Below are 56429 nucleotides of genomic sequence, written 5' to 3'. Positions count from 1 at the left end.
AGCGGTACCGACTCCTCTCGGAGGCCATCGGCCGGCTCAAGGCCCAGCCGCACACCCGGGTCTACCTGGACGCCGGGAACCCGGCCTGGATCCCCGACCCCGAGAAGCTCGTCGAGCCGCTGAAGCGGGCCGGCATCGACCGGGCCGACGGCTTCTCGCTCAACGTCTCCAACTTCCAGCCGGACGCGGCCGGACGCGCCTACGGGGAGCGCATCTCCCGGGGCACGGGCGGCAAGCACTTCGTCATCGACACCAGCAGGAACGGCGACGGCCCGCTCCCGGGCAACCGGGACCAGGCCTGGTGCAACCCGCCGGGGCGGGCGCTCGGCGCACCGCCCACCGACCGGACGGGCGACGCGCTCCTGGACGCGTACCTGTGGATCAAGCGCCCCGGCGAGTCGGACGGCACCTGCCGCGGCGGCCCGCAGGCCGGCCGCTGGTGGCCCGACTACGCCCTCGGGCTGGCCAGACGGGCCCGGCAGTAGCGCCGGGCCCGCAGCCGGGGCGTCCGCGGAGCCCCGTCAGTCCTCGTCCTCCGCGGCCGGCTTCTTCGGCGCCCGCACCTGGATCCACTTGGCCTCGGACGGGGTCCCGTCCACGTCCGTGACGAACAGCATGTACCAGCCCGGCGGTACGAGCGTGGGGTCGGACGGCACGTCCACGGTCACCGAGTCCGCCGTCCTGCTGAGCCCCAGCTCGATGGACCGCTGCTCCACGTCGGTGGTGTGCGTGACGGCGCTGGGCCGCATCAGCCGGGCCCGCACGATCCGGTCCGTGTCCTTGGCGCGGAAGGTGGCCCGGCCGTTCTGGTCGACCTCGTCCGGGCCCGCGCCGAGGGCCGGCCGGAGGGCGGGGTCCCGGTGGAGGTAGGGCGGTGAGTAGACCTCCAGCCGGTGCTCGAACCTGCCGAGCTTGGTGTTGTCCTTGTCCGCGAAGAGCGGGTCGGAGCCGAAGGTGGCGACGCGTCCGTCGGGCAGCAGCAGGGCCTCGGAGTGGTAGTTGCGGCCGACGGCCGGGGCGGCCGCCGCGGTGAACCTGCCGGCGCGCGGCCAGTAGAACTGCGCCTTGTGGATGTCGCTGGCGCCGCGGCCCCGGTAGTCGCGGGCGCCGCCGGTGGTGAACACCGAGTCGTCGGGCAGGATCACGCTGCTGAGGTAGCGGGTGCCCTGCGGGAGCCGGGGTCCCTCGCGCCAGGCCGGGGTGGCGGTCTTCAGGTCGACGATGGCCGTGCGGGCGGTGGACTTGGGGGACTCGCCGACGCCGCCGCCGCCGAGCACCATCACCTTCTGGTCCTGCGCCGGGGGCAGCAGCAGGGAGGCGGAGGTCTCCAGCTGGTCCGGGTCCGTCAGGCCCTTGACCGGCTCGAAGGTGTTGGTGCGCGGGTCCCACAGGCCCGGCGCGCGGCCCTTCTCGGCCGGTCCGTAGCCCGCGTTGGAGCCGGTGTAGAGCAGCTTGCCGCCCTTGGTGAGGAACAGCGCGGGGTAGGTCGGGAAGTAGCGGAACGGGCCCTTGGTCCACTTCTTGGTGCGCGGGTCGTAGATCTCGTTGTCGCCGGGCACGACGTCGCCGACGTCGTTGAGCCCCGAGACGGCGAGCACCCGGCCGTCCTGGAGGGTGACCAGGGTCGGGTACCAGCGGGCGTCCTTCATGGGGGCGACCGGGATGTACTTCTCCGCCTTCGGGTCGAACTCGTAGGCGGCCTTGATGCCCTGGAAGTCCTGCTTCGCGGTGCTCAGGCGTTCGGCGAGGCCGTAGACGTTGTCGGCGTCCTTGCCCTTGAGGCCGATGACCTCGTACTGGGCGGCCTCGGTGGTCAGCCCCTGGGGACCCTCCTGGACCGCCTCGACGAAGACCCGTGCCTCGGCCGCCGTCACCTTCGTCTTCCAGGGCAGCATCCGGCCGCTCTTGGCGTACGAGATGAGGAACTCGCGCTTCGCCTTGGGCACGGTGACGTCGAACTTCGACTCGTACTCGACCCCGGACGGCGAGCGGAAGCGGGTGCCCTTCCTGAGCGTGACGGTCTTGTCGGGGCTCTCGTTCTTGACCCGCATGCCGCCGCCGGCCCGGGTGACCTTGCCGTCGAGGACCTCGTAGCGGGCGGTGCCCCCGGCCACCAGCAGCCGGCCGTCGGGGAGCTGGCTGTGCCCCGCGCAGAAGAAGTCCTCGGGGGTGGGGATCCGCTTGAAGGTGTTCTTCGCGGGGTCCCAGAGCACCGTGTCGAAGGTCCCCTTGTCGAACTTCTTCTGGTCGTTTCCGGAGCCGGCGATGAGCAGCACCTTGCCGGTGTGCAGCAGCGCTGCGTGCATGGCGTTGATGCGCTGGTCCTCGGGCAGGGCGACCAGGCCCCAGGAGCCGTACTGCGCCTTGTAGCCGGGTTGGGCGATCTTGTACGCGTGGTACCTGTCCTCGGCGAAGGAGAAGGCCGCGGGTGCGTTGAGCCCGGCCAGAAGGACCACCGCGCCCACTCCGAGGACGGTCTTCTTGAACTTCTTCGACGGCCGGTAGGCCATGGCTCAGTTCCCTCCTGTGGTCGTGGCGAGCGCGGGCTCCGGCTCGTCGCCGGGTCCGCCGCCGGGAGCGGCGACGGGGGCGGTCACGGCCCTGGTCCCGCGGTCGCGGAACAGGGTCACGGTCCACACCACGACCGGTGACAGGGCGATGAGCAGGGCGAGGACGGCCCAGGTCCGCATGGCCGCGTGCGTGTGGCCGTACCGGACCGAGGCGACGAGGGAGGCGGCGAGGACCGCCACCCAGAAGAGGTGGATGCGGAAGGTCAGCAGCCGGTCGGGCGAGGCGGTGCCGCCCTTGGGGGTGACGACGAAGCGCCCCCTGGTGCGGATCAGGGCCGAGCCGAGCGACCTGAGGTACACCGGCGCGCAGATCGCGGACATCGCCATGCCGGCCAGGCCGCCGGAGCCCTCGGGCTCGTGGGGCGAGACGTTGTGGCGCCGGTTCCAGAGGTAGAGGCCGATCTGGAGGGCGGCGGCGTCGCTGTAGAGCATCAGCCACACCGAGGACGAGACCTGGGTGCCGGAGGCGCCGAGCCAGAGGAAGAGTACGCAGCTCAGCACGCCCAGCAGCCAGTTGACCGCGGTCATCGGGTAGTAGACGAGCATCAGCGTGTAGTTGAGGAGCCGGCCGGGCGGCACCCGGAACAGCGCCTTCCAGTACTGCTTGAAGAGGGTCTCGTAGGTCCCCCTGGACCAGCGGAGCTGCTGGGTGAAGAAGTCCGTCCAGGAGGCGGGGCCCTCGCCGACCGCGAGCACGTCGGGGGTGTAGACGGAGCGCCAGAACCGGCCGGTGCGCGGGTTCTTCCTGCGGTGCAGTTCGAAGCCGGTGGCCATGTCCTCGGTGATGGAGTCGTAGAGGCCGCCGACGCTCTTGAGCGCGCTCACCCGCACCGCGTTGTTGGTGCCGACGAACATCGGGGCGCCGTACCGGTTGCCGGCCCGCTGGATCAGGGCGTGGAAGAGGTACTGCTGTGATTCGGCGGCCTTGGTGACGTGCTCGGTGTAGTTCCCGTACACCTGGGGACCGACGACGAAGGCGACGTCCGGGTCGCGGAAGTAGCCGAGCATCCGTTCCAGGAAGTTCGGCAGCGGCACGTGGTCGGTGTCGACGGAGGCGAAGTAGTCGTAGTCGTCCCCGTGCATCGCCAGCCAGGCGTTGTAGTTGCCGTGCTTGGTCTTCGCCCGGTGGGGGCCCTTCCTGCGGTTCCACTCGGGTACGTCTTTGCGGGTGAAGTGCCGTACGCCCAGTTCGGCACAGAGGGCCTTGGCCTCGGGGTCGTCGCCCTCGTCGAGGAGCCAGACGTCGAGCGGGCCGTCGTGGCGGACCCCGACGGCGCCTTCGAGGGTGGCGCGCACCATGGTGAGCGGTTCCTTGCCGGGGACGTACGTGGTGAGGAAGGCGACCCGCGTGCCGGGCTCGGCCTCCACGGGCACCGGATCCCTGGCGACCATCGTGGCGTGGGCGATCGACACCACGTTGACCAGCATGAAGAACATGATCAGCGCGATGGAGACCAGCATCACGGTGTCGAACCGCACCAGCCAGCGGTCGCCGCCCTCGCGGACCGTCCAGTGGGTCGGCCAGACCAGGTAGAGCAGCAGCGCGGCGGAGAGCAGCGGCGCGAGCGTCATGAGGGCGACGGCGCGTATTCGGTGCGGCTCCTTCGACAGCAGCGAGCGGTACTGCACGCGGTAGGCGTTGGGAGTCGCCTTCGTCAGCGGACCGGCGAGACGGCTGTGGGCCTCGTAGTCAATGCCTTCCGGCCGCACGGTGCCTCCAGAGCTTGGAGCCGAGGTTGATAATCCAACAAAAGTGGACAAACTCGGGTGTGTCGAACCGGATTCGGCCGAGCGAGGGGTTCTCCTGAACGTTCGCGTTCGCACCGCCGTTTGGGGGTCGGGCGGCCCGCGACGGCCGTCCGGAGACGTACGAAGCCCCCGCTCCCGGCAGCTGGGCAACCGGGGGCGGGGGCTTCGCGGGAGGCCCTTCGGGGGGTCAGGAGGCCAGGTGACGCTCCACCGTGGCCACCTTGGAGGTGAGCCCGTCCGTGACGCCGGGGCGGATGTCGGCCTTCATGACCACCGAGACGCGCGGCGCCCGCTCCTCCACGGCCGCCACCGCACGCTTGACCACGTCCATCACTTCGTCCCACTCGCCCTCGACGGAGGTGAACATGGCGTCGGTGCGGTGGGGCAGGCCGGACTCGCGGACCACGCGGACCGCGTCGGCGACGTACTCGCCGACCTCTTCACCCACGCCCAGCGGGGTGACCGAGAAGGCGACGATCACGCGGCGGCCTCTTCCTTGCGCGCGCGGGCGGCGACGACGCTGTCCGCCTCGTCGCGCTTGAGCAGCTTGTCGCCGTACAGGCCGCCGAAGGGGATGACGGCGAGCAGGAAGAACAGGGCGACCTTCTTCAGCGGCCACTTCGCCCTGTTCCACACGTCCAGCAGGAAGAGCGAGTAGAGCACGAACAGCACGCCGTGCAGCATGCCGAGCGGCATCACCAGGTTGACGTCCGAGATCCGGCTCAGCAGCGAGCCGAAGATCAGCAGGGCCGGGAACGAGAGGGCCTCGGGGATGGAGACGAGGCGCAGCCTGTGCAGGGCGGAAGCGGTCTTGATGTCCACGGTCAACCTTCGGGGCGGAGGGCGAAATGTCCGGCCCATTCTCCCAAGCCGGTTTACCCGATCTTGACCCGGGGTCGGGCCCGCGGGCACCCGGATGTCTCCGCCAGGTCTCGGCTGCGTCCCATCCCCGTCCCACCGGGGCCCTTATCGGCCATCGGGCCCTGTTCGGGTGCGCGCGCTGCCGTTAACGTCATCCCCGTGGCTCAGTTCCGACTCCAAGGCAGCAAGGTGCTCGCCGTCGACCTGTCCGGCGACGCCGTCAAAGCGAAGAACGGCTCGATGGTCGCGTACGACGGCCAGATGGCCTTCAAGAAGATGACCGGCGGCGGTGAGGGCATCCGCGGCATGGTGACCCGGCGCCTGACCGGCGAGCAGATGACCGTGATGGAAGTGCAGGGGCACGGCACCTGCTACTTCGCCGACCGCGCGAGTGAGATCAACCTGGTCAATCTCCACGGTGAGAAGCTCTACGTCGAGTCCAGCAACCTGCTGTGCACCGACGGCGGGCTGCGCACCGGCACGACCTTCACCGGTCTGCGCGGCGGCGCGACGGGCAACGGCCTGTTCACGACCACCGTCGAGGGCACCGGCCAGGCGGCCATCATGTCCGACGGGCCGGCGGTCGTGCTCCGCGTCAGCGCCCAGTACCCCCTTTCCGTGGACCCGGGCGCGTACATCGCGCACACCGGCAACCTCCAGCAGCACTTCCAGTCCGGTGTGACGTTCCGCACGTTCATGGGCGAGGGCGGCGGCGAGGCCTTCCAGATCCGCTTCGAGGGCGAGGGGCTGGTCTACGTCCAGCCCAGCGAGCGCAACACGATCGGGGGCGACGTCTGATGCCGTTCACCCAGATCAACTCGAAGATGATCGAGGCCCAGGTGATCCCGGGCCAGCGGCTGTTCAGCCAGCGCGGCGCGATGCTCGCCTACCGCGGCGACGTCAGCTTCACCCCGAACCTGACCGGCGGTCAGGGCGGCGTCATGGGGATGATCGGCCGCCGGGTGGCCAACGAGCAGACCCCGCTGATGACCGTCGAGGGCCAGGGCACCGTGATGTTCGGCCACGGCGGGCACCACATCCACGTGGTGCAGCTCACCGGCGACACCATGTACGTCGAGGCGGACCGGCTGCTCGCCTTCGACGGCACCCTCCAGCAGGGCACCATGTTCATGGGCTCGCAGGGCGGCGTCATGGGCATGGTGCGCGGCCAGGTGACCGGGCAGGGCCTGTTCACCACCACGCTGGCCGGGCACGGCTCGGTCGCGGTGATGGCCCACGGCGGCGTCATCGAGCTGCCGATCACCCCCCAGCGGCCGATCCACGTGGACCCGCAGGCGTACGTGGCCCACCGGGGCGACGTACGGAACAAGCTCTCCACCGCGCTGGGCTGGCGCGACATGGTGGGGCGTGGCTCGGGCGAGGCGTTCCAGCTGGAGCTCTCGGGCCACGGAGTCGTGTACGTGCAGGCCTCGGAGGAGAAGCTGTAATGACCGGACCCGTGGTCCTCGACCCGTACTCCCTGCCGTCCGACGACAACGTCAACCCGTACACCTTCTGCGTGGAGCTCAAGGGGAGCCAGTGGTTCCTGCAGAAGGGCAAGATGATCTCCTACTACGGGCAGATCGAGTTCAACGGCATCGGCCACGGCCGCTTCGAGCGGCTGCTGCGCACGAGCTTCCACTCCCCGCTGCACGCGAGCGACTGGGTGGTGGCGGAGGGTTCGGGCAAGATGCTCCTGGCCGACCGCGCCTTCGACGTCAACTCGTACGACCTGGACAACGGCAACCTGACGATCCGCTCGGGCAACCTGCTCGCGTACCAGCCGTCGCTGGCCCTGAAGCAGTCGATCGTGCCGGGCTTCCTGACGCTGATCGGGACCGGCAAGTTCGTGGCCGCGTCGAACGGCCCGGTGGTCTTCATGGAGCCGCCGCTCAAGGTCGACCCGCAGGCGCTGGTGGGCTGGGCGGACTGCCCCTCTCCGTGCCACCACTACGACCACGGCTACATGCAGGGCGTGATGGGCGGCCTGCGGCAGCTGGCGGGCATCGGCGGCACCTCGGGCGAGGAGCACCAGTTCGAGTTCGTCGGGGCCGGCACGGTGCTGCTCCAGTCCACCGAGATGCTGATGGCGGAGCAGGCGGTCGGTGCGGTCGCGCACGAGCCGGGGGTGCCGCAGCAGCACGGGCCGCTGGGCCAGCTGGGCGTGCCGCGGATGCCCGGGCAGCTCGGCGACCTGCAGCGCCGCTTCGGACTGTGACCGATACGCTTCGGTCGGTCACGTCCCGCGTCCGGATGCCGGGAATTTTTGTACGTAATTCAACTTCTTAGGTAGAGTCCTTGTATGGAGACTGAGACTGCCACCCGCTGGCTGAACGATGCCGAGCAGTGCACTTGGCGCACCTATCTGGACGTCAACAGACTTCTGACGCACCGGATGGAGAAGGATCTCCAGCCATTCGGACTGACCAACAACGACTACGAGATCCTCGTGAACCTCTCGGAGTCCGAGGACCACCGGATGCGGATGAGCGATCTCGCGACCGCCACCCTGCAGTCCAAGAGCCGCCTGTCCCACCAGATCACCCGCATGGAGAGTGCGGGCCTGGTGGTCCGGGCGAACTGCGAGTCCGACCGGCGCGGGCTGTACGCCGTGCTGACCGACCTGGGCATGGAGACCATGCGCAAGGTCGCACCGCACCACGTGGCCTCCGTGCGGAAGCACTTCATCGACCTGCTTCCGCCCGAGGCCCTCGCGGACCTGCACGAGTCGCTCAAGCCGATCGCGGAGCACCTGCGCGACCAGCGCGGCAAGCTCTGACCCGGGCCCGGCGGCCCTCCCCTGACGCCGCCGTGTGACGCGGGTAGACCCTTACCGGAACGCGCGAAGGGCCCGCCTCCCGCATCGGGAGGCGGGCCCTTCGCGCGCGTACGGGCGCCTGCGGCGGGCTCAGCCCTCCGTCAGGCTCGCCAGCAGCTCGTCCGAGGCGGCGTACGGGTCCAGCTCGCCCGCCACGACCCGCTCGGCCAGCGCATCCAGGTGGCGGTCGCCGTGCAGGTCCCCGATCCGGGAGCGCAGGGCCGTGACGGTGATCGTCTCGACCTCGCGGGCGGCACGGGCGATCCGGCGGCGGGCCAGCTCCCCGTGCTCCTCCATCCAGGCCCGGTGCTTCTCCAGGGCCTCCACGACCTCGTCGACGCCCTCGGAGCGGGCGGCCACCGTCTTGACGATCGGCGGGCGCCAGTCGCCCGGACCGCGGGCCTCCCCGAGGCCGAGCATGTGGTTCAGCTCGCGGGCGGTGGCGTCGGCGCCGTCCCGGTCCGCCTTGTTCACCACGTACAGGTCGCCGATCTCCAGGATGCCGGCCTTGGCCGCCTGGATGCCGTCACCCATGCCCGGGGCGAGCAGCACCACGGACGTGTCGGCCTGGGAGGCGATCTCCACCTCCGACTGGCCCACGCCCACGGTCTCGACCAGCACCACGTCGCAGCCGGCCGCGTCGAGGACGCGGATGGCCTGCGGCGCGGCCCAGGCCAGGCCGCCCAGGTGCCCGCGGGTGGCCATGGAGCGGATGTACACCCCCGGATCGGAGGCGTGGTCCGACATCCGCACCCGGTCGCCGAGCAGCGCACCGCCGGAGAACGGGGAGGACGGGTCGACGGCGAGCACGCCGACCCGCTTGCCCGCCTTGCGGTAGGCCGTCACGAGCGCCGAGGTCGAGGTGGACTTGCCCACGCCGGGCGAGCCGGTCAGGCCCACCACGTACGCGTTGCCGGTCAGCGGCGCCAGCGCCGCCATCACCTCGCGCAGCTGCGGGGACGCCCCCTCGACCAGTGAGATCAGCCGGGCCACCGCCCGTGGCCTGCCCTCGCGGGCCTGGTCCACCAGCTGGGGGACGTCCACCGCCATGCCTGTCTGCCTCCTGCCGTGGGTGACGGGACCGCCCGCGGGTTGCGGGCAGTCCCGTGGATTGCGGGACTACGCCTTGGGAACGCGGACGATCAGCGCGTCGCCCTGGCCGCCGCCGCCGCACAGCGCGGCCGCGCCGACACCGCCGCCGCGGCGCTTGAGCTCCAGGGCCAGGTGCAGCACCACGCGGGCGCCGGACATGCCGATGGGGTGGCCCAGGGCGATGGCACCGCCGTTGACGTTCACCTTTTCCGGGGTCACGCCCAGGTCCTTCATTGACTGGACGGCGACCGCCGCGAAGGCCTCGTTGATCTCGATCAGGTCGAGGTCCTCGACCCCCAGGCCCTCCTTCTTCAGGGCGTGCTGGATGGCGTTGGACGGCTGCGACTGGAGCGAGTTGTCCGGGCCCGCCACGTTGCCGTGGGCGCCGATCTCGGCCAGCCACTCCAGGCCCAGCTCCTCGGCCTTGGCCTTGCTCATCACGACCACCGCGGCGGCGCCGTCGGAGATCTGCGAGGAGGTGCCGGCCGTGATCGTGCCGTCCTTGGCGAAGGCCGGGCGCAGCTTGCCCAGGGACTCCACGGTGGTCTCGGGGCGGACGCCCTCGTCCACGGAGAAGACCACCGGCTCGCCCTTGCGCTGCGGGATCTCGACCGGGGTGATCTCGGCCTCGAAGATCCCGTTCTTCTGGGCGGCCGCGGCGCGCTGGTGCGAGGCGGCGGCGATCTCGTCCTGCGCGGCGCGCTCGATGCCCAGGCGGGTGTTGTGCTTCTCGGTGGACTCGCCCATCGCGATGTTCTCGAAGGCGTCGGTCAGGCCGTCGTACGCCATCGTGTCGAGCATCTCGATCGCGCCGTACTTGTAGCCCTCGCGGGACTTCGGGAGCAGGTGGGGGGCGTTCGTCATGGACTCCTGGCCGCCCGCGACCACGATGTCGAACTCGCCGGCGCGGATCAGCTGGTCGGCCAGGGCGATGGCGTCGAGGCCCGAGAGGCAGACCTTGTTGATCGTCAGGGCGGGCACGTTCATCGGGATGCCGGCCTTGACCGCGGCCTGGCGGGCGGGGATCTGGCCCGCGCCGGCCTGGAGGACCTGGCCCATGATCACGTACTGGACCTGGTCGCCGGAGATGCCGGCCCGCTCCAGGGCGGACTTGATGGCGAAGCCGCCGAGGTCGGCGCCCGAGAAGGACTTGAGCGAGCCCAGCAGCCGCCCCATGGGCGTGCGGGCCCCAGCGACGATCACCGAAGTAGTGCTGTTCGTTCCGGACATGAGGCACAGCCCCTTGGATGAGGAGTGAACGAGGGTTTACCTGAATGTACTGAGAGGCACTCGGTGCCGTCACCGGGCATCCGGTGTGATCGCGCGCACGTTGCGTAACCACCCTGTCGACCGCTCCACTGGAGGCATGCTGACGCGAATCGACCACATCGGGATCGCCTGTTTCGACCTCGACAAGACTGTCGAGTTCTACCGTGCCACGTACGGATTCGAGGTGTTCCACACCGAGGTCAACGAAGAGCAGGGCGTGCGCGAGGCCATGCTCAAGATCAACGAGACGTCCGACGGCGGCGCCTCCTACCTCCAGCTGCTGGAGCCCACCCGAGAGGACTCGGCGGTGGGCAAGTGGCTGGCCAAGAACGGCGAGGGCGTGCACCACATCGCCTTCGGCACCGCGGACGTCGACGGCGACGCCGAGGCCATCCGCGGCAAGGGCGTGCGGGTCCTCTACGACGAGCCGCGGATCGGCTCGATGGGGTCCCGGATCACCTTCCTGCACCCCAAGGACTGCCACGGCGTCCTCACCGAACTGGTCACTTCCCACCCCTCCTCCCACACGGAGCACTGACCGCCGGATTCCCCGGCCGGTAGAGTGGCGGTGGCTCGGCCGGGGTTTGGTGTGTTTGCCGAGGGGTCGGGGCCTTCTGACACGCGGCAAGAAGTCTGACACCATTCCCCGGGGGCGCCGTTCAGCGGGCGGACGGTGCTCTTGGGAGAGAGCTTGCGACCAGGGGACGGATGGGACCGCGCCGTGCGGGGCTACGAACGCCAGGAGAGTATTCAGGCTGAGGCCGACCATCTCTCGCGCTTCGAGGCCGAGATGGAGCGGCTGAAGAAGGAACGCGAGAAGGCCGTCCAGCACGCCGACGACCTCGGCTACCAGGTCGAGGTGCTGCGGGCCAAGCTCCACGAGGCGCGCCGCGCCCTGGCGTCCCGCCCCGCCTACGACTCCGCGGACATCGGTTACCAGGCCGAGCAGCTGCTGCGGAACGCCCAGGTCCAGGCCGACCAGATGCGCTCCGACGCGGAGCGCGAGCTGCGCGAGGCCCGTGCCCAGACGCAGCGCATCCTCCAGGAGCACGCGGAGCACCAGGCCCGCCTCCAGGCGGAGCTGCACACCGAGGCCGTCAACCGCCGGCAGCGGCTCGACCAGGAGCTGAACGAGCGCCGCCAGACCGTCGAGGCGCACGTCAACGAGAACGTCGCCTGGGCCGAGCAGCTGCGGGCCCGTACGGAGTCCCAGGCCCGCCGCCTGATGGACGAGTCGCGCGCCGAGGCAGAGCAGGCCCTGAACGCCGCCCGTGCCGAGGCCGCCCGGGTCGCCGAGGAGACCCGGCGCCGGATGTCCGCCGAGGCGGAGGCCGCCCGTACCGAGGCCGAGGCCACCCTGCTGCGCGCCCGCAAGGAGGCCGAGCGGCTGCTGACCGCCGCCTCCGCGCAGGCCCAGGAGGCCACCGAGCACGCCGAGCGGCTGCGCTCCACCGCCAGCGCGGAGTCCGAGCAGACCCGCCGGCAGACCATGGACCTCGGCCGGGTGGCCGAGCAGCGGGTGCAGGAGGCCGACAGCGCGCTGCGCGAGGCCCGCGCCGAGGCCGAGAAGGTGCTCGCCGAGGCCAAGGAGAGCGCCGCCCGGCAGCTCGCCTCCGCCGAGTCCGTGAACGAGCAGCGCACCCGCACCGCCAAGGAGCAGGTGGCGCGGCTGGTCGGCGAGGCCACCAAGGAGGCCGAGGAGCTCAAGGCCGAGGCCGAGCAGGCGCTGGCCGATGCCCGTGCGGAGGCCGAGCGGCTGATCGCCGAGGCCGGTGAGAAGGGCCGTACCGCCGCCGCCGAGGACACCGCGGCGCAGCTGGCGAAGGCCGCCCGGACCGCCGAGGACGTGCTGAACAAGGCCTCCGAGGACGCCCAGGCCACCCGCAAGGCCGCGGCGGACGAGGCCGAGCGGATCCGCCGCGAGGCGGAGGCCGAGTCCGACCGGCTGCGCGCGCAGGCCGCGGCCACGGCCGAGCAGCTCAAGGGCGCGGCCAAGGACGACACCGAGGAGTACCGCGCCAAGACCGTCGAGCTCCAGGAGGAGGCCCGGCGGCTGCGCGGCGAGGCGGAGCAGCTGCGCGCCGAGGCCGTCGCCGAGGGCGAGCGGATCCGCGGCGAGGCCCGCCGCGAGGCCGTCCAGCAGATCGAGGAGGCGGCCAAGACCGCCGAGGAGCTGCTGACCAAGGCCAAGGCGGACGCCGACGAGCTGCGCGGCGGCGCCACCGCCGAGAGCGAGCGCGTGCGGGCCGAGGCCATCGAGCGCGCCACCGCCCTGCGCAAGCAGGCCGAGGAGACCCTGGAGCGCACCCGCGCCGAGGCCGACCGGCTGCGCGCGGAGGCCGAGGAGCGGGCCGAGACCGTACGGGCCGAGGCCGATGCCGCCGCCCGCCGGCGGCACGAGGAGACCGACCGCGCCCTGGCGGCCAAGCGGGCCGAGGCCGACGCCGAGCTGTCCCGGCTCCACGAGGAGGCCGAGACCCGGCTGGCCACGGCCGAGCAGACCCTGCGCGACGCCCGCCAGGCGGCCGAGGGCATCCGCCGCGAGGCCGCGGAGGAGACCGACCGGCTGCGCGCCGAGTCGGCCGAGCGGATCCGTACGCTCCGGGCGCAGGCCGAGGCCGAGGCCGGGCAGCAGCGCACGGAGGCCGCGGAGGACGCCGGCCGGATGCGTGCCGAGGCCGAGCAGAGCGCCGCGCGGCTGACCGGCGAGGCCGAGGCCGAGGCGGAGCGGGTGCGCACGGAGGCCCAGGAGACCGCCGACCGGCTGCGTGCCGAGGCCAAGGCGGCCGCCGAGCGGGTGGCCGAGGAGGCCGCCGAGGCACTGGCCGCCGCCCAGGAGGAGGCCACGCGGCGCCGCCGTGAGGCCCAGGAGACGCTGGGCTCCGCCCGCGAGGAGGCCGAGCGCGAGCGGGCCCAGGCCCGCGAGCAGAGCGAGGAGCTGCTGGCCGCCGCCCGCAAGCGGGTGGAGGAGGCCCAGGCCGAGGCGACCCGCCTGGTCGAGGAGGCCGACGCCCGCGCGGCCGAGCTGGTCTCGGCCGCCGAGCAGACCGCCCGCGAGGTGCGCGAGTCCGTGGCCGGCCTGCACGAGCAGGCCGAGGAGGAGGTCGCCGGGCTGCGCAGCGCCGCCGAGCACGCGGCCGAGCGCACCCGCGCCGAGGCCGAGGAGGAGGCGGACCGGGTCCGCTCCGACGCCTACGCCGAGCGGGAGCGGGCCACCGAGGACGCCAACCGGATCCGCACCGAGGCGCGCACCGAGACGGACGCCGCCAAGGCGCTCGCCGAGCGCACGGTCACGGACGCGATCGCGGAGGCCGAGCAGCTGCGCTCGGACACCGCCGAGTACGCCCAGCGGATCCGTACCGAGGCCACCGACGCGCTGGCCGAGGCCGAGCAGACGGCCGCGCGCACCCGCGCCGACGCCCGCGAAGACGCCAACCGGATCCGTTCCGAGGCCGCCGAGAAGGCCGGCCAGGTGGTGGCCGAGGCCGAGGAGGCCGCCGAGGCGACGCGTGCCGAGGCGGCGACGGTCCTGGAGGACGCCCGCGCCGAGGGGGCCCGCCTGATCGGCGAGGCCACCGCCGAGACCGAGCGGATGACGGTCGAGACGCAGGCCGCGAACGACCGTACCGTCGGCGAGGCGGCCGAGGAGGCCGAGCGGCTGCGGGCCGAGGCCGCGCAGCTCCTGGAGGACGCGCGCGGCGAGGGCGGCCGGATCGTCGGCGAGGCCACCGCCGAGGCGGAGCGGGTCACTCTCGCCGCCGGCGAGACGCTGGCCACGGCCGAGCGCGAGGCCCGGCAGACCATGGACGAGGCGCGCGCCGAGGCCAACCGGCTGCGCACCGAGGCGGCCGAGCAGGCCGACCAGCTCATCGGCGAGGCCGCCGCGGAGTCGGAGCGCCTCACCGAGCGCACCCGCGCGGAGAACGAGCGGACCGTCGGCGAGGCCGCCGACGAGGCCGAGCTGCTGCGTGCGGAGGCGGCCGAGAACCTGTCGTCCGCCCAGGAGCACGCCACCCGTGTCCGCGAGGAGGCCGAGCGGGTCAAGGCGGAGGCGGCGGCGGAGGCCGAGCGGCTGCGCACGGAGGCCCGCGAGGAGACCGAGCGGCTGCGCACGGAGGCCCGCGAGGAGACCGAGCGGCTGCTGGACGAGGCGCGCGAGGCGGCGAACAAGCGGCGTACCGAGGCGGCCGAGCAGGTCGACCGGCTGATCTCGGAGACCGCCGCCGAGGTCGAGAACCTCACGGCGGAGGCGCAGCAGCAGGCCCTCGCGACGACCACCGCCGCCGAGGAGCAGGCCGACTCGATGGTGGACGCGGCCCGCAAGGAGGCGGCGCGCATCACCTCCGAGGCGACGGTCGAGGGGAACACCCTGGTCGAGAAGGCCCGCACGGACGCGGACGAGCTGCTCGTCGGCGCCCGTCGGGACGCGACGGCCATAAGGGAGCGGGCCGACGAGCTGCGCACGCGGGTCGAGTCGGAGATCGAGGAGTTGCACGAGCGGGCCCGCCGCGAGTCGGCGGAGCAGATGAAGTCCGCCGGCGAGCGGGTCGACAAGCTGGTCAAGGCCGCCACCGAGCAGAGCGCCCAGGCCGAGGCGAAGGCGAAGGCCCTGGTGTCGGAGGCGAGCAGCGAGGCGAGCAAGGTCCGCATCGCCGCGGTCAAGAAGGCCGAGCAGCTGCTCAAGGAGGCCGAGCAGAAGAAGGCCGAGGCGGTCCGCGAGTCCGAGCGCATGCGCACCGAGGCGGAGGCCGAGGCGGCCCGGCTGGTCGAGGAGGGCCGCCGTGAGCTGGAGGTACTCGTCCGCCGCCGGGAGGACATTCAGGCCGAGATCTCCCGTGTCCAGGACGTGCTTGAGGCGTTGGAATCATTCGAGGCGCCCTCGGGTGGCGGAAAGTCGCCGTCCGGCGGTCCGGCCGGTGTCGGTGTGAAGGCCGGAGCGGCCGCGGGATCCACTCGTTCGGGTGGCAAGACGTCGGAGGGCTAGAAAGTTCACCTGATTCTGTGCTCCTGATGGAGGTTCAGGCGAACGGGTGACAAGCGTTCTGGCGCCTTGCCACTCAAAAGGGGTGTCATTGTCCAGATCAAACGCGGATTGACTCGATGACACGCCGCTCGGGCGCCTAGGATTCCCCTAACACCTCACCGGTCTCATTCGACAGGAACCCCATGAGCGACACTTCCTCCCCCTTCGGCTTCGAGCTCGTGCGGCGTGGTTACGACCGCGGTCAGGTGGACGACCGCATTACCAAGCTCGTCGCCGACCGTGACAGCGCCCTGTCCCGCATCAACTCCCTGGAGAAGCGCATCGAGGAGCTCCACCTCGAGACGCAGAACGCCCAGGCCCAGGTCAACGACGCGGAGCCGTCGTACGCCGGTCTCGGCGCCCGGGTCGAGAAGATCCTGCGGCTCGCCGAGGAGGAGGCGAAGGACCTGCGCGAGGAGGCCCGCCGGGCGGCGGAGCAGCACCGCGAGCTCGCCGAGTCGGCCGCCCAGCAGGTCCGCAACGACGCCGAGTCGTTCGCCGCCGAGCGCAAGGCGAAGGCGGAGGACGAGGGCGTCCGCATCGTCGAGAAGGCCAAGGGCGACGCCTCGACCCTGCGCGCCGAGGCGCAGAAGGACGCGCAGTCGAAGCGCGAGGAGGCCGACGCGCTGTTCGAGGAGACCCGCGCCAAGGCCGCGCAGGCCGCCGCGGACTTCGAGACCAACCTGGCCAAGCGCCGCGAGCAGTCCGAGCGCGACCTGGCCTCCCGCCAGGCCAAGGCGGAGAAGCGTCTCGCCGAGATCGAGCACCGCGCCGAGCAGCTCCGCCTGGAGGCCGAGAAGCTCCGTACGGACGCCGAGCGCCGGGCCCGCCAGACGGTGGAGACCGCGCAGCGCCAGGCCGAGGACATCGTGGCCGACGCCAACGCCAAGGCCGACCGTATCCGCAGCGAATCCGAGCGCGAGCTGGCGGCGCTGACGAACCGCCGCGACTCCATCAACGCGCAGCTGACCAACGTCCGCGAGATGCTGGCGACGCTGACCGGCGCCGCCGTGGCCGCGGCCGGCTCCCCGATGGACGACGAGCCCGTCACCCGCGGCGTCCCCGCGCAGCAGAGCCGCTAGTCCCCCGGGCGGCCGCGCGCGGACCGCTCCCCCGGGCGGATCCGCCACGCACCACGCGCAGCGCACAGCGGTACCCCGTGCCCCAGGGCCCTCCGTCACTCCGGTGGCGGGGGGCCCTGGGCCGTTCTAGCGTGAACCGCATGATCGAGCTTGAGGGCCTCACGAAGCGCTTCGGTGCCAAGATCGCCGTCGACGACCTCAGCTTCCAGGTCAGACCAGGGGTGGTGACGGGCTTTCTGGGGCCCAACGGAGCGGGCAAGTCGACCACGATGCGGATGATGCTCGATCTCGACAACCCCACCAGCGGGACGGTGCGGATCGACGGGAAGCACTACCGGGACCTGGACGAGCCGCTGAAGTACATCGGGGCGCTGCTGGACGCCAAGGCGATGCACGGCGGCCGCAGCGCGTACAACAACCTGCTCTGCCTCGCGCAGTCGAACCGGATCCCGGCGAGCAGGGTGGACGAGGTGCTGGACACGGTCGGCCTGACGGCCGTGGCCCGGAAGAAGTCGAAGGGGTTCTCGCTGGGCATGGGCCAGCGGCTGGGCATCGCCTCGGCGCTGCTGGGGGATCCGGAGATCCTCATGTTCGACGAACCCGTCAATGGTCTGGACCCCGAGGGAATTCACTGGATCCGAAATCTGATGAAAGGTCTGGCGGCCGAAGGAAGGACGATCTTCGTTTCCAGCCATCTGATGAGCGAAATGGCACTCACGGCCGACCATTTGATCGTGATCGGACAGGGCCGGCTGCTCGCGGACACCAGCATGGCCGATTTCATCCAGCAGAACTCGCGCAGTTATGTCCGGGTCCGCTCTCCCCAGCAGGAACGGCTCCGGGACGTACTGGCGGGTAACGGAATTGCCGCCGTGAGTACGGGTTCGGGAGCCCTGGAGATCGACGCGGTTCCGGCCGAGGATCTGGGAGAACTTGCGGCGAAACACCAGATCGTGCTGCACGAACTGAGCCCGCAGCGCGCTTCCCTGGAGGAGGCCTTCATGCGGATGACGGCGGGCACGGTCGAGTACCACGCCCACTCGCCCGGCGAGGACGCCTCGGGCCTGCCGGGACCCGTGCCGCCCCTGCCGCCGGCCGGGGCGCCGGACGCGGGCGGCGGAGCCGGCTGGGGCGGCGACTGGACGCCCTCCAGGAAGAAGGGGGCCTGAGCCGTGGCCGCCGCACCCGCCGTGCTGAAGTCCGAGTGGACCAAGATCCGTACGGTCTCCTCGACCACCTGGACCCTGATCAGCGCCCTCGTCGTGACCGTCGCGCTCAGCGCCGCCCTGTCCGCGCTGATGAAGTCGCAGTTCGAGAACCTCTCCGACCTGGAGCGGGCCACCTTCGACCCGACCCTGATCAGCTTCTCCGGCATGGTGCTCGGCCAGCTCGCCATGGTCGTCTTCGGCGTGATGGTCGTCGGCACCGAGTACAGCTCCGGCATGATCCGCACCTCGCTCGCCGCCGTGCCGCAGCGCGCCACCTTCCTCTTCAGCAAGATCGCGGTGGCCGGGCTGCTGGCCCTGGTGGTGGGCCTGGCCACGAGCTTCCTGTCCTTCTTCCTCGGACAGGCGCTGCTCGGCACGCACCACACCTCGATCGGCGAGCCCCACGTACTGCGCGCGGTGATCGGTGCCGGGCTCTACATGGCGCTGATCGCGGTCTTCTCGATGGGCGTGACCGCGATGCTGCGCAGCTCGATGCTCTCGCTGGGCATCCTGGTGCCGTTCTTCTTCCTGATCTCGCAGATCCTGTCGGCCGTGCCGAAGGCCAAGGAGGTGGCCCGGTACTTCCCCGACCAGGCGGGCGCCAAGATCATGCAGGTCGTGCCCAACGCCATGGGCGGCGACGAGGCACCGTACGGGCCCTGGGGCGGGCTCGGCATCATGCTGGTCTGGGTCGCCGCCTCCCTCGTCGGCGGCTACCTCGTGCTCAAGCGCCGGGACGCCTAGCCCGGGGCGGACCCGGTGGGGGGCAGGCGTGACGCGGGACCCGGGGCCTAGGGGTTGTCCCTGATTCCTCCCTGAACCGGGGCCTCCGGAGCACCGGGGGCCCCGGGAACCGTCAAGGCGCCGATATCCTCTTACTTCCTGCGGCGGGCGAGAGCCGTCCCGGCGGACGAGGGCGAGAGAGCATGATCGAGGCAGTCGGACTGACCAAGCGCTACGGCGCCAAGACCGCCGTCGACCAGCTCTCCTTCCAGGTCAGGCCCGGTGCCGTGACCGGATTCCTGGGCCCCAACGGCTCCGGCAAGTCCACCACCATGCGCATGATCGTCGGCCTGGACCGCCCCACCGCGGGCCGCGTGACGATCAACGGCCTGCCGTACGGCGCGCTGCCCAACGCCCAGCGGATGGTCGGCGCCCTGCTCGACGCCAAGGCCCTGCACGGCGGCCGCCGCGCCCGCAACCACCTGCTCGCCCTCGCCCAGCTCTCCGGCATCCCCGAGCGCCGCGTCGACGAGGTGCTCGGCGTCGTCGGCCTCCAGGACGTGGCCCAGCAGCGTACGAAGGGCTTCTCGCTCGGCATGGGCCAGCGGCTCGGCATCGCCGCCGCCCTGCTCGGCGACCCCCAGGTGCTGCTCTTCGACGAGCCGGTCAACGGCCTCGACCCCGAGGGCATCCTCTGGGTGCGCAACCTCATGAAGCAGCTGGCCGCGGAAGGGCGTACGGTCTTCGTCTCCTCCCACCTGATGAGCGAGATGGCCCTGACCGCCGACCACCTGATCGTGATCGGCCGGGGCCGGCTGCTGGCGGACATGGGCGTCCAGGACTTCATCTCGCACAACTCGTCCGGATTCGCCCGGGTCCGCACGGCCGATACCGAGCCCGGCGCCGACGACACCCTCGCCGCCGCCCTCTCCCGCGCCGGTGCCCGCGTCCTGCACGAGCCGGACGGCGCCCTGCGCGTCACCGGTCTGCCGCTGCCCCGGATCAGCGACCTGGCCCACGAGGCCGGCGTCCGCCTGTGGGAGCTCTCGCCGCACCGGGCCTCGCTGGAGGAGGCGTACATGCGGATGACCCAGAGCTCGCTGGAGTTCACCTCGTCCGACGACCCCAAGGCGGAGCTGCGCACCCCGGACCCGCGCCCCGCGGACCCGTGGGCGGAGGCGGAGCCGGAGCGGATCCCCGCCGAGGGCTGGTACGCTCCCCCGCCGCCGGACGCGGGAGGCGCGCCCTTCCTGATGCCGGCCCAGCCCGGGGACCTCGCGACGGGGTCCGCGGACGGCCGGGAGTCCGGCCTCCGGTCCGGCCCCCGGTCCGGCCCGCAGCCGCAGAAGACGGAGGAGGCGCGATGAGCGGGACCCAGACCTCGCAGGGGTACGTCTCCGACATCCCGATCGTCCGGCCGACCCTGGCCCACGCGCTCCAGTCGGAGTGGACCAAGGTCAAGACGGTCCGCTCGACGGTCTGGTCTCTGATCGCCACGGTCGGCGTGACGGTCGGCATCGGCCTGCTGATGGCGGCGAACACGGACGACACCGACTACTCGATGAACCCGTTCACGCTGCCCTCGCTGTTCGGGATCATGCTCGGCCAGGTCGGCGTGATCACGCTGGGCGTCCTGATGGTGGCCTCGGAGCACGGCACCGGCCTGATCCGCACCACCTTCACCGCCGCTCCCGAGCGGTACCGCGTGCTCACCGCGAAGTACCTGGTCTTCTCGGCGCTGGCGTTCACCGTGACCTTCGGCTCCGTGACGCTGGTGACCCTGCTGACGATGGTGCTGCACGGCGGACCGGGGGCGGGACCGCACTCGCTCGGCGTCTCCGCGCGGGGCCTGCTCGGCGGCAGCCTGTACGTCACGCTGCTCGGCGTCCTGGCGCTGGCGGCCGGGGCGCTGCTGCGGCACTCCGTGGGAGCGGTGACCGCGATGCTGGGTGTGGTGACGGTCCCCACGATCATGCCGACCGTCCTGCTGATGTGGGAGACCACCACGGGCCTCGGACGCTGGTTGATCGGGTACAGCGCGCCGGTCGCCATCTCCACGCTGTACGGCCTGCCGGCCGACGAGTTGAGCGCCTCGGGTCCGTGGCAGCTGCTGGTGCTGGCGGTGGTCACCGCCACCGCCGTGACCGCCTCGTACCGGACGGTCCGCCGCCGGGACGTCTGAGACCGGCCGGCTCAGTGCCGGGGAGCGTTACGGGACCGCTGCACCCGCGAGGTGCGGCGGTCCTTCGCGTTCCAGCAGGCCTTGTGCCAGTGGCGCCGGTCGTCCACGCCGCCGTAGTCGGGCCAGGCGACCAGGTGCGGGACGCCGGACGGGATCTCCTGGTCGCAGCCGGGGCAGCGGTACCGCTTGCCCTGCGCGCTCGCGCCCGAGACGTGGCGGACCCGCCACTCCTCGCCCTGCCATTCCTCAGTGCGTTCCAGGCCGTAGCGGTCGTACCCGGCGCTGGGGCGCTCGGCCGGACTCTCGCCGCCCCTGGGGCGGTTGTGGCGCGGTGACACGTATACCTCACGAAGCGGCGTGCGGAAGGGACTTTCGCCCAGCCTACGCGCCGCGCCTGAGGGTACCCGCATGGTTGCGGACAGGGACCGGCGGCTGACCCGGCTTCCACGGGAGTGATTCCCCGACAATCTCAATAACTTCTGTTCCTGCCCGTGCCTTTGGCACGTGTCAGACGTTGTTGCCATGGGGGAAGCCGCGTCAGCCGCAAGGAGGCAGAGGGCGATGCGTGTTGGAGCGTTTGTACTGGCGGCCCAGTTCCCGGGCCAGGGGCAGGGGGAGGCACTGCACCGGGCGGTGCGGACCGCCGAGGTGTCGGAGGAGGCGGGGCTCGATGCCGTCTGGCTCGCCGAGCACCACTTCGTGCCGTACGGGGTCTGCCCGTCGGCGGTGACCCTGGCGGCCGTGCTGCTGGGACGCACCCGGCGGATCAGGGTGGGGACGGCGGTGAGCGTGCTGCCCAGCACCCACCCCGTCGCCCTCGGGGAACAGGCCGCCCTGCTGCACCTGACCTCGGGCGGGCGGTTCTCGCTCGGCGTGGGCAGGGGCGGGCCCTGGGTGGACCTGGAGGTGTTCGGCTCCGGTCTGGAGGCGTACGAACAGGGCTTCCCCGAGGCGCTCGACCTGCTGCGGCGCTGGCTGCGGGAGCCGCGGGTCGGAGCCTCCGGGGAGCGGTACGCCTTCCGCGAGGTGGCCGTCGTACCGCGGCCGGCGGAGACCCTGGAGGGCGATCCCGGCGGGCCCGAGGTGATCGTGGCCTGCACTTCGCCCGCCTCGGTGCGGCTGGCCGCGGAGCGGGGGCTGCCGATGCTGCTGGGCATGCACTGCGGGGACGAGGACAAGGCCGCGATGGTCGGACTGTGGCGGCGCACGGCCCTGGACGCCGGGCACGACCCCGACGCGGTGGCGGCGGCCGGCCACGTGTCGGCCGGGGTGGCGCAGCTCGCGGACCGGACGGAGGACGCGGCCGAGACGCTGGTGAAGGCGATGCCCGGCTGGCTGAGGCAGGGGCTGGACGCCCATGTGACGGTGGACGGGCGGACGCGGACCATGCGGGACCCCGTCGCCTACACGGAGCTGCTGTGCTCCCTGCACCCGGTGGGGACCCCCAGGCTGGCCGCGGACCGGCTGGCGGCGACGGCCGAGCGCACGGGCATCAGGCGTTTCGCGCTGCTCGTCGAGGGCTCCGGGGATCTCGCGGCGACCGAGGAGAACGTCCGCAGGCTCGGTGCCGAGGTCCTGCCCCACCTCGGGTGACCGTGCGCGCGAGCGCCGTGGACGACGCGTGGGGCTGCCGCTCCGGTATCAGTTGCACCTCCCGCGATACGGAGCGGCAGCGGAGCACTAGCAGTCCCGCAGCTCCGGCGACTGGTTGAGCAGCTGCCCCCTGATGGAGGTGAAGCGGGCCAGGCGCTCATCGGACGAGGAGTCGAGCGGGAAGACCGCCACACGGTGGCAGTTCTGGAACGCGAGGCGGACGCCGAAGTGCCGCTGGAGCGCACCCCGTATCGCGTCGCTCGCGAGGGCGCGGAGCAGCTGGCCGCGCGCCTGCTCGTCCGGCGGCGGCGTCTGGTTGTCGGCGAACTCCCCGCCGTCCACCTTCAGCTGGGCCACCAGAGAGCTGATCATCTCCCATGCGTAGGGCAGGGAGGTCCGGACGCAGTCGACGAAGGCGGCTTCGTCGACCTCGCCTCGCTCGGCCTGTTCCAGTAGGGCCGGTGAGACGTCGAGCGACATGGGTTCTCCTCTCGCGACCCCGGGTGACCGAGGTCTTACGGGCAGGGAAGGAGGCCGCGACGCAGCGTGCACGTTCCGCAACCTCCCGCTAACACGTTAGGCGCCCACTGGGTAGCGCACCAGGAGAATGCGCATACAACGAGCCACTAACGAAGGGGGCTTTCGGGGGCGAATCGCGTACGGGCGCCTCGGTCGAGTAGCGTTGCGGACCATGCGTCTCGTCATCGCCCGCTGCTCCGTCGACTACGCGGGCCGGCTCACCGCCCACCTGCCCTCCGCACCCCGTCTGATCCTCGTGAAGGCCGACGGCAGTGTCTCGATCCACGCGGACGACCGGGCGTACAAACCCCTCAACTGGATGTCTCCTCCGTGCACCCTCAAGGAGGGGACCGGTGACGATGCGGGCGTCTGGACCGTCGTCAACAAGGCGGGCGAGAAGCTCATCATCACCATGGAAGAGGTCCTGCACGACTCCTCGCACGAGCTCGGCGTCGACCCCGGCCTCATCAAGGACGGCGTCGAGGCCCACCTCCAGGAGCTGCTCGCCGACCGGATCGAGACGCTCGGTGAGGGCTACAGCCTGATCCGCCGCGAGTACATGACGGCGATCGGACCCGTGGACATCCTGTGCCGGGACGCCGACGGCGCCACCGTGGCGGTGGAGATCAAGCGGCGCGGTGAGATCGACGGCGTCGAGCAGCTGACCCGCTACCTGGAGCTGCTCAACCGCGACCCGCACCTGGCTCCGGTGAAGGGCGTGTTCGCCGCCCAGGAGATCAAGCCCCAGGCCCGGGTGCTCGCGACGGACCGCGGCATGGACTGCGTGGTGCTGGACTACGACGCGCTGCGCGGCATCGAGGACGACAAGCTGCGGCTGTTCTGAGCCGGCCCGGACACCCGGGCCGGACATGACGGAGGGGCTGGATTTCTCCAGCCCCTCCGTCATGTCCGGGACCGTCCGGCGTGTCCGGATGTCCCGCGTGATCTATCCCACGTCCCCGGGGGTGGTGCCGGAGGAACTCGCGTTGTTCGTGCCGCTGGTGGCCCCGCCCGTGGGCGTGGTGCCGGTGGGCGCGGTGGCCGTGGGTCCGGTCGGCACGGTCCTGGTGGGTTCGGGCTCGCCCGTCGGGCCCGGCGAGCGGGTGGGCCCGGTGGGTGCCGGCGAGGAGGCCGGCGGGCGCGAGGCGGTCGGCTTGCGGGTGGCGGTGGGCGCGGGGGCCGACGGCGAGACCGTGGGGTCCGTGCTGCGGGTACGGCCGGGCGTGGGCTCCCCGGTGGTCCCGGGGGTGCGCGTCCCGGGGGTGGTACCGGGGTCCTGGGGGTCCGCGGACGCGTCCGGGTCCGCGGCCTCGGTGGGGCCGCCGGGCTCGGCGTCGTCGCCGGTGATCGACTGCTCCGTACGCGTCCGCTTCGCGGGGTCGTCCTCGGTGTTCGAGGTCAGGCCGATGGTGACGGCCGTGCCGAGCACGGCGACGAGGACGGCGCCGGCCGCGGCGGCCACGACGTTGCGCCGGGCACCGGTCAGTACGGCGCGCCGCGCGTCCCGGACCGCCGGGCGCCGGGCCTGGTGCGGGCGGGGGGCGCCCGACGGGCTCACCGTGGCCAGCGGCACCGGCGGGGTGGCCGCGACGTCGCCGCGCGGCGGGGCGAGGGTCGGGAAGGCGGACTTGACCACTTCCGGCTCGGGTTCGGCGTCCGCCATCGGGCGGAGCACCTCGGTCAGCGCCTCCGAGGCGGGGGTGGCGGCGGCCGCCGGTGCGGGGGCCTCCAGGACCAGCGGCGGCGAGACGGGCCCGCCGTCGCGGTCGGCGACCAGGGCCAGCGAGCGGCGGCCGGCCACGGTGCCCCGCTTGTCGGCGAGGGCGCCGCGCAGCCCGATCGAGGCCTCCAGCTCGGCGCGGGCCCGGTCGAGGTGGCCGCGGCAGAGCGCGAGGATGCCGAGCTCGTGGTGGAAGTACGCCTCCTCGGCGACCTCCCCGGCGATCCGGGCGGCCTCCTGGCCGGCCCGCAGCACCCGCTCCCAGGCGCTCCAGTGCATCCCGCCGGCGAAGGCGGGGGCGGCCGTACGGGCGAGCAGCACGGCGGCGCTCTGCTGGCCGTCCCGCGCCCCGGAGGACACCAGGGCCGCCAGGGCGGCCAGCACGGCGTCCGCCTCGGCGGCGGCGCGCTCGGGGGTGACCGAGGGGTGCCCGGTCCACCAGGCGTAGTGCTGGGCGGCCGTCAGGGCGTACGAGGCGGCCTCGTCCGCGTAACCCGCCTCCTCCAGCTGGCGCCGGACGCCGGGGGCCAGCCGGTAGCGGGATCCGGTGACGCTGAGCAGGCCGCACGCGAGCAGCTCCCCGACGGCGGTGTCGGCGTGGGTGTCGCCGACGAGGGCCGGCAGGTGGGCCTGGTGGGGCATCTCGCCGCCGAGCGCCACCGCGAAGCGGAGGGCGGCGCGGGCGGACTCGCCGAGGCGGGAGGCCAGCAGTTCGGCGGGGGCGGCGCTCTCGGCCAGGCCGGGCAGCGCGATCTTCCGGGTCCGCTCCTCGAAGACCCCGGGCTCCTCGTCGGACTCCCCGGCGTCCTCGGGGGCGGGCGCGGCGGCGCCGCTCAGCTCGTCCCGCTGGCGCAGCAGGGCGCCGGCCTGGACGAAGCGCAGGGGCAGGCCCTCGGAGGCGAACCAGAGGTCGCCGGCCCAGGCGGTCTCCTCGTCGCTGAGGCTGCGCCCGACGGCCGCGGCGAGCAGCATGGCGCAGGCGGTGCGGCCGAGGCCGCCGAGGGTGACCTCTTCGAGGTGGGACTCCTCGGCCGGGGCGGGGGCGTCGGGGACGGCGGCGAGCAGGAAGGCGCACTCGGGGGTGGCGCCGAGCAGCTCGTCGAGCGCGGCGCCGCCGAACTCCAGGTCGTCGAGGAGGACGACGGCGCCGATCTCGCGGACCCGGGCGAGGAGTTCGGTGCGGTCGGGCCGGTGGCCGGTGGTGTCGTACACCGCGGCGTGCAGCGCGTGCAGCAGGTCGGTGGGGCTCTGGCGGTGGCCGGAGAGGCGGACCACGCCGTCGGGGGCGAGGTCGGCGCAGGCGTCGGCGACGGCGTCGAGGAGGGCGGACCGGCCGGAGCCGGCGGGGCCGGTGAGGCGTACGGAGCGGCCGCGGCTGAGCAGCCGGACGAGGCGGTCGCGCTCCTCCTCGCGCTCCAGGAGCGGCAGGATGGGGGCGGGCGGGCCCGAGGGGGCGGGCGGCTGGGCCGCCGTGCGTATCGCGGCGCGGGACTTGGCGTCCCGCTTCCTGCGGGCCGGGGCCTCGGCGTCGGGTCGGCGGGCCTCTATCTCGCTGCCGTCGACGGGGTTGACGGTGAGCAGGAAGTCGCCGGTGACGAGCCGGGTGATGCGGGCCGGGCCCGACTTGGTGGATCCCTTGACCAGCGAGTGGCGCACCGCGCCGGTGGCGTCCGCGCCCCTGTCCTGGGCTGCGTCGCCGGTCTCCTCCGGTCCGCCGTGTATCCGGTCCATTGGCCTGACCCCCCGATCGCGGCGTGCGCCGTCGTCCCTCCCGGCCTTCGCGCACTCCGCTGTAGCTTCTGGTCCGGCGTCCGCCCCGCGGATTGACGGGGGCCGACGGCCGAAACCCTAGACGTTGGGCCAGTATCCAGGAACAGCCGGGGTGCTTTCCCCACCGGTTCATCACGTTCCGGCCTCAACACGGGGCACGGACCACGGGCGGCGGGTGAACGGCGGGGGCGGGCGCAGGTGGGGCCGCGGTGGCGCAGATGGCGGGTGGCGGGCGGGGCGGGGCGCGTCAGACCCGCGGCAGCGACTCGGCGGCGAGGCCGCCCTCGATGGCCAGGATCCGGTGCAGCCGGGTCGCGACGAGCAGCCGCTGCATCTGCGGCGGCACCCCGCGCAGGACGAGCCGGCGGCCGGTGCGGCCGGCCCGCCGGTGGGCCCCCATGATCACGCCGAGTCCGGTGGCGTCCCAGGAGTCCAGCCCCGTGAGGTCGAGGACGAGGTCGCCGGCGCCGTCGTCGAGCGCGCTGTGCAGGGCGGTGCGGGCGTCCGCCGCGCTGCGCACGTCGAGGCGGCCGCCGACTGCGAGTTCGGTGTGGTCGCCCCTGATGTGCATGTGTGCTCCCCGGCAGAACTGCGTGCGTGCGTATGGTCGGCAACTCTCACCGCTACTGACTGCCTCAGGTGGGGTGAAGTTGCCGACCGTGAGCGAACCGATACCGAATTCACCCTCAGGGGTGAGTCCGGTCGGTCGAACGGACCGGCGTGCGCCGGTCGTGCCCGGTGCGGCCGACGCCGGCCGCGGTCGCGGACCGCTCAGTGCTTGTAGAAGCCCTGTCCGCTCTTGCGGCCGATGTCGCCCGCGTCGACCATGCGGCGCATGAGCTCCGGCGGCGCGAACTTCTCGTCCTGGCACTCGGTGTAGATGTTGCTGGTGGCGTGCAGCAGGATGTCGACGCCCGTCAGGTCGGCGGTCGCCAGCGGTCCCATCGCGTGCCCGAATCCCAGCTTGCAGGCGATGTCGATGTCCTCGGCGGACGCCACGCCCGATTCGTACAGCTTCGCCGCCTCGACGACGAGCGCGGAGATCAGACGGGTCGTCACGAAACCGGCCACGTCGCGGTTGACGACGATGCAGGTCTTGCCGACCGACTCGGCGAACGCGCGGGTCGCGGCCAGGGTCTCGTCGCTCGTCTTGTAGCCGCGGACCAGCTCGCAGAGCTGCATCATCGGGACGGGTGAGAAGAAGTGGGCGCCGACGACGCGCTCGGGGCGCTTCGTCACCGCGGCGATCTTGGTGATCGGGATGGCGGAGGTGTTGGAGGCCAGAACGGTGTCCTCGCGCACGATCTCGTCGAGGCTCCGGAAGATCTCGTGCTTGACCTCAAGCTTCTCGAAGACGGCCTCGACGACGATGTCGGCGTCGGCCACGTCGCCCAGGTCGGTGGTCGTGGTGATGCGGCCGAGGGCCGCCTCCGCGTCCTCCGCGGACAGCTTGCCCTTCGAGACGAACTTGTCGTACGAGGCCTTGATGCCGTCGGTGCCACGGGTCAGGGCCGCGTCGGTGACGTCGCGCAGTACGACGTCCCAGCCCGCCTGAGCGGACACCTGCGCGATACCGGAACCCATGAGTCCGGCACCGATGACGGCGAGCTTCCCAGCCACTGCACACCCCTTGTTTTCTTGACGCAGGCACGCGTTCCACAACTGCTCTCCGGCGGAGATTAGCGCCCGTGAGGGGCCGTGTGACCCGGAAGTAATACGCGTCACGTCTCAAATGACGGACATCACACCGGGATGCCCCAGCGCACGCCGGAGGCCCCGCAGTTGGGGCCCGGCGGCCGTCCCGCGCGGCCCGGGCGCGTCTACGCTGGCCGCATGGTGAATCTGACGCGCATCTACACCCGTACCGGCGACAAGGGCACCACCGCCCTCGGCGACATGAGCCGCACCGCCAAGACGGACCTGAGGATCTCGGCGTACGCGGACGCCAACGAGGCGAACGCGGTCATCGGCACGGCGATCGCCCTGGGGCAGCTGCCCGAGGAGGTGGTCGGCGTCCTGGTCCGCGTCCAGAACGACCTCTTCGACGTCGGCGCCGACCTCGCCACCCCGGTCGTGCCGGACCCGGAGTACCCGCCGCTGCGGGTCGAGCAGTTCTACGTCGACAAGCTGGAGGCGGACTGCGACCGCTTCAACGAGGAGCTGGAGAAGCTGCGCAGCTTCATCCTCCCCGGCGGCACCCCCGGCGCCGCCCTGCTGCACCAGGCCTGCACGGTGGTCCGCCGGGCCGAGCGGTCCACCTGGGCCGCGATGGAGGTGCACGGCGAGACGATGAACCCGCTCACCGCCACCTACCTGAACCGCCTCTCCGACCTGCTCTTCATCCTGGCCAGGACGGCCAACAAGGAGGTCGGCGACGTGCTGTGGGTGCCCGGCGGCGAACGCTAGTGCTGTGGCCGGAAAGGTTTGCCGGGTCGCGGCGTCCGGTGCGGTGCATCGCAAGGCGGAGGGCCACGGCTCGTACTGGACGTACCTGCGTGGTCCGACAACGCAGCGAGGTGCCGTGCCGGGCGTCGCGACACGGTGAACCCTTGCGGTCACAGCACTAGGCACCCCGGGTCCGGCCGCGGCGGGCGCCGGCTAGTGCTGCGCCCGGGGCCCGGCCGCGTCGGCCTGCACCGCGTCGGCCCGCCCGGCGTCGGCCGGCCCGGCGTCGGCCGGCCCGGCGTCGGCCCGCCCCGCCCCGGCCGCGGTCCCGTCGGACGCCACCGTCTTCGGCTCCGCCGACTCCTTGGGGAAGAGGGTGTACGAGAGGGCGATCACCAGGTTGATGCCGATCACCCAGAGCATCTTCTGCTGCCACATGCGCAGCGTCCCGGTCGCCGCGTCCCCGCCGACGTACCAGACGGCGGCCTGGAGCAGGGCGATCGCGACGCCCGCGGCCAGGATCCAGCGGCCCGCCGCCCGCCACTCGTGCGCGGCGCGCTCGCGGCCGCCGGCCGGGGGCTTCGGCGGCTTCGGGCCGCCGGCGAAGCGGTGGGCGACGCGGGCGTCGACCCAGCGGATGGTGGCGCGGCCCAGGCCGACCGTGTAGCCGATGTAGACGGCCGCCAGCCCGTGCTTCCAGTCGGGCTCGGCGCCGTTCTTCAGGTCGACGGCGGTGGCCGCCAGCAGCACCAGCTCCAGCACCGGCTCACACAGCAGTACGGCGGCCCCCGCCCTCGGCATCTTCGCGAGGTAGCGCAGGGCGAGCCCGCCGGCCAGCAGCAGCCAGAATGCGACCTCGCAGACGACGATCAGCGTGACGATCACGGTTGTCCCCTCTCAACTCCCTTCCAATCTGCGGCACGTTCCGGGCCGAATCGTCGTCGCAGCAGGTGAATCCCGACTGCATCCTTCGATGTACTCGGACTCCGCCATGGCGCCGAGGACGGCGGGCCCCGGACCCTGTTGGATGGCGGGGTGAGAATCCCGCGCCCCCACCGTCACGACGTCGTGATCGCCGTCGCCGGGCTGCTGTGCGGCCTCGGCCTGTACGGCCTGGACCTGCACGTCAACGCGCGCCGCGACCTGCTGCCCGGGTGGGCGGTGCTGGTCCCCCTGGTGGTGACCGCGGGCCTGGAGCTGCTGCGGCGGACCGCGCCGCGGCCGGCCCTGGTCGCCGGCACGGTCGCCGTCGTCGCGAACGAGTTCACGGTGGGCAGCCTGGTCACCATCGTGATGTTCACCGACCTGATGTACGCGGCCGTGGTGTACGGCAAGCCGGCGATGGCCCGGCGCCTGCCGTTCGTCACGGGAGCGCTCACGATCGCGGCCACCGTGGCCGCCGTGCTCTGGTGGCGCGACGCCGAGGCGCTGATGGCGGGCGTGCTCGTCGGCATCGTCTGCTTCGGCCCGGCGGTCACCGGAGCCGCGGTGCGCAACCACCGGGAGGCCGCCGAGACGGCCCGGCTGCGGGCCGAGCAGACGGCGCTGCTGGCGGAGATGGACCGGGTGCAGGCCGTCACGGCGGAGCGCGCCCGGATGGCCAGGGAGCTGCACGACATGGTGGCCAACCACCTGTCGGCCATCGCGATCCACTCCACCGCCGCCCTGTCGATCGGCTCGGCGGACACCAGCCGCGAGGCGCTGACCGTGATCCGGGAGAACAGCGTGCAGGGGCTGGCCGAGATGCGGCGGCTGATCGGGCTGCTGCGGGCGGACACGGGGGAGGCGGCCCCGGTGGCGGCCCCGACGCTGGACGGCCTGGGGGCGCTGGTGGAGCAGGCGCGGGTGAACGGCGCGGCGAGCGGGCTGGAGGTCGTACTGGAGGACGTGCGGCCGGAGGAGGGGCCGCGGCTGCCCGCCCCGGTCGGGCTGGCCGCGTACCGGATCGTCCAGGAGTCCCTGACCAATGCGGTGAAGCACGCCGCCCCGGGCCGGGTGTGCGTGCGGCTGTCACTGGACGGAGGGGTGCTCACGGTCGAGATCGACAGTCCGTACGGTGAGCAGTGCTCCGGTCCGAGAGCACCGGGCTCGGGAGCGGGCCTGGTCGGCATGCGGGAGCGGGTCGCCCTGCTCGGCGGGGAGTTCTCCGCGGGCGCGGAGACGGACGGGACGGCGGGCCGGGAAGGCCTCCGATGGCGGGTGCGGGCACTGCTGCCCGCCGACGAGAAGGCGGTACGCGCATGACGATCCGGGTCCTGGTGGCGGAGGACCAGTCCGCCGTGCGGGCGGGGCTGGTGCTGATCCTGCGCAGCGCGGGCGACATCGAGGTGGCCGGCGAGGCCGCCGACGGGGAGGAGGCCGTCCGGCTGGCCCGCGACCTGCGGCCCGACCTGGTCCTCATGGACGTGCAGATGCCGAAGCTGGACGGGGTGTCGGCCACCCGCCAGGTCGTGTCCGAGGGCCTGGCCGACGTCCTCGTGCTGACCACCTTCGACCTCGACGAGTACGTGTTCGGGGCCCTGCGCGCCGGAGCCGCGGGCTTCCTGCTCAAGAACGCGGAAGCGGCCGAGCTGATCGAGGCGGTGCGGACCGTCGCGCGCGGCGAGGGGCTGATCTCACCGGCCGTCACCCGCCGCCTCATCGCCGAGTTCGCCTCGCCGGCCGCGCCCGTACGCAGTGTGACCGGCCCCGAGCCGGACGGCCTGGACACGCTCACCCGCCGGGAGCGCGAGGTGCTGGGCTGCCTGGGCGAGGGGTTGTCCAACGCGGAGATCGCCGTACGCCTGGACATGGCGGAGGCCACGGTGAAGACGCACGTCAGCCGACTGCTCGGGAAGCTCGGGCTGCGCAGCCGGGTGCAGGCCGCCGTGCTGGCCCAGGAGCGGGGCCTCTAGAGCACCGCTCGCACGAAGGTCTGGACCTCTTGACGCTTGGTCCAGACCTTTCTACGCTCGCCGCAACTGTGGTGAGCGTGTCATGACAAGGCGTGCTCACGGGCGGCGCAGGTCCCACCCCCATGTCGATGCCGTGCCCCGGCCCCGACGGACCTACGGAGGAGCACCCTTGAGCACAGCACCCCCACGCAAGCGCCTGATGTCGAGAATCGCGGCCACGGTCGCCGCGTTCGCCCTCCCCCTCGCCGGCCTCGTCGGCCTCGCCTCCCCCGCACAGGCCGCCACCTCGGCGACCGCGACGTACCAGAAGGTCTCGGACTGGGGCACCGGCTTCGAGGGCAAGTGGACGGTCAAGAACACCGGCACCACCACCATCACCAGCTGGACCGTGGAGTGGGACTACCCCACGGGCACCCGCGTCACCTCCGCCTGGGACGCCACCGTCACCAGCTCCGGCAACCACTGGACCGGCAAGAACGTCGGCTGGAACGGCACCCTCTCCCCCGGCGCCAGCATCAGCTTCGGCTTCAACGGCACCGGCAGCGGCGCCCCGAGCGGCTGCAAGGTCAACGGCGCCTCCTGCGACGGCAGCCAGCCCGGCGACACCCCGCCCTCGGCCCCCGGCACCCCCACCGCGAGCAACGTCCAGGAGACCTCGCTCACCCTCTCCTGGGCCGCCGCCACGGACGACAAGGGCGTCAAGAACTACGACGTCTACCGCAACGGCTCGAAGATCGCGACGGTCACCGGAACGAGCCACCCCGACACCGGGCTGACCAAGGGCACCACCTACACCTACAGCGTCACCGCGCGCGACACCGCCGACCAGACCGGCCCCTCCTCCGGCGAGCTGTCCGTCACCACCCCCGGCGGCACGAACCCGCCCGACCCCGGCGGCAAGGTCAAGCTGGGCTACTTCACCGACTGGGGCGTCTACCAGCGCAACTACCACGTGAAGAACCTGGTCACCTCCGGTACGGCGGCCAAGATCACCCACATCAACTTCGCCTTCGGCAACGTCCAGGGCGGCCGGTGCACCGTCGGTGACTCGTACGCCGACTACGAGAAGGCCTACACCGCCGACCAGAGCGTCGACGGCGTCGCCGACACCTGGGACCAGCCCCTGCGCGGCAGCTTCAACCAGCTCCGCAAGCTGAAGAAGCAGTACCCGAACATCAAGGTCCTGTGGTCCTTCGGCGGCTGGACCTGGTCCGGCGGCTTCGGCCAGGCCGCCGCCAGCCCCGCGGCCTTCGCGGACTCCTGCTACGCCCTGGTCGAGGACCCCCGCTGGGCGGACGTCTTCGACGGCATCGACCTGGACTGGGAGTACCCGAACGCCTGCGGCCTGTCCTGCGACACCTCCGGTCCCGCCGCGTTCAAGAACCTGATGCAGGCCGTACGGGCCAGGTTCGGCTCGAACAACCTGGTCACCGCCGCCATCACCGCCGACGCCTCCAACGGCGGCAAGATCGACAAGGCCGACTACGCGGGCGCCGCCCAGTACGTCGACTTCTACAACGTGATGACGTACGACTTCTTCGGCGCCTGGGCCGCCCAGGGCCCGACCGCGCCGCACTCCCCGCTCACCGCGTACGCCGGCATCCCCCAGGAGGGCTTCAACTCCGAGGCCGCCATCACCAAGCTCAAGGGCAAGGGCGTCCCCGGCTCCAAGCTCAACCTCGGAATCGGCTTCTACGGCCGCGGCTGGACCGGCGTCACGCAGGCCGCCCCCGGCGGCACGGCCACCGGCCCGGCCCCCGGCACGTACGAGCAGGGCATCGAGGACTACAAGGTCCTCAAGGGCAGCTGCCCGGTCACCGGCACGGTGGCCGGCACCGCCTACGCCAAGTGCGGCAGCAACTGGTGGAGCTACGACACCCCGTCCACCATCGCCGGGAAGATGACCTGGGCGAAGCAGCAGGGCCTCAAGGGCGCCTTCTTCTGGGAGTTCAGCGGCGACACCGCCAACGGCGAGCTCGCCAACGCAATCCACACCGGGCTCCAGTAACCCCACGCGCAGGGTCCCGGACAGACCGAAGCCGGGGAGAGGGGTCCGCCCCCCTCTCCCCGGCTTCTCCACGTCGTGGGAGCGGCCTCAGGCCACGTTCGCCCTCCCCCGGACTCCGTCCGGAGGCGGGCGGGGAATTCAGGCGACGTTCACCCGTTGTCCGGGCGGTGCGGCCTCCAGCCAGGCCAGGAAGCCCGTCAGCGCGTCCTCGCTCATCGCCAGCTCAAGGCGCGTCTTCTGGTGGAGACAGCCGAGCACGACGGCGTCGGACAGCAGCGCCAGCTCCTCCTCGCCCTCCGGGGCGCGGCGGGCCAGCACCTCGATGGAGGCCCGCTCCAGCAGCCGGCGCGGCCGGGGCGAGTACGAGAAGACGCGGAACCATTCCACGCGGTCACCGCTGTAGCGCGCGACGCCGTACACCCAGCCCTTGCCGGACGCGTCGCCCTCCTCGGGCACGTCCCAGCGCAGGCTGCAGTCGAAGGTGCCGCCGGAACGCTGGATGAGGCGGCGGCGCAGGCCGAAGACGAAGAGCCCGATCACCACCAGGGCGACTACCAGGCCGCTCACAAGCAGAGCGAGGAGCATGTTCACCAACCTCCTCGCTCATCCACGTGAAGCAACGAATACAGCACAACGCACCTGCATCGCCTCAGCCGCGACCCGCTCCGGAAAATTCCGGTCGGGCCGCGGCTGAGGGGTAAAGCTCTGTCGGTGCGGGACTCAGTGTCCCGCGACCGCGCGCAGCCGGACATCGGCACGCCGCTCGGCGGCCGCGTCGGCCTCCGTCTTGGCGCGCTCCAGTGCCCGCTCCGCACGCTGGACATCGATCTCGTCCGCGAGCTCGGCGATCTCGGCGAGCAGGGAGAGCTTGTTGTCCGCGAAGGAGATGAATCCGCCGTGCACCGCGGCGACGACGGTTCCACCCTCGCTGGTACGGATGGTCACCGGGCCCGACTCCAGCACACCGAGCAGCGGCTGGTGACCGGGCATGACGCCGATGTCGCCGGACGTGGTGCGCGCGACAACGAGAGTGGCCTCGCCGGACCAGACACTGCGGTCCGCGGCGACCAGCTCGACGTGCAGCTCAGCAGCCAAGGTGGCTCCTCGGGTCTCCACCCGGCGGGTCGGCCGGGTGTTGGGTCAAATTCTAATGGGCGTGGGGAGGGGGACGGGACGCGCCCGTCCCCCTCCGTCAGGCAGCAGCTGTGCTCAGTGAAGAGCCCGGCTTCAGGAGACGCCCAGCTCCTTGGCGTTGGCCTTCAGGTCCTCAAGGCCACCGCACATGAAGAACGCCTGCTCGGGGAAGTGGTCGTACTCACCGTCGCAGATCGCGTTGAACGCGGCGATCGACTCGTCGAGCGGGACGTCCGAACCGTCGACGCCGGTGAACTGCTTGGCGACGTGCGTGTTCTGCGACAGGAAGCGCTCGACGCGACGGGCACGGTGGACAACGAGCTTGTCCTCCTCGCCCAGCTCGTCGATACCGAGGATCGCGATGATGTCCTGGAGGTCCTTGTACTTCTGCAGGATTCCCTTGACGCGCATCGCGGCGTTGTAGTGGTCCTGCGCGATGTAGCGCGGGTCCAGGATCCGGGACGTGGAGTCCAGCGGGTCCACGGCCGGGTAGATGCCCTTCTCGGAGATCGGACGGGAGAGAACCGTCGTCGCGTCGAGGTGGGCGAAGGTGGTGGCCGGCGCAGGGTCGGTCAGGTCGTCCGCGGGGACGTAGATCGCCTGCATCGAGGTGATCGAGTGACCACGCGTCGAGGTGATGCGCTCCTGCAGCAGACCCATCTCGTCAGCCAGGTTCGGCTGGTAACCCACGGCGGACGGCATGCGGCCCAGAAGGGTCGACACCTCGGAACCGGCCTGGGTGTAACGGAAGATGTTGTCGATGAAGAAGAGCACGTCCTGCTTCTGAACATCGCGGAAGTACTCCGCCATGGTCAGACCGGCCAGGGCGACGCGCAGACGGGTGCCCGGGGGCTCGTCCATCTGGCCGAAGACCAGCGCGGTCTTGTCGATGACGCCGGAGTCCGTCATCTCCTCGATGAGGTCGTTGCCCTCACGGGTACGCTCACCGACGCCCGCGAACACCGACACACCGTCGTGGTTGTTGGCGACGCGGTAGATCATCTCCTGGATCAGAACGGTCTTGCCGACACCGGCACCACCGAACAGACCGATCTTTCCACCCTTGACGTACGGGGTGAGGAGGTCGATGACCTTGACGCCCGTCTCGAACATCTCGGTCTTGGACTCGAGCTCGTCGAAGTTCGGGGCCTTGCGGTGGATCGCCCAGCGCTCGGTCACCTCGGAGTTGGCCTCCGGGTAGTTGAGCACCTCACCCAGGGTGTTGAAGACCTTGCCCTTGGTGAAGTCGCCGACCGGGACGGTGATGCCCGCGCCCGTGTCGGTCACCGGGGCCTGGCGGACCAGACCGTCGGTGGGCTGCATGGAGATGGTGCGGACCATGCCGTCACCGAGGTGCTGCGCGACCTCGAGGGTCAGCGTCTTCAGCGCGCCGTCCTCGGCCGGGTCGGCGACCTGCACGGTCAGCGCGTTGTAGATGTCGGGCATCGCGTCGACGGGGAACTCCACGTCGACGACCGGGCCGATGACCCGGGCGACGCGGCCCGTGGCGGCGGCCGTCTCAACAGAGGTCGTCATTACTTGTCACTCCCCGCGGTCGCGTCGGCCAGGGCGCTGGCGCCACCGACGATCTCGCTGATTTCCTGGGTGATTTCGGCCTGGCGGGCCGCGTTGGCAAGCCGGGAGAGGCTCTTGATGAGCTCACCGGCATTGTCGGTCGCCGACTTCATCGCGCGGCGGCGGGCAGCGTGCTCGGAAGCAGCGGCCTGCAGCAGTGCGTTGTAGATGCGGCTCTCGACGTAGCGCGGCAGCAGGGCGTCGAGGACGTCCTCCGCCGACGGCTCGAAGTCGAACAGGGGAAGGATCTCGCCCTTCGTCCCCGCCTCCTCCACAGCCTTGTCGAGGCTGAGCGGCAGCATCCGGTCGTCCACCGGGTTCTGCGTCATCATCGACACGAACTCCGTGTAGACGATGTGCAGCTCGTCGACCCCGCCCTCGGACGTCTCCTTGGAGACGGCCTCGATCAGGGGCGCCGCGACCGCCTTGGCGTTCGCGTAGGCGGGGCTGTCGGTGAACCCGGTCCAGCTGTCCGCGACCTTGCGCTCGCGGAAGCCGTAGTAGGACACACCCTTGCGGCCGACGATGTAGGTGTCGACCTCCTTGCCCTCGCCACGCAGCCGCTCGGTGAGACGCTCCGCCGCCTTGATGGCGTTGGAGGAGTAGCCGCCGGCCAGACCGCGGTCGCTCGTGACGAGCAGGATCGCGGCGCGGGCCGGGGCGTCAGCCTCGGTGGTCAGCGGGTGCTTGGTGTTGGAGCCGGTCGCCACCGCGGTCACCGCGCGGGTGAGCTCGGTCGCGTACGGCGTGGAGGCGGCCACCTGGCGCTGCGCCTTGACGATGCGCGAGGCGGCGATCATCTCCATCGCCTTGGTGATCTTCTTGGTCGCGGTGACGGATCGGATGCGACGCTTGTAGACCCGGAGCTGAGCTCCCATGAGTCAGGTCCCTTCCGTCGTCACTTCGAGACGTTGACGGCCGCCGGAGCGTCCTCGCCCAGGAGCTTGCCGTCCGAGGTCTCGAACTGCTTCTTGAAGCCGGCGATGGCGTCGGCCACGGACTGCAGGGTGTCGTCGGACATCTTGCCGCCCTCGCGGATCGAGGTGAGGAGGTCCTTGCGCTCGCGGCGCAGGTGCTCCAGCAGCTCGGACTCGAAGCGACGGATGTCGGCGACCGGGACGTCGTCCATCTTGCCGGTGGTGCCGGCCCAGACGGAGACGACCTGCTCCTCGACGGGCATCGGCTGGTACTGGCCCTGCTTCAGCAGCTCGACCATGCGCTTGCCGCGCTCCAGCGAGGCCTTCGACGCGGCGTCCAGGTCGGAACCGAAGGCGGCGAACGCCTCCAGCTCGCGGTACTGGGCCAGGTCGACACGAAGACGGCCGGAGACCTGCTTCATGGCCTTGTGCTGGGCCGAACCACCGACGCGGGAGACCGAGATACCGACGTTCAGGGCCGGGCGCTGACCGGCGTTGAACAGGTCGGACTCCAGGAAGCACTGGCCGTCGGTGATGGAGATGACGTTGGTCGGGATGAACGCCGAGACGTCGTTGGCCTTGGTCTCGACGATCGGCAGACCGGTCATCGAGCCGGCACCCATGTCGTCGGAGAGCTTGGCGCAGCGCTCCAGCAGACGCGAGTGCAGGTAGAAGACGTCACCCGGGTAGGCCTCACGGCCCGGCGGGCGGCGCAGCAGCAGCGACACGGCGCGGTAGGCGTCGGCCTGCTTCGACAGGTCGTCGAAGATGATCAGGACGTGCTTGCCCTGGTACATCCAGTGCTGGCCGATGGCGGAGCCGGTGTAGGGCGCCAGGTACTTGAAGCCGGCCGGGTCGGACGCCGGGGCGGCGACGATCGTCGTGTACTCGAGCGCGCCGGCCTCCTCCAGGGCGCCGCGCACGGACGCGATGGTGGAGCCCTTCTGGCCGATGGCGACGTAGATGCAGCGGACCTGCTTGTTCACGTCGCCCGAGCGCCAGTTGTCGCGCTGGTTGATGATCGTGTCGACGGCCAGAGCGGTCTTGCCGGTCTGACGGTCACCAATGATCAGCTGACGCTGGCCGCGGCCGATCGGCACCATGGCGTCGACGGCCTTGTAGCCGGTCTGCATGGGCTCGTGCACCGACTTACGGACCATGACGCCCGGGGCCTGCAGCTCGAGGGCGCGGCGGCCGTCGGTCGCGATCTCGCCGAGACCGTCGATCGGGTTGCCGAGCGGGTCGACAACGCGGCCGAGGTAGCCCTCGCCGACGGCGACGGACAGGACCTCACCGGTGCGCTGCACCGGCTGGCCCTCCTCGATGCCGCTGAACTCGCCGAGGACGATCGCACCGATCTCGCGCTCCTCGAGGTTGAGGGCGAGACCGAGGGTGCCGTCCTCGAACTTCAGCAGCTCGTTCGCCATGGTGGAGGGCAGGCCCTCCACCTTCGCGATGCCGTCGCCGGCAACGCTGACCGTTCCGACCTCCTCGCGCGAGGCCGCGTCCGGCTTGTACGACTGGACAAAGTTCTCCAGCGCGTCCCGGATCTCCTCCGGCCGGATCGTGAGCTCCGCCATCTGGGTTCCCTGCTCTCCTTGTTGGGCCCGAAGTTTCTTAGGGGTCTGGGGGCGACCCCCAGGAATCTTCTGCAAGTTCTGCACGGCCCAACCGGGCCGCTGGAAATGCTTCTTGAGTTGGTGGCTTGGTCAGCCGGCCATGCGGCGGGACGCCTCTGCCAGGCGCTCCGCGATGCTGCCGTCGATGAGCTCGTCACCGACCCGCACCGAGATCCCGCCGAGGACCGCGGGGTCCACGTCGAGGTTCAGGTGCATCTGGCGGCCGTACAGCTTGGCCAGGACCGCACCGAGGCGCTGCTTCTGCACGTCGCTGAGCGGAACCGCGGTGGTCACGGTGGCGACCATGCGGTCACGGCGCTCCGCGGCGAGCTTGGAGAGGGACTCGAGTCCCGCTTCCAGGCTACGTCCACGCGGGGCCGTCACCAGACGCGTCACGAGACGCTCGGTGGCGGCGTTCGCCTTGCCGCCGAGCAGGCTGCGGAGCAGCTCGCCCTTGGCGGAGGCGGCGGCCGTGCGGTCGGTCAGCGCGGCGCGCAGCTCGGTGTTCGAGGCGACGATCCGGCCGAACCGGAACAGCTCGTCCTCGACGTTGTCGAGCGCGTCGCCCTGCTGGGCGGCGGTGAGGTCGGCGGTGTCCGCCAGCTCCTCCAGCGCGTCCACCAGGTCACGCGACTGCGACCAGCGGGAGCGCACCATGCCGGACACCAGGTCGACGGTCTCGCCGCCCACCTGGCCGCCCAGCAGGCGCCCGGCCAGCTCGGCCTTGGCCTCGCCGGCCTGCGCCGGGTCGGTGATGACCCGACGCAGCGACACCTCGCGGTCGAGCAGCGCGGTGACGGCGGCCAGCTCACCGGCGAGCTTCGCCGCGTCGACGGACGTGTTGTCCGTCAGCGCGTCGAGACGCTCACGTGCGGCGGCCAGCGCCTCGCGGCTCGCTCCGTTCATCGCGCGGCCTCGGCCTTCTCCTCGAGCTCGTCGAGGAAGCGGTCGATGGTCCGGCTCTGCCGGGCGTGGTCCTCGAGGGACTCACCGACGAGCTTGCCGGCCAGGTCGGTGGCCAGCTTGCCGACGTCCTGGCGCAGCGCCTGGGACGCAGCGCGGCGGTCGGCCTCGATCTGGGCGTGACCGGCAGCGATGATCTCCTCACGCTGCCGCTGGCCCTCTGCGCGCAGCTCTTCCTTGAGCGCAGTGCCCTGCTCGAGCGCTTCCTGGCGCAGGCGCGCGGCCTCGTGACGGGCCTCGGCGAGCTGGGCCTTGTACTGCTCCAGCACGCTCTGGGCCTCGGTCTGAGCGGCCTCAGCCTTCTCGATACCGCCCTCGATGGCCGCGCGACGCTCGTCCAGAACCTTGTTGATGTTCGGGAGGAGCTTCTTCGCGAGGAAACCGAAGACGATGACGAAGGCGATCAGGCCGATGACCAGCTCGGGCCACGGCGGGATGAGGGGGTTTTCCTTACCCTCGGATGCGAGAACCAGGAGGTTCACATCAGTGCCTTTCGTCGATTCGGACTAGTGAGCAGTTCGTCTTAGTAGACGAACGGCATGACCAGACCGATGAGGGCGAGCGCCTCACAGAAGGCGAAGCCGAGGATCTGGTTGGCGCGGATCAGACCGGCAGCCTCGGGCTGACGGGCCAGGGCCTGGGTGCCGTTGCCGAAGATGATGCCGACGCCGACGCCGGGGCCGATCGCCGCCAGGCCGTAGCCGATCGAGCTGAGGGAACCTTCGACGGCAGCAAGGGTCTGGGACATGCCAGTTCTTCCTTCTCTTTCACGGACCGGTGGGGGTTGGCCACCGGACGACTGGGGTTTGGGGGAGCGAGCGGGCCTGGCTCAGTGGTGCTCGGCGAGCGCGCCCTGGATGAAGCTGCAGGCCAGGAGGACGAAGACGTACGCCTGGACGGCCTGGATGAAGAGCTCGAAGGCGGTCATCACGACGACCATCACGAACGAGACGCCCGCGTAGGCGATGCCGATGCCGTTCAGCAGGTACCAGCTGGCGATCGTGAAGAGCAGCAGCAGGGTGTGGCCCGCGAACATGTTGGCGAAGAGTCGGACCGCGTGCGTGAACGGGCGGACGATCACGTTCGAGAAGAACTCGATGACCATGACCAGCGGCAGGATCGCGCCGAGCGACTTGTCGTAGCCGGTCAGGTTCTTGAAGCCGCCGACGAAGCCGTGGCGCTTGAAGGTGACCGACATCCAGATGACGTAGATGATCGCGGCCAGCACGGCCGGGTACGCGATGATCGAGGTCACCGGGAACTGGGCGACCGGGATGATCGACCAGAGGTTCAGCATCCAGACGAAGAAGAACGTCGCGACCATGAAGGGGACGTACTTCTCGCCCTCCTTCTTGCCCAGCGTCTCGTAGACGATTCCGCGGCGGACGAAGTCGTAGCCGGCCTCGGCGACCATCTGCAGCTTGCCGGGGACGACCTTCGGCTTGCGGAAGGCGGCCCAGAAGAAGCCCACGATGATGACGGAGCCCAGGAGCGCCAGCAGCATCGGCTTGTTGAAGTACGCGCCGTTACCGTCGGCGTTTCCCCACAGCGGCTCGAAGAGGAACGAGTGCAGGCCCGGGCCGGGGAAGCCACATCCGTCGAAGATGTGACAGTCGGTCTCGAAAGCGAGCACCTGCGTCAGGTCAGCACTCACCGCGGGCTCCTTCAGCGTGGCGCATAGGTACGGCAACCTCGTTGTGTCGGCGCGGCGCACAGCCGCGGTTCGGCACTGGACTGGTGTTACGGATGTGGGGGCGGCTGTCAGGCAGTGAGCCTCGCGAATGAGCAGGCGTCAGCTCAGATGCCCGCGCCCGCAGTGCCGCAGTTGGCACCGGACGATAGCAGGATCCCGAACGCGCACTTATCCCGGCCCTACCTTTCACGGCTTCGACCCCGAGTTTCCGGGCTTGTCAGCGTCGGAATCGGGTTCGACGTAAAGGATCTTGGCCTTCATGTGCGCACGGGTCTGCGCGCCGATCCACACCAGGGTCGTGACCACCAGCGTGATCGCGAAGGCCTTGGGATGGAACAGCGTGGTGTTCTTGAACACGGCGACGAAGATGAACAGCAGCAGAATCTGGGCCGCATAGAGCATGAGCCCCATGGCCTGGAAAAGGTGCGGCAGCGAACGTGCCGTGCGCTGGAGTACGACCAGCCCGAGACCCATGAACAGGATCACCACCAGGGTGGCGACGACGGCGCCGACCGCACCCTTGCCGCCGGCGACCACGCCGCTGACGACTGCGGCGATGGCGCCGGCGACAGCGGTGGGTACGGCGGCGTGCAGGAGAGATCGGGCGTCATTCGACCGCATGACGGGTTACTCCGCGTGGTGGTGGGGGTGGTGCACAGGGGGTCTCGTACAGGCACGAGCGTAAGCCCGGACCGAGGTCGAGCCTCGGGCCGATGGGCCGTCGCACTACGGTCCTTCGGCTCTGTCGCCGGGTTTAGTGAACGGTATCACAAACTATTTGATGAGGTCTTTACCTGCTGGGTGTGCCGACTGTCACACATGAGAGTTAATCCGCGCGTCTGTGCAAGACAGGCCTTTGGTTTGTCTGGTATAGGGCGCGGATGTCCTTTACGTCAGCGCGCCGAACCGGCCTTCCGCCGGTCGGGGAAGCGCGAACGGGGGCCCACGGCGGTCGCTCCGTTGACGCCCGAGACGCCGGCGACGACCGGCGTACGGACCGGCTCCTCGCCCGTGGCGTCCAGCGCGGCCGCCTCCGCGGCCGCCTCGGCCGCCCGCGCGGAGTGCCGGTAGCGCGGCGGGACCAGGCTCTCCGCCCAGCGCGGTGCGCGCGGCGTGAAGCGCGGCAGGAGCAGCAGGACCAGGCCGACGGCACTCAGCGCGACGATCAGCAGCACGATCCACATCGAGGCGGAGTGCACCGAGTACGCCACCGCGCCGAAGGCGATCAGTGCCGACCAGAAGTACATGATCAGCACCGCGCGGCTGTGGGAATGGCCGATTTCCAGCAGCCGGTGGTGCAGGTGCCCGCGGTCGGCAGCGAAGGGCGACTGGCCGTTCCAGGTCCGCCGCACGATGGCCAGGATCAGGTCCGCCATCGGGATCGCGATGATCGTCAGCGGCAGCACCAGCGGGATGAAGACGGGCAGCATCGCGTGGGTCGCGTTCCGCTCGCCGCCGGCCCACAGGGCCATCGCGTCGGGGTCGACCTGGCCGGTGATGGAGATGGCCGCCGCCGCCAGCACCAGGCCGATCAGCATCGACCCGGAGTCGCCCATGAAGATCCGGGCCGGGTGCATGTTGTGCGGCAGGAAGCCCAGGCACATGCCCATCAGGATGGCCGCGAAGAGGGTCGCGGGGGCCGCCGCCTCGATGCCGTAGCCGAACCAGATGCGGTACGCGTAGAGGAAGAACGCCGCCGAGGCGATGCACACCATGCCGGCCGCGAGGCCGTCCAGGCCGTCGACGAAGTTCACCGCGTTGATGGTGATGACCACCAGCGCGACCGTCAGCAGGTTGCCCTGCCACTGGGTGAGCGAGACCGTCCCGACGAACGGAATGGGCAGCCACAGGATGGTCAGGCCCTGCATGACCATCACGCCCGCCGAGATCATCTGCGCGCCGAGCTTGATCAGCGCGTCGATCTCGAACTTGTCGTCGAGGACGCCCACCAGCCAGATCAGCGCCGCCCCGGAGAGCAGCGCCCGTGGCTCGTTCGACAGCTCGAAGACGCCGTTGAGGTTCTCCAGGTGGTCCGCCACCAGCAGACCCGCGCACAGCCCGCCGAACATGGCGATGCCGCCGAGGCGCGGAGTCGGTTCGCGGTGCACGTCACGCGCCCGGATCTCCGGCATCGCCCCGGCCGCGATCGCGAACTTCCGCACGGGCCCGGTCAGCAGGTAGGTCACCGCGACCGTGACGCACAGCGTCAGCAGGTATTCACGCACGGGCTGCCCCAGATGTATCGCCGGCCATCTCAGCCCCACACATTAGCTGCGATGCCCCCTGAGGTGAGGACACACGTTCACCCCTGCCCGGTTGCGGACGGCTCAGTGCCCCTCCGGGGCGGGATACGGGGGGAAGGCCCCGGCCAGCTCCGCGGCCTCCTCGGGGCCCGTGCTCTCGCCCCGTACGGCCGCGCCGAAGAGGCCCGCGATCCGCTCCATCTCACCCTCCTCCATCCCCTGTGTGGTGACCGCTGCCGTGCCGAGCCGGAGGCCCCGCTGGTTCCCGTACGGCAGGGCGCAGGTGTCGAGGACCATCCCCGCGGCGGCCAGCCGGCCCCGGGCGGTCGGCCCGTCCACGCCCAGCGGCGCGGGATCCGCGGTGATCAGGTGGGTGTCGGTGCCGCCGGTGACGACCGACAGGCCCTCCCGCTCCAGGGCCGCCGCGAGAACCCTCGCATTGGTGACCACCTGATGGGCGTACGTGGTGAACGCGGGCGCCTCGGCCTCCCCGAACGCCACCGCCTTGGCCGCGATCGTGTGCATCTGCGCGCCGCCCTGCGTGAAGGGGAACACCGCGCGGTCGACGCGCTCCGCCAGGTCCGCGCCGCACAGGATCATGCCGCCGCGGGGGCCGCGCAGCACCTTGTGCGTGGTGGCGCAGACGACATCGGCGTACGGAACGGGGCTGGGGGCCGCTCCCCCGGCCACCAGGCCGATCGGATGCGCGGCGTCGGCGACCAGGTACGCGCCCACCTCGTCGGCGATCTCGCGGAAGGCGAGGTAGTCCGGATACCGCGGGTAGGAGATCGAGCCGACCACGATGGCCTTGGGGCGGTGCTTGTCGGCCAGCTGCCACACCTGCTCGTAGTCGATCAGCCCGGTCTCGGCGTCGACGCCGTACGGGACGAAGGAGAACCAGCGGCCGGAGAAGTTCGCGGGCGAGCCGTGGGTGAGGTGTCCGCCGAACGGGAGCCCCATCGCCAGCACGGTGTCCCCCGGCCGCAGCAGCGCGGCGTACACGGCCAGCACGGCCGCCGACCCGGAGTGCGGCTGGACGTTCGCGTGCTCGGCGCCGAACAGGGCGGTGGCCCGGTCGCAGGCGATGCGCTCGGCCACGTCGACGTACTCGCACCCGCCGTGGTGGCGCTTGCCCGGGTAGCCCTCGGCGTACTTGTTCGCCAGCGGGGAGCCCAGGGCGGCCAGTACCGCCGGGGAGTTGAAGTTCTCGGCGGCGATCAGCTGGAGCCCGCGCGCCTGCCGGCGGGTCTCCCCCAGCAGGACGTCGGCCAGCTCGGGATCCTGCCGGCGCAGGGCGTCGAAGTCGGCTGCCCAGGGGCGGTGAACCTGTGTGACGGTCATGGCGCGGCTCCGGCGCGTGGGGGTGCAGTACGGCCACTCTAGGCCGCACCCCTCCCAAACGCACCGGAAACGGACGGATTGCCCCCGCGCCGTGCCGTCCGGCCGACCGCCTCAGTGGCGGGCGCCGACCCCGGTCAGGGCGGTGACCACCGGATCGAGGGCCTGCTGGATCTCGTCGCCGATGGAGCGGAAGAACGAGATGGGTGCGCCGTACGGGTCGTACACCTCGTCCGCCTCGGCGCTGGGGGCCAGCAGCCACCCGCGCAGGGCCGCGGCGGCCCGTACGAGGGCCCTGGCGCGCTCCACCATGCCGTCGGTGCCCTCGTCCAGGGGCGGCAGCGTGGCGGGGTCTATGGCCCGCACCAGGCGGGTGAACTCCTTCAGCGTGAAGGTGCGCAGGCCCGCCGAGTGGCCCATGGAGATGACCTGTGCCCGGTGGTCCCGGGTGGCGGTCAGCACCAGGTCCGCCCGGATGACGTGCTCGTCCAGCAGCTCGCGCCCGGTGAACCCGGAGGCGTCGGCGCCGAAGTCGGCGAGCACCTCGGCGGCGTTGGCCTCCATGGGGGCACCCTCGTGTCCCCAGGTGCCCGCGCTCTCGACGATCAGGCCTCCGATGCGGTGGGTGCCGTCGGCGCCCGGGAGCGGCTCGCCGAGCCGCTCCACCAGGGCGTGCCGGGTCAGCCGCTCGGTGATCGGGGACCGGCAGACGTTGCCGGTGCTGACATGGAGGATGCGGAAGGCGGTCCCATCTATGCCACGGCCCTCAGGGCTCACGGCGCCACCTCGAGGTCGGGTACGACCTCCCGCAGCTGCTGCGCCGTCAGGGCACCTTCCCGCAGCAGGACGGGCACCTTGCCGGTGACGTCGACGATGGAGGAGGGCTCGATGCCGGGGGTGGGGCCGCCGTCGAGGTAGACGGAGACGGAGTCGCCGAGCATCTCGCGGGCCGCGTCGCAGTCCTCCGGCGCCGGGTGGCCGGACAGGTTGGCCGAGGAGACGGCCATCGGGCCGACCTCGGTCAGCAGCTCGATCGCGACCGGGTGCAGCGGCATGCGGACGGCCACGGTGCCGCCGGTCTCGCCGAGGTCCCACTGGAGGGAGGGCTGGTGGCGCGCGACGAGCGTCAGTGCGCCCGGCCAGAAGGCGTCGACCAGTTCCCAGGCCTGCTCGGAGAAGTCCGTGACGAGGCCGTGGAGGGTGTTCGGGGAGCCGATCAGCACGGGGGTGGGCATGTTGCGGCCCCGGCCCTTGGCGCGCAGCAGGTCGGCGACGGCATCGGAGCTGAAGGCGTCGGCGCCGATGCCGTACAGGGTGTCCGTGGGAAGCACCACCAGCTCGCCGCGGCGCACGGCGGACGCGGCTTCGCGCAGGCCCGTCTTGCGGTCCGTCGCGTCGTTGCAGTCGTATCGCCGGGCCATCAGCGGGCCTCCTCGTGGAGCGTGGTCGAAGTGTCGGGGGTCATCACGGCAGCGCCTTGCGGGCGGTGGCGAAGCGCGGCCGGTTGTTCAGGTCGGGGTGGTCGGCCGCGTCGGCCCAGCCCCGTTCCTCGGCGAAGATCCACGGGACCTGGCCGCCCTGGGTGTCGGCGTGCTCGATCACGACGACGCCGCCGGGGCGCAGCAGCCGGTGCGCGGTGCGCTCCAGGCCGCGGATGGTGTCGAGGCCGTCCTCGCCCGAGAACAGCGCCATCTCGGGGTCGTGGTCCCGGGCCTCCGGAGCGACGTACTCCCACTCGGTGAGCGGGATGTACGGCGGGTTGGAGATCACCAGGTCCACCTGGCCGTCCAGCTCGGGGAGCGCGGTGAGCGCGTCGCCCTGGTGGACGGTGACCCGCGAGCCGTCCGCGTTCTTGCGCGTCCAGACCAGCGCGTCCTCGGACAGCTCGACGGCGTGCACCCGGGACCGCGGCACCTCCTGCGCCATGGCCAGGGCGATCGCGCCGGAGCCGGTGCACAGGTCCACGATCAGCGGCTCGACCACGTCCATCGCCCGGACGGCGTGTATGGCCCAGTCCACGACCGACTCGGTCTCGGGCCGGGGCACGAAGACGCCCGGACCCACCTGGAGCTCCAGGTAGCGGAAGAAGGCGCGTCCGGTGATGTGCTGCAGCGGTTCACGGGCCTCGCGGCGCGCCACCGCTTCCCAGTAGCGCGCGTCGAAGTCGGCGTCCTTGACGGTGTGCAGCTCTCCCCGCTTGACGCCGTGGACGAAGGCGGCGAGCTCCTCCGCGTCGAAGCGCGGTGAGGGCACGCCCGCGGCGGCCAGCCGCTGGGTGGCCTGGGCCACCTCCGCGAGCAGCAGGTTCACGCTTCCTCCAGCGAGTCCGTACGAGGTGTTACCGCGCGGTGTTACGGCGCGTCTTGCGTCTTACTGCGCGGCCGCGAGCTTCGCGGCGGAGTCGGCGTCGACGCAGGCCTGGATGACCGCGTCGAGGTCGCCGTCGAGGACCTGGTCCAGGTTGTACGCCTTGAACCCGACCCGGTGGTCCGAGATCCGGTTCTCCGGGTAGTTGTACGTACGGATCTTCTCGGACCGGTCGACGGTGCGCACCTGGCTGCGGCGGGCGTCGGCGGCCTCCTGCTCGGCGGCCTCCTGCGCGGCGGCCAGCAGCCGCGAGCGGAGGATGCGCATGGCCTGCTCCTTGTTCTGGAGCTGGCTCTTCTCGTTCTGGCAGGACGCCACGACGCCGGTCGGGAGGTGCGTGATGCGCACGGCGGAGTCGGTGGTGTTCACCGACTGGCCGCCGGGGCCGGAGGAGCGGTACACGTCGATGCGGAGGTCGTTCATGTTGATCTCGACGTCGACCTCCTCGGCCTCCGGGGTCACGAGGACGCCGGCGGCGGAGGTGTGGATCCGGCCCTGGGACTCGGTGGCCGGCACGCGCTGCACGCGGTGCACGCCGCCCTCGTACTTCAGGCGGGCCCAGACCCCCTGGCCGGGCTCGGTCGCGCCCTGGCCGCCCTTGGTCTTCACGGCGACCTGGACGTCCTTGTAGCCGCCGAGCTCGGACTCCGTGGAGTCGATGATCTCGGTCTTCCAGCCCACGCGCTCGGCGTACCGCAGATACATGCGCAGCAGGTCGCCGGCGAACAGGGCGGACTCGTCGCCGCCCGCGCCCGCCTTGATCTCCAGGAGGACGTCCTTGTCGTCGCTCGGGTCGCGCGGCACCAGCAGCAGGCGGAGCTTCTCGGTGAGCTCCTCGCGCTGCGCGGTGAGCTCCTTGACCTCGGCCGCGAAGTCCGGGTCGTCGGCCGCGAGCTCCTTGGCCGTGTCGATGTCGTCGCCGGCCTGCTTCCAGGCGCGGAAGGTGCCCACGATGGGGGTCAGCTCCGCGTAGCGCTTGTTCAGCTTGCGCGCATTGGCCTGGTCGGAGTGGACCGACGGGTCGGCGAGCTGCTTCTCGAGGTCGGCGTGCTCGCCGACCAGTTCCTCGACCGCCTCGAACATCGGGGGACTCCTGGAGTGAATGAGCGAAAGGGCTGCGGGGGTGCGGGGGCCGCCGACCGCGGGACGGCGTACGGGGCCACGCCCGCGGGACGACAAAGGCGCCGGTCGGGCCGCCCCCGCGAGAACGGGGGCGGCCGGCGACCGGCGCCGTGGCTCGCTACTTCTTGGAGCCGGCAGCCTTGCCGAAGCGGGCCTCGAAGCGGGCCACGCGGCCACCGGTGTCGAGGATCTTCTGCTTGCCCGTGTAGAACGGGTGGCACTCGGAGCAGACCTCGGCACGGATGGTGCCGTCGGTCAGGGTGCTGCGGGTGGTGAACGACGCGCCACAGGTGCAGCTGACCTGGGTCTCGACGTACTCGGGGTGGATCTCGCGCTTCAAGGTGTCTCCTAGTTTCGGGAGGGCTCCGGGTCGCAGGGGCCGAATTGCGCGCTGCGTGAACCGGGGCCGACGTACCAGTCTGCCAGGACCGGGACGCCTGTCAAAATTGCGGGACGCTGTCGTCAACCGACCCGGGTGCCCGGGTATTCCGGGGGCCTCCGGGTGCTACTTCAGGATGCCTTCGGCCTGGCCCTTCGCGCCCGTCTCCAGGGCCTCGGCCGGCAGCGGCCGGTCACTCAGGAGCGCGGCCCAGATGAGCCCGGTCTCCTTCTCCAGCGGGACGACGCGGTTGGGGTCGGCGGCGTCGGCGCCCACCGGGAGGGTGACCATCTGCATCCCGGCGGGCTCGATGCCCTCCAGCCCGGCGGCGAAGCCCATCAGCGACTTCACGTCCCCGAGCTTGCGGTCGGTGGTGATGGCCTTGGTTGCGGTGTCCGCCAGGTCGAGCAGGCGCTTGGGGTCGTCGAACACCCCGATGCTCTTGACCTGCTTGATCAGTGCCTTGATGAAGGCCTGCTGGAGCTGGATGCGGCCGAGGTCGCTGCCGTCTCCGACGCTCTTGCGGGTGCGGACCAGGCCCAGGGACTGCTCGCCGTCGAGCTTGTGGGTGCCGGCGGCGAGGTTGAGGTGGCTGGCCCCGTCCTTGATCGGCTTGGTGGTGGTGACCTCGACGCCGCCGAGCTTGTCGATGATCTTCTTGAAGCCGGTGAAGTCGACCTCTAGGTAGTGGTCCATGCGGATGCCGGACATCTTCTCGACGGTCTTCACCGCGCAGGCGGGGCCGCCCACGGTGAAGGACTCGTTGAACATCTGCCGCCGGCCGCCCGGGTCCGTGCCCCCGCCGTCGGTGGTGCAGGAGGGCCTCGTGACCAGGGTGTCCCGGGGTATGGATATGACCGCGGCCTTCTTGTGGCCCTCGTAGAGGTGGACGATCATCGCCGTGTCCGAGCGGGCGGAGCCGCCGTCGTCCGCGCCGTACTCCCCGTTGGCGCCGGAACGGGAGTCGGACCCCAGGACCAGGATGTCCATCGAGCCGTTGTCGACGTCGGCCGGGCGGTCGTCGCCGAGGGCCGCGTCGATGTCGACGCTCTTGAGGTTGCCGTTGAACTTCACGTACACGTAGCCGAGGCCGGCGCCGCCGAGCGCCACCACGCCGGCGGCGGTCCACGCGGCGGCGGTGAGCGCCCTGCGTCGCGTCGTCGGGCGCTTGCGCCGTCGGCCCTTGCCGTTCCCCGCGCCCGTGCTCTGCTCGGTCATGCTCTCCTCGTCTCCGCGATCGTCCCCGGGTCTGCTGCTTCCCCTCCCGCGTTCCGCCAGGAGAGACGGGGGATCCCGCCGAAGGGTTGCACGACGGGCTGTGCCCACCGTGTGGAGACGGTGGGCACAGCGTGACGGTGCGGAGGAGGTGGCGCCGGGCTGTCGTCCGGCGCCCACCTGGGCTTTAACCGAGCAGGTCGTATCCGCCGAAACCGGTTCCGAATGCGACACGTGTGGCGAACGTCGCACTGGCGGTGGCCGAACCGGTGCCCTTGTATAGCCACAGGGCACCGGCCGAGTCGCGGGCCAGCAGGTCCGCGCGGCCGTCGGTGTTCACGTCGCCCACGGCGACGATCCGGTTGTACGTGTTCCAGCCGCCGCCGATCTTGACGCGGGCGGCGAAGGCCGAGGTCCCGGCGGTGCCGGTGCCCTTGTACAGCCACAGGTACCCGGAGGAGTCGCGGGCCACCAGGTCGGCCTTGCCGTCGCCGGTGAAGTCGCCGTGGCCGCGGACCATGCCGTACGCCTGCCAGCCGGGACCGACCAGGACCGAGGCGGCGAAGGTGCCGTCGCCCTTGCCCGGGTAGAGGTAGAGGTTGCCCGACTCGGTGACGCTGAGCAGGTCCGGCACGTCGTCGCCGGTCACGTCGCCGGGGGCGACGATCTGGCGGCGGGTGCTCCAGTCGCTGACGACCTTGGTGTGCACCCAGCCGGTGCCGGAGACGTAGTGCGACCAGTAGACCGAACCGCTGGTGTTGCGGCGGACGACGTCCTGACGGCCGTCGCGGTCGAGGTCGGTCTGGGTGATCAGGTTGGCCGAGCTCAGCGTGGTCCAGGCGCTCTGCCGGCTGTAGCTGGAGACCCGGGAGTGGAAGGGGTAGACCGACTTGCTGGAGCTGCCGCGGGCGAGCAGGTCGGCCGTGGAGTCACCGCTCCAGTTGGCGTCGTACACGCGGGCGCGGATCGGGCCGGCGTACGCGGTGACCTTGGCGTAGACCCCGTACGAGCCTTCGTTCACGCAGGTCACGGAGCCCCAGGAGACGATGCCGATCAGCCGGCCGCTGCGTACCAGCGGGCCGCCGGAGTCGCCCATGCAGGACGAGGTGGTGCCGGCGTCCTTGCCGGAGGCCGGCGTGCCGGCGCAGAGCATGTGCCCCTTGATCAGCTGGTCGCCCCAGTAGTCGTCGCACGTGGTGTCGGCGACGAGCGGGAGGTCGGCGCGCTTGAGGTACGGGGAGATGTCCTCGCTGGTCGAGCTGTAGCGGCCCCAGCCGTACACACTGGCCGTGGCGCCCGTCTGGTAGAGCGAGGTGTCCGTGGAGCGGGCGATCGGCAGGTTCTTGACGGTCACCGGCGAGGTGAGCGTGAGGACGGCCACGTCGTTGTCGGTCGTGGCGACGTCGTACGACGGGTGCTTCCACTGGCGCTTCACGAAGCGGTACGTGCCGCCGTGCCAGTCGACCGAGTCGTCGTCGTTGACGGTGGGCAGCTGGCTGGTGCCGACGACGACGAAGCTGTCGCGGGTCCAGTCGAGGCCGTCGACGCAGTGGGCGGCGGTGACGATCTTCGTGGGGGTGACGACGGTGCCGCCGCAGAAGAAGCCGAGGTCGTCCTCGGGGTCCTCGGTGTCCTGGTCGTCGAAGAAGTGGAGCTGCGCCATCCACGGGGCGTTGGCGATGCTCTCCGCGCCGCCGCCGATGATCATCGGTGCCGAGGGCTTCGCCCCCGATTCGGCGGCCTTGCGCCGGCGCGCTTCGATGGAGCCGGCGACGCGTTCGGCGATGTCCCCGTCGTCCGTTCCGGTGGCGGCCGCCGTGGTGCCGGCCGCGTCCACCTCGGCGAGGAGCGGGGACTCCACGGCCGCGGGTACCGCCGCCTGGGCTGCGGTGGCGGTCAGTCCCGTACCGAGCAGGGCGGTGACGGCCAGGGTCACGGAGACCACTGTTCCGGGCCTGCGCCACGGCCGGGCGGCACGAGTGCGTATCTGCACGCGCATTCCTTCGGTTCGGGCGGCGGCGGGGGCCGCCGCAGGGCAGGAGCAGCTGGTGGGCAGCTGCCGCGCAACGATGTTCGCGTACGGCCCGTGCGCCGCGTACACCGGGTGGAAGCCCGGCGTCCGCGACGGGGCTGGCGACGCTGGCGAGGGGCCGCGCCACCACTGAACTCCTCAGCGGTGTGCCGCAGTTCAACCCCGCGCGCCACGGGGGAGCACTTCCCCGCAGACGCAGAACACCGCCCCCGTCACCGAAGTGACGAGGGCGGTGTCCTAGACGCCGGAGAAGCCCGTTCCGGTTCCGGCCGGGCCGCTCGCTCTGCGTCAGTCGTCGTTCTTGCCGGACGACGGGGTCGTCTTGGCGATCTGCATCAGGAACTCGGCGTTCGACTTCGTCTGCTTCATCTTGTCGAGGAGCAGCTCGATCGCCTGCTGCGAGTCGAGCGCGTGCAGCACCCGGCGCAGCTTCCAGACGATGCTGAGCTCCTCGCTGTTGAGGAGGATCTCCTCCTTGCGCGTGCCCGACGGGTCGACGTCGACGGCCGGGAAGATGCGCTTGTCGGCGAGCTTCCGGTCGAGCTTGAGCTCCATGTTGCCGGTGCCCTTGAACTCCTCGAAGATCACCTCGTCCATGCGCGAGCCGGTCTCGACCAGCGCGGTGGCCAGGATGGTCAGCGAGCCGCCGTCCTCGATGTTGCGCGCGGCACCGAAGAAGCGCTTCGGCGGGTAGAGCGCGGTCGAGTCGACACCACCGGACAGGATGCGGCCGGAGGCGGGCGCCGCGAGGTTGTACGCGCGGCCCAGGCGGGTGATCGAGTCCAGCAGGACGACCACGTCGTGACCCAGCTCGACGAGGCGCTTGGCGCGCTCGATGGCCAGCTCGGCGACCGTGGTGTGGTCCTCGGCCGGGCGGTCGAAGGTCGAGGAGATGACCTCGCCCTTGACCGACCGCTGCATGTCGGTGACCTCTTCCGGACGCTCGTCGACCAGGACGACCATCAGGTGGCACTCGGGGTTGTTGTGCGTGATCGCGTTGGCGATCGCCTGCATGATCATGGTCTTGCCGGTCTTCGGCGGGGCCACGATCAGACCGCGCTGGCCCTTGCCGATCGGCGACACGAGGTCGATGATGCGGGTGGTCAGCACGCCCGGGTCGGTCTCCAGGCGGAGCCGGTCCTGCGGGTACAGCGGGGTGAGCTTGTTGAACTCGGGGCGGCCTCGGCCGGACTCCGGCGCCATGCCGTTGACCGAGTCGAGGCGCACCAGCGCGTTGAACTTCTCGCGGCGCTCGCCCTCCTTCGGCTGGCGCACGGCACCGGTGACGTGGTCACCCTTGCGCAGGCCGCTCTTGCGGACCTGTGCGAGGGAGACGTACACGTCGTTCGGGCCGGGCAGGTAGCCGGAGGTCCGGATGAACGCGTAGTTGTCGAGGATGTCGAGGATGCCCGCGACGGGGATCAGCACGTCGTCGTCGGCGACCTGCGGCTCGCTCGTACCGAACTCGTCGCGGCCACGACGGCCACGGCGGTCGCGGTAGCGGCCCCGACGGCCACGGCGGCCGCCCTCGTCGTCGAAGTCGTCCTGCGGCCCGGTGTTCTGCTGGCCACGGCCGGCCTGCTGCTGGCGCTGGCCGCCCTGGCCCTGCTGGCCGCCCTGCTCGTCGCCCTTGCCGCGCTCGCGGCGGTCGCGCTGACCGCGCTCGCCACGGTCGCCGCGCTCGCCACGGTCACGACGGTCACGGCGGCCGCGGCCCTCGGCACCGTCCTGCGCGGCGGAGACGGCGGTGGCCGCCTCGGCCTTGGCGTCGGTCTGGGCCTCGGCCTTTGCCTCGGCCTGCGCCGGAGCCTCGACACCGGCGGGGCTGCCGGCGGCGGCGGTGGCGCGGCGGCGGCGGCGCTCGCCGGCCGGGGCGTCATCCGCCCCGCGCTCGGCGTCGCCCGCACGGGCGGTGCCCCCGGCCGGCTGGCCCGGGATGTCGATCTGCTGCTGGGCGGCCGGCTTCTCGGCACGCGCGGCGGCGGGGGCCTCGGCGGGCGCCTCGGCGGTCTCGCCGGTGCGGGCCTTGGAAGTGGCGCGGCGCTTGGGCTTGGTCTCGGCGGTCTCGCCGGCGCTCTTGGCGGGCGCGGCGCTGCCGCCTCCGGCCTGCGCCTCCTTGATGACCTCGATCAGCTGGCTCTTGCGCATGCGCGCGGTGCCCCTGATCCCGAGGCCCGAGGCGACCTGCTGGAGCTCGGCCAGGACCATGCCCTCGAGGCCGGTGCCGGCGCGGCGGCGCTTGGGGGTAGCAGCACCCGCGGGCGCGCTGGTGTCGACACTGGTGTCGGCAGCGCCCATCAGATCGGTGGTGTCGCTCACGAAGGGTCCTTCCCTGGAGCGGACGTCGGCCTGTCTGGCTCGGCGACCGGTTGTGCTGTCCGACCTCGGTCCCTGGTGTGCGGTCCGAGTCGGGGCGGTGGTCCGCCGGTAGAGATACGGCGGAGGAATACGTGCATGGGTTCCGGCGAGAAGCCCCCCAGCTGGAAGCGTGGGAATGTCACGCCGATTCCGGAGCGTGCTCGAAACTGCCTGGCAGTGATCAAAGCAGTTGGGGAGGCTCCCGGAAGAAGGGTGGTCCCTGAAGGGGACACTTAGCACCGAGCCACGACGGCTTCGGATGCGTACTTGAGGTTAACACTACCGGATCCAACAGACATTCCCCCTCTCACTCACCGGCAATCGCGCCCTTCCGACAAGAGCGGCACCAGCAGGACCTAGCCAGCGAGCGGCAGCACGCTCGCACCCGCGGAGTCGAGGGCGAGCCGGTTGGCCGCCCATCCCTCGCCCGCGAGCAGCGCGACCTTGTCGGCCGTGCCGTTCTCGGCCAGCGCGAGGACCGTGGGTCCCGCGCCGGAGATGACCGCGGGGACTCCGTCCGCGCGCAGCCGGTTGACCAGTGCGACGCTCTCCGGCATCGCAGGGGCCCGGTATTCCTGGTGCAGCCGGTCCTCGGTGGCGGGCAGCAGCAGCTCGGGGCGCCGGGTCAGGGCCTCGACGAGCAGCGCGGCACGGCCGGCGTTGACGGCGGCGTCGACGTGCGGGACGGTGCGCGGCAGCAGGCCGCGGGCGGTCTCCGTCAGCACGGGCTTGGAAGGTACGAAGACCACCGGAACGATGGAGTCCGAGGGCTCCATCCTGATGGCCCTGGCGGCGCCCCCGTCCATCCAGGCCAGGGTGAAGCCGCCGAGCAGGCAGGCCGCGACGTTGTCGGGGTGACCCTCGATCTCGGTGGCCAGTTCCAGCAGCGCGGCGTCGTCGAGCTTGTTCTCCCCGCCTATGGTCACGGCGCGGGCGGCGACGATGCCGGCGCAGATGGCCGCCGAGGACGAGCCGAGGCCCCGGCCGTGCGGGATGCGGTTGGCGCAGACGACCTCCAGGCCGCGCGGCTGGCCGCCCAGCAGGTCGAAGGCGGTGCGCATGGAGCGTACGAGCAGGTGGCTCTCGTCGCGGGGCAGGCTGTCGGCGCCCTCTCCCGCGATGTCGATGTTCAGGCCGGAGTCGGCCACCCGGACGACCACGTCGTCGTAGAGCCCCAGGGCCAGGCCGAGGGCGTCGAAGCCCGGGCCGAGGTTGGCGCTGGAGGCGGGGACGCGCACCCGTACGGCGGCGGCGCGGAACGCTGGACCGGCCATCGCTCGATGACACTCCTTGTGACTGTGCGAGATGTTCGCGGTGAATGTACTTGACTTCGTACGGCATCCGAAGGCCCCGGGGGCAGCACCATGGGCATATGCGGCGGGTCGGATGTAAGTACAGCCTATCGAAGGAAGGTTCTGTCGCGACATAGGGCGCACAGGAGGCGCACGATGCGTGTCGCGGCGACCCTTGCCCGTTTGTCTGCGTACGGCCCGTCTTGCCGGTTTGCGCTCTCCGGCGCGGCGACCCGTTCACGGTTCTGGCCAACGGCCGAACCGGGGGTCCGGTTACGCGGAGGCCTCCCGTACGGGCGTACGGGAGGCCCCTCGGGGGTCCTAGACCAGGCCCAGCCGCACGGCGGCGGCCTCGGCGTCCACCGGGACGGTGACCGGCTGGGGGGCGCCGGCGATCGCCCAGTCGGGGTCCTTCAGGCCGTTGCCGGTGACGGTGCACACGATCTTCTGGCCCGGGTCGACCTTGCCCTGCTCGGCGGCCTTCAGCAGGCCGGCCACGGAGGCGGCGGAGGCAGGCTCCACGAACACCCCCTCCTGCGAGGCCAACAGGCGGTAGGCGGCCAGGATCTGACGGTCGGTCACCTCGTCGATGAAACCGCCCGACTCGTCGCGGGCCGCGAGGGCGTAGTCCCAGGAGGCCGGGTTGCCGATGCGGATCGCGGTGGCGATGGTGTGCGGCTCCTTCACCGGTTCGCCGCGCACGATGGGCGCGGAGC

The 56429-nt window shown here is 71.4% G+C and carries 52 protein-coding genes (2 of these 52 cut by a window edge); 18 read left to right on the top strand and 34 right to left on the bottom strand.

What is annotated here, in order from left to right; translation table 11 throughout:
- A protein-coding gene (locus ACIF6F_RS21115) for a glycoside hydrolase family 6 protein (protein WP_399948685.1) crosses the window boundary here: on the top strand, nt 1-485 show its end. It extends 550 nt beyond the left edge of the window; 485 of the gene's 1035 nt are visible here — the last part of the coding sequence; its start codon lies beyond the left edge, outside the window; it ends in the stop codon at nt 483-485.
- A 36-nt stretch (nt 486-521) separates the two neighbouring features.
- Here the strand turns inward: ACIF6F_RS21115 and ACIF6F_RS21110 are convergent, their stop codons facing one another.
- The 4 genes from ACIF6F_RS21110 to ACIF6F_RS21095 form a co-directional block, all read right to left on the bottom strand.
- A complete protein-coding gene (locus tag ACIF6F_RS21110) occupies nt 522-2510 on the bottom strand; it encodes a galactose oxidase-like domain-containing protein (RefSeq protein ID WP_399948683.1) in 1989 nt (662 codons plus the stop codon).
- A gap of 3 nt (nt 2511-2513) precedes the next feature.
- Nucleotides 2514-4280: a glycosyltransferase family 2 protein gene (locus ACIF6F_RS21105; RefSeq protein WP_399948681.1), complete on the bottom strand. Its 1767-nt coding sequence runs from the start codon at nt 4278-4280 to the stop codon at nt 2514-2516.
- Nucleotides 4281-4506: 226 nt separating this feature from the next.
- On the bottom strand, nt 4507-4800 hold the full coding sequence (locus ACIF6F_RS21100) for an MTH1187 family thiamine-binding protein (protein WP_399948679.1): 294 nt from the start codon (nt 4798-4800) through the stop codon (nt 4507-4509).
- Complete coding sequence (locus ACIF6F_RS21095) at nt 4797-5141, bottom strand: DUF3817 domain-containing protein (protein ID WP_399948677.1); 345 nt, start codon at nt 5139-5141, stop codon at nt 4797-4799. Before ACIF6F_RS21095 ends, ACIF6F_RS21100 begins: the two co-directional genes overlap by 4 nt.
- A gap of 198 nt (nt 5142-5339) precedes the next feature.
- Here ACIF6F_RS21095 and ACIF6F_RS21090 point away from each other — a divergent pair, with 198 nt between their 5' ends.
- The 4 genes from ACIF6F_RS21090 to ACIF6F_RS21075 all read left to right on the top strand — a co-directional run bounded on the left by ACIF6F_RS21090 (nt 5340) and on the right by ACIF6F_RS21075 (nt 7959).
- Nucleotides 5340-5978 carry an AIM24 family protein gene (locus ACIF6F_RS21090; RefSeq protein WP_399948675.1) on the top strand — a complete coding sequence of 213 codons (639 nt, stop codon included), beginning with the start codon at nt 5340-5342 and terminating at the stop codon, nt 5976-5978.
- Entirely contained in the window at nt 5978-6628 is a 651-nt protein-coding gene (locus tag ACIF6F_RS21085) for an AIM24 family protein (protein ID WP_399948673.1), read from the top strand. Before ACIF6F_RS21090 ends, ACIF6F_RS21085 begins: the two co-directional genes overlap by 1 nt.
- Nucleotides 6628-7398, top strand: a complete 771-nt coding sequence (locus tag ACIF6F_RS21080; protein ID WP_399948671.1) for an AIM24 family protein — start codon at nt 6628-6630, stop codon at nt 7396-7398. The genes ACIF6F_RS21085 and ACIF6F_RS21080 overlap by 1 nt, the downstream gene beginning before the upstream one ends.
- 84 nt (nt 7399-7482) lie before the next feature.
- Nucleotides 7483-7959: a MarR family winged helix-turn-helix transcriptional regulator gene (locus ACIF6F_RS21075; RefSeq protein ID WP_399948669.1), complete on the top strand. Its 477-nt coding sequence runs from the start codon at nt 7483-7485 to the stop codon at nt 7957-7959.
- Nucleotides 7960-8088: 129 nt separating this feature from the next.
- On the opposite strand, the gene meaB is transcribed toward ACIF6F_RS21075, so the two are convergent.
- Nucleotides 8089-9048, bottom strand: a complete 960-nt coding sequence (gene meaB / locus ACIF6F_RS21070) for a methylmalonyl Co-A mutase-associated GTPase MeaB (RefSeq protein WP_399948667.1) — start codon at nt 9046-9048, stop codon at nt 8089-8091.
- A gap of 69 nt (nt 9049-9117) precedes the next feature.
- Nucleotides 9118-10320: an acetyl-CoA C-acetyltransferase gene (locus tag ACIF6F_RS21065; RefSeq protein WP_399948665.1), complete on the bottom strand. Its 1203-nt coding sequence runs from the start codon at nt 10318-10320 to the stop codon at nt 9118-9120.
- A gap of 136 nt (nt 10321-10456) precedes the next feature.
- Here ACIF6F_RS21065 and mce point away from each other — a divergent pair, with 136 nt between their 5' ends.
- The 7 genes from mce to ACIF6F_RS21030 all read left to right on the top strand — a co-directional run bounded on the left by mce (nt 10457) and on the right by ACIF6F_RS21030 (nt 20577).
- A complete protein-coding gene (gene mce / locus ACIF6F_RS21060; RefSeq protein ID WP_399948663.1) occupies nt 10457-10897 on the top strand; it encodes a methylmalonyl-CoA epimerase in 441 nt (146 codons plus the stop codon).
- A 183-nt stretch (nt 10898-11080) separates the two neighbouring features.
- Nucleotides 11081-15343, top strand: a complete 4263-nt coding sequence (scy, locus tag ACIF6F_RS21055) for a polarized growth protein Scy (RefSeq protein WP_399948984.1) — start codon at nt 11081-11083, stop codon at nt 15341-15343.
- A gap of 182 nt (nt 15344-15525) precedes the next feature.
- Nucleotides 15526-16464 (top strand): cellulose-binding protein, encoded by a 939-nt coding sequence (locus ACIF6F_RS21050; RefSeq protein WP_399948661.1) that lies wholly within the window; start codon nt 15526-15528, stop codon nt 16462-16464.
- 140 nt (nt 16465-16604) lie between these two features.
- Entirely contained in the window at nt 16605-17633 is a 1029-nt protein-coding gene (locus ACIF6F_RS21045) for an ABC transporter ATP-binding protein (protein WP_399948659.1), read from the top strand.
- 3 nt (nt 17634-17636) lie between these two features.
- The gene (locus ACIF6F_RS21040; protein WP_399948657.1) at nt 17637-18416 is read left to right on the top strand and encodes an ABC transporter permease; all 780 of its coding nucleotides are present in this window, start codon (nt 17637-17639) and stop codon (nt 18414-18416) included.
- A gap of 182 nt (nt 18417-18598) precedes the next feature.
- A complete protein-coding gene (locus ACIF6F_RS21035) occupies nt 18599-19762 on the top strand; it encodes an ABC transporter ATP-binding protein (RefSeq protein ID WP_399948655.1) in 1164 nt (387 codons plus the stop codon).
- Complete coding sequence (locus ACIF6F_RS21030) at nt 19759-20577, top strand: ABC transporter permease (RefSeq protein WP_399948653.1); 819 nt, start codon at nt 19759-19761, stop codon at nt 20575-20577. The genes ACIF6F_RS21035 and ACIF6F_RS21030 overlap by 4 nt, the downstream gene beginning before the upstream one ends.
- A gap of 11 nt (nt 20578-20588) precedes the next feature.
- Here ACIF6F_RS21030 and ACIF6F_RS21025 read toward each other — a convergent pair whose 3' ends face one another.
- The gene (locus ACIF6F_RS21025; protein ID WP_399948651.1) at nt 20589-20915 is read right to left on the bottom strand and encodes an ATP/GTP-binding protein; all 327 of its coding nucleotides are present in this window, start codon (nt 20913-20915) and stop codon (nt 20589-20591) included.
- Nucleotides 20916-21138: 223 nt separating this feature from the next.
- On the opposite strand from ACIF6F_RS21025, the gene ACIF6F_RS21020 reads away from it, so the two are divergent.
- Complete coding sequence (locus ACIF6F_RS21020; protein WP_399948649.1) at nt 21139-22170, top strand: LLM class flavin-dependent oxidoreductase; 1032 nt, start codon at nt 21139-21141, stop codon at nt 22168-22170.
- An 87-nt stretch (nt 22171-22257) separates the two neighbouring features.
- Here the strand turns inward: ACIF6F_RS21020 and ACIF6F_RS21015 are convergent, their stop codons facing one another.
- A complete protein-coding gene (locus tag ACIF6F_RS21015; RefSeq protein ID WP_114038192.1) occupies nt 22258-22650 on the bottom strand; it encodes an SCO5389 family protein in 393 nt (130 codons plus the stop codon).
- Nucleotides 22651-22861: 211 nt separating this feature from the next.
- Here ACIF6F_RS21015 and nucS point away from each other — a divergent pair, with 211 nt between their 5' ends.
- A complete protein-coding gene (gene nucS / locus ACIF6F_RS21010) occupies nt 22862-23533 on the top strand; it encodes an endonuclease NucS (RefSeq protein WP_399948647.1) in 672 nt (223 codons plus the stop codon).
- A 102-nt stretch (nt 23534-23635) separates the two neighbouring features.
- On the opposite strand, the gene ACIF6F_RS21005 is transcribed toward nucS, so the two are convergent.
- From ACIF6F_RS21005 to ACIF6F_RS20995, 3 genes are all read right to left on the bottom strand, one after another.
- On the bottom strand, nt 23636-26140 hold the full coding sequence (locus ACIF6F_RS21005; RefSeq protein ID WP_399948645.1) for an ATP-binding protein: 2505 nt from the start codon (nt 26138-26140) through the stop codon (nt 23636-23638).
- A gap of 286 nt (nt 26141-26426) precedes the next feature.
- Nucleotides 26427-26750 carry an STAS domain-containing protein gene (locus tag ACIF6F_RS21000; RefSeq protein ID WP_399948643.1) on the bottom strand — a complete coding sequence of 108 codons (324 nt, stop codon included), beginning with the start codon at nt 26748-26750 and terminating at the stop codon, nt 26427-26429.
- A 200-nt stretch (nt 26751-26950) separates the two neighbouring features.
- Complete coding sequence (locus ACIF6F_RS20995) at nt 26951-27799, bottom strand: 3-hydroxyacyl-CoA dehydrogenase family protein (RefSeq protein WP_399948641.1); 849 nt, start codon at nt 27797-27799, stop codon at nt 26951-26953.
- 213 nt (nt 27800-28012) lie between these two features.
- Here ACIF6F_RS20995 and ACIF6F_RS20990 point away from each other — a divergent pair, with 213 nt between their 5' ends.
- Nucleotides 28013-28585, top strand: coding sequence for a cob(I)yrinic acid a,c-diamide adenosyltransferase (locus ACIF6F_RS20990; RefSeq protein ID WP_399948639.1), 573 nt, complete (start codon nt 28013-28015; stop codon nt 28583-28585).
- 192 nt (nt 28586-28777) lie between these two features.
- On the opposite strand, the gene ACIF6F_RS20985 is transcribed toward ACIF6F_RS20990, so the two are convergent.
- Entirely contained in the window at nt 28778-29449 is a 672-nt protein-coding gene (locus tag ACIF6F_RS20985) for a hypothetical protein (RefSeq protein ID WP_399948637.1), read from the bottom strand.
- Nucleotides 29450-29599: 150 nt separating this feature from the next.
- Here ACIF6F_RS20985 and ACIF6F_RS20980 point away from each other — a divergent pair, with 150 nt between their 5' ends.
- The 3 genes from ACIF6F_RS20980 (at nt 29600) to ACIF6F_RS20970 (ending at nt 33466) form a co-directional block, all read left to right on the top strand.
- Complete coding sequence (locus tag ACIF6F_RS20980; protein ID WP_399948635.1) at nt 29600-30808, top strand: sensor histidine kinase; 1209 nt, start codon at nt 29600-29602, stop codon at nt 30806-30808.
- Entirely contained in the window at nt 30805-31458 is a 654-nt protein-coding gene (locus ACIF6F_RS20975; RefSeq protein ID WP_399948633.1) for a response regulator, read from the top strand. Before ACIF6F_RS20980 ends, ACIF6F_RS20975 begins: the two co-directional genes overlap by 4 nt.
- Nucleotides 31459-31657: 199 nt before the next feature.
- Complete coding sequence (locus tag ACIF6F_RS20970) at nt 31658-33466, top strand: glycosyl hydrolase family 18 protein (protein ID WP_399948982.1); 1809 nt, start codon at nt 31658-31660, stop codon at nt 33464-33466.
- A 138-nt stretch (nt 33467-33604) separates the two neighbouring features.
- Here ACIF6F_RS20970 and ACIF6F_RS20965 read toward each other — a convergent pair whose 3' ends face one another.
- The 22 genes from ACIF6F_RS20965 to thrC form a co-directional block, all read right to left on the bottom strand.
- Nucleotides 33605-34051 (bottom strand): DUF2550 domain-containing protein, encoded by a 447-nt coding sequence (locus ACIF6F_RS20965; RefSeq protein WP_399948631.1) that lies wholly within the window; start codon nt 34049-34051, stop codon nt 33605-33607.
- A 135-nt stretch (nt 34052-34186) separates the two neighbouring features.
- A complete protein-coding gene (locus ACIF6F_RS20960) occupies nt 34187-34561 on the bottom strand; it encodes a F0F1 ATP synthase subunit epsilon (protein WP_399948629.1) in 375 nt (124 codons plus the stop codon).
- Between the two features lie 132 nt (nt 34562-34693).
- On the bottom strand, nt 34694-36136 hold the full coding sequence (gene atpD, locus ACIF6F_RS20955; protein WP_399948627.1) for a F0F1 ATP synthase subunit beta: 1443 nt from the start codon (nt 36134-36136) through the stop codon (nt 34694-34696).
- Nucleotides 36136-37053 (bottom strand): F0F1 ATP synthase subunit gamma, encoded by a 918-nt coding sequence (locus ACIF6F_RS20950; RefSeq protein ID WP_399948625.1) that lies wholly within the window; start codon nt 37051-37053, stop codon nt 36136-36138. Before ACIF6F_RS20950 ends, atpD begins: the two co-directional genes overlap by 1 nt.
- A 20-nt stretch (nt 37054-37073) precedes the next feature.
- On the bottom strand, nt 37074-38672 hold the full coding sequence (gene atpA / locus ACIF6F_RS20945) for a F0F1 ATP synthase subunit alpha (protein WP_399948623.1): 1599 nt from the start codon (nt 38670-38672) through the stop codon (nt 37074-37076).
- A 129-nt stretch (nt 38673-38801) separates the two neighbouring features.
- Nucleotides 38802-39617 (bottom strand): F0F1 ATP synthase subunit delta, encoded by an 816-nt coding sequence (locus ACIF6F_RS20940; RefSeq protein WP_399948621.1) that lies wholly within the window; start codon nt 39615-39617, stop codon nt 38802-38804.
- Nucleotides 39614-40156 (bottom strand): F0F1 ATP synthase subunit B, encoded by a 543-nt coding sequence (locus ACIF6F_RS20935; RefSeq protein WP_399948619.1) that lies wholly within the window; start codon nt 40154-40156, stop codon nt 39614-39616. Before ACIF6F_RS20935 ends, ACIF6F_RS20940 begins: the two co-directional genes overlap by 4 nt.
- A 41-nt stretch (nt 40157-40197) precedes the next feature.
- A complete protein-coding gene (atpE, locus tag ACIF6F_RS20930; RefSeq protein ID WP_399948617.1) occupies nt 40198-40422 on the bottom strand; it encodes an ATP synthase F0 subunit C in 225 nt (74 codons plus the stop codon).
- A gap of 81 nt (nt 40423-40503) precedes the next feature.
- On the bottom strand, nt 40504-41328 hold the full coding sequence (atpB, locus tag ACIF6F_RS20925; protein WP_399948615.1) for a F0F1 ATP synthase subunit A: 825 nt from the start codon (nt 41326-41328) through the stop codon (nt 40504-40506).
- Nucleotides 41329-41553: 225 nt separating this feature from the next.
- On the bottom strand, nt 41554-41988 hold the full coding sequence (locus tag ACIF6F_RS20920) for a hypothetical protein (protein ID WP_399948613.1): 435 nt from the start codon (nt 41986-41988) through the stop codon (nt 41554-41556).
- Between the two features lie 272 nt (nt 41989-42260).
- Nucleotides 42261-43604, bottom strand: a complete 1344-nt coding sequence (locus ACIF6F_RS20915; RefSeq protein WP_399948980.1) for an MraY family glycosyltransferase — start codon at nt 43602-43604, stop codon at nt 42261-42263.
- 90 nt (nt 43605-43694) lie between these two features.
- Nucleotides 43695-44951, bottom strand: coding sequence for a serine hydroxymethyltransferase (glyA, locus tag ACIF6F_RS20910; protein ID WP_399948611.1), 1257 nt, complete (start codon nt 44949-44951; stop codon nt 43695-43697).
- Nucleotides 44952-45062: 111 nt separating this feature from the next.
- Nucleotides 45063-45725 (bottom strand): protein-tyrosine-phosphatase, encoded by a 663-nt coding sequence (locus ACIF6F_RS20905; protein ID WP_399948609.1) that lies wholly within the window; start codon nt 45723-45725, stop codon nt 45063-45065.
- Entirely contained in the window at nt 45722-46369 is a 648-nt protein-coding gene (locus tag ACIF6F_RS20900) for an L-threonylcarbamoyladenylate synthase (protein ID WP_399948606.1), read from the bottom strand. The genes ACIF6F_RS20905 and ACIF6F_RS20900 overlap by 4 nt, the downstream gene beginning before the upstream one ends.
- A 43-nt stretch (nt 46370-46412) precedes the next feature.
- On the bottom strand, nt 46413-47258 hold the full coding sequence (prmC, locus tag ACIF6F_RS20895; RefSeq protein WP_399948604.1) for a peptide chain release factor N(5)-glutamine methyltransferase: 846 nt from the start codon (nt 47256-47258) through the stop codon (nt 46413-46415).
- 60 nt (nt 47259-47318) lie between these two features.
- Nucleotides 47319-48398, bottom strand: a complete 1080-nt coding sequence (gene prfA, locus ACIF6F_RS20890; protein ID WP_399948602.1) for a peptide chain release factor 1 — start codon at nt 48396-48398, stop codon at nt 47319-47321.
- A gap of 157 nt (nt 48399-48555) precedes the next feature.
- On the bottom strand, nt 48556-48777 hold the full coding sequence (rpmE, locus tag ACIF6F_RS20885; RefSeq protein ID WP_399948600.1) for a 50S ribosomal protein L31: 222 nt from the start codon (nt 48775-48777) through the stop codon (nt 48556-48558).
- A 165-nt stretch (nt 48778-48942) separates the two neighbouring features.
- Complete coding sequence (locus ACIF6F_RS20880) at nt 48943-50034, bottom strand: LCP family protein (RefSeq protein ID WP_399948598.1); 1092 nt, start codon at nt 50032-50034, stop codon at nt 48943-48945.
- 184 nt (nt 50035-50218) lie between these two features.
- Nucleotides 50219-52030, bottom strand: coding sequence for a trypsin-like serine protease (locus ACIF6F_RS20875; protein WP_399948596.1), 1812 nt, complete (start codon nt 52028-52030; stop codon nt 50219-50221).
- Nucleotides 52031-52351: 321 nt separating this feature from the next.
- On the bottom strand, nt 52352-54382 hold the full coding sequence (gene rho / locus ACIF6F_RS20870; protein ID WP_399948594.1) for a transcription termination factor Rho: 2031 nt from the start codon (nt 54380-54382) through the stop codon (nt 52352-52354).
- 395 nt (nt 54383-54777) lie between these two features.
- Nucleotides 54778-55695: a homoserine kinase gene (gene thrB, locus ACIF6F_RS20865; protein ID WP_399948592.1), complete on the bottom strand. Its 918-nt coding sequence runs from the start codon at nt 55693-55695 to the stop codon at nt 54778-54780.
- 339 nt (nt 55696-56034) lie between these two features.
- Nucleotides 56035-56429: the final stretch of a threonine synthase gene (gene thrC, locus ACIF6F_RS20860; RefSeq protein ID WP_399948590.1), read on the bottom strand. The gene runs 676 nt beyond the window's last position; only the last 395 of its 1071 coding nucleotides appear in the window; its start codon lies beyond the right edge, outside the window; the stop codon is at nt 56035-56037.

This window comes from Streptomyces sp. NPDC086023, from assembly GCF_044540325.1.
In the GTDB taxonomy this organism is placed as follows: domain Bacteria; phylum Actinomycetota; class Actinomycetes; order Streptomycetales; family Streptomycetaceae; genus Streptomyces.
Note: the sequence above shows the minus strand (reverse complement) of the source record. Positions and strands in the feature narration are given on the sequence as shown.

Coding starts and splice junctions, on each gene's coding strand:
- ACIF6F_RS21110 (WP_399948683.1), bottom strand. CDS start 2,510: ATGGCCTACCGGCCGTCGAAGAAGTTCAAGAAGACCGTCCTCGGAGTG.
- ACIF6F_RS21085 (WP_399948673.1), top strand. CDS start 5,978: ATGCCGTTCACCCAGATCAACTCGAAGATGATCGAGGCCCAGGTGATC.
- ACIF6F_RS21080 (WP_399948671.1), top strand. CDS start 6,628: ATGACCGGACCCGTGGTCCTCGACCCGTACTCCCTGCCGTCCGACGAC.
- ACIF6F_RS21075 (WP_399948669.1), top strand. CDS start 7,483: ATGGAGACTGAGACTGCCACCCGCTGGCTGAACGATGCCGAGCAGTGC.
- meaB (WP_399948667.1), bottom strand. CDS start 9,048: ATGGCGGTGGACGTCCCCCAGCTGGTGGACCAGGCCCGCGAGGGCAGG.
- ACIF6F_RS21065 (WP_399948665.1), bottom strand. CDS start 10,320: ATGTCCGGAACGAACAGCACTACTTCGGTGATCGTCGCTGGGGCCCGC.
- mce (WP_399948663.1), top strand. CDS start 10,457: ATGCTGACGCGAATCGACCACATCGGGATCGCCTGTTTCGACCTCGAC.
- ACIF6F_RS21050 (WP_399948661.1), top strand. CDS start 15,526: ATGAGCGACACTTCCTCCCCCTTCGGCTTCGAGCTCGTGCGGCGTGGT.
- ACIF6F_RS21045 (WP_399948659.1), top strand. CDS start 16,605: ATGATCGAGCTTGAGGGCCTCACGAAGCGCTTCGGTGCCAAGATCGCC.
- ACIF6F_RS21035 (WP_399948655.1), top strand. CDS start 18,599: ATGATCGAGGCAGTCGGACTGACCAAGCGCTACGGCGCCAAGACCGCC.
- ACIF6F_RS21030 (WP_399948653.1), top strand. CDS start 19,759: ATGAGCGGGACCCAGACCTCGCAGGGGTACGTCTCCGACATCCCGATC.
- ACIF6F_RS21020 (WP_399948649.1), top strand. CDS start 21,139: ATGCGTGTTGGAGCGTTTGTACTGGCGGCCCAGTTCCCGGGCCAGGGG.
- ACIF6F_RS21015 (WP_114038192.1), bottom strand. CDS start 22,650: ATGTCGCTCGACGTCTCACCGGCCCTACTGGAACAGGCCGAGCGAGGC.
- nucS (WP_399948647.1), top strand. CDS start 22,862: ATGCGTCTCGTCATCGCCCGCTGCTCCGTCGACTACGCGGGCCGGCTC.
- ACIF6F_RS21005 (WP_399948645.1), bottom strand. CDS start 26,140: ATGGACCGGATACACGGCGGACCGGAGGAGACCGGCGACGCAGCCCAG.
- ACIF6F_RS21000 (WP_399948643.1), bottom strand. CDS start 26,750: ATGCACATCAGGGGCGACCACACCGAACTCGCAGTCGGCGGCCGCCTC.
- ACIF6F_RS20990 (WP_399948639.1), top strand. CDS start 28,013: ATGGTGAATCTGACGCGCATCTACACCCGTACCGGCGACAAGGGCACC.
- ACIF6F_RS20975 (WP_399948633.1), top strand. CDS start 30,805: ATGACGATCCGGGTCCTGGTGGCGGAGGACCAGTCCGCCGTGCGGGCG.
- ACIF6F_RS20970 (WP_399948982.1), top strand. CDS start 31,658: ATGTCGAGAATCGCGGCCACGGTCGCCGCGTTCGCCCTCCCCCTCGCC.
- ACIF6F_RS20965 (WP_399948631.1), bottom strand. CDS start 34,051: ATGCTCCTCGCTCTGCTTGTGAGCGGCCTGGTAGTCGCCCTGGTGGTG.
- atpD (WP_399948627.1), bottom strand. CDS start 36,136: ATGACGACCTCTGTTGAGACGGCCGCCGCCACGGGCCGCGTCGCCCGG.
- ACIF6F_RS20950 (WP_399948625.1), bottom strand. CDS start 37,053: ATGGGAGCTCAGCTCCGGGTCTACAAGCGTCGCATCCGATCCGTCACC.
- atpA (WP_399948623.1), bottom strand. CDS start 38,672: ATGGCGGAGCTCACGATCCGGCCGGAGGAGATCCGGGACGCGCTGGAG.
- ACIF6F_RS20940 (WP_399948621.1), bottom strand. CDS start 39,617: ATGAACGGAGCGAGCCGCGAGGCGCTGGCCGCCGCACGTGAGCGTCTC.
- atpE (WP_399948617.1), bottom strand. CDS start 40,422: ATGTCCCAGACCCTTGCTGCCGTCGAAGGTTCCCTCAGCTCGATCGGC.
- ACIF6F_RS20920 (WP_399948613.1), bottom strand. CDS start 41,988: ATGCGGTCGAATGACGCCCGATCTCTCCTGCACGCCGCCGTACCCACC.
- glyA (WP_399948611.1), bottom strand. CDS start 44,951: ATGACCGTCACACAGGTTCACCGCCCCTGGGCAGCCGACTTCGACGCC.
- ACIF6F_RS20900 (WP_399948606.1), bottom strand. CDS start 46,369: ATGGCCCGGCGATACGACTGCAACGACGCGACGGACCGCAAGACGGGC.
- prfA (WP_399948602.1), bottom strand. CDS start 48,398: ATGTTCGAGGCGGTCGAGGAACTGGTCGGCGAGCACGCCGACCTCGAG.
- ACIF6F_RS20880 (WP_399948598.1), bottom strand. CDS start 50,034: ATGACCGAGCAGAGCACGGGCGCGGGGAACGGCAAGGGCCGACGGCGC.
- ACIF6F_RS20875 (WP_399948596.1), bottom strand. CDS start 52,030: ATGCGCGTGCAGATACGCACTCGTGCCGCCCGGCCGTGGCGCAGGCCC.
- thrB (WP_399948592.1), bottom strand. CDS start 55,695: ATGGCCGGTCCAGCGTTCCGCGCCGCCGCCGTACGGGTGCGCGTCCCC.